This is a genomic window from Gluconobacter japonicus (assembly GCF_015244665.1).
GTDB classification, from domain to species: Bacteria; Pseudomonadota; Alphaproteobacteria; order Acetobacterales; family Acetobacteraceae; genus Gluconobacter; species Gluconobacter japonicus.
In genome coordinates this window covers 1-55,863 of sequence record NZ_JABCQN010000006.1, presented here as the reverse complement: position 1 = coordinate 55,863, position 55,863 = coordinate 1, and the positions used below count along the sequence as shown (strand labels likewise).

General features: G+C 54.9%; 57 protein-coding genes and 6 pseudogenes (1 of these 63 only partly in view). 21 read left to right on the top strand and 42 right to left on the bottom strand.

Annotated features, from left to right (window positions below; all coding sequences use genetic code 11):
- The 5 genes from HKD32_RS11825 to HKD32_RS11805 form a co-directional block, all read right to left on the bottom strand.
- On the bottom strand, positions 1-2,147 hold the 5' portion of the coding sequence (locus HKD32_RS11825; RefSeq protein ID WP_194258050.1) for an error-prone DNA polymerase. It extends 994 nt beyond the left edge of the window; 2,147 of the gene's 3,141 nt are visible here — the first part of the coding sequence; its start codon is at positions 2,145-2,147; its stop codon lies off the left edge, out of view.
- A 3-nt stretch (positions 2,148-2,150) separates the two neighbouring features.
- A complete protein-coding gene (locus tag HKD32_RS11820) occupies positions 2,151-2,384 on the bottom strand; it encodes a PDDEXK family nuclease (RefSeq protein ID WP_010505265.1) in 234 nt (77 codons plus the stop codon).
- Positions 2,384-3,913 (bottom strand): Y-family DNA polymerase, encoded by a 1,530-nt coding sequence (locus HKD32_RS11815; RefSeq protein WP_228118994.1) that lies wholly within the window; start codon positions 3,911-3,913, stop codon positions 2,384-2,386. Before HKD32_RS11815 ends, HKD32_RS11820 begins: the two co-directional genes overlap by 1 nt.
- Positions 3,804-4,589 (bottom strand): ImuA family protein, encoded by a 786-nt coding sequence (locus HKD32_RS11810; RefSeq protein WP_194258049.1) that lies wholly within the window; start codon positions 4,587-4,589, stop codon positions 3,804-3,806. Before HKD32_RS11810 ends, HKD32_RS11815 begins: the two co-directional genes overlap by 110 nt.
- 125 nt (positions 4,590-4,714) lie before the next feature.
- The gene (locus tag HKD32_RS11805) at positions 4,715-4,987 is read right to left on the bottom strand and encodes a hypothetical protein (protein WP_010505268.1); all 273 of its coding nucleotides are present in this window, start codon (positions 4,985-4,987) and stop codon (positions 4,715-4,717) included.
- Between the two features lie 394 nt (positions 4,988-5,381).
- Here HKD32_RS11805 and HKD32_RS11800 point away from each other — a divergent pair, with 394 nt between their 5' ends.
- Positions 5,382-6,008: an SOS response-associated peptidase gene (locus HKD32_RS11800; protein WP_010505269.1), complete on the top strand. Its 627-nt coding sequence runs from the start codon at positions 5,382-5,384 to the stop codon at positions 6,006-6,008.
- Positions 6,009-6,021: 13 nt separating this feature from the next.
- Here HKD32_RS11800 and HKD32_RS11795 read toward each other — a convergent pair whose 3' ends face one another.
- The 4 genes and pseudogenes from HKD32_RS11795 to HKD32_RS11785 all read right to left on the bottom strand — a co-directional run bounded on the left by HKD32_RS11795 (position 6,022) and on the right by HKD32_RS11785 (position 9,569).
- Positions 6,022-7,116 (bottom strand): hypothetical protein, encoded by a 1,095-nt coding sequence (locus HKD32_RS11795; RefSeq protein ID WP_194258048.1) that lies wholly within the window; start codon positions 7,114-7,116, stop codon positions 6,022-6,024.
- Between the two features lie 5 nt (positions 7,117-7,121).
- Positions 7,122-7,526: a hypothetical protein gene (locus HKD32_RS11790; protein WP_194258047.1), complete on the bottom strand. Its 405-nt coding sequence runs from the start codon at positions 7,524-7,526 to the stop codon at positions 7,122-7,124.
- A 393-nt stretch (positions 7,527-7,919) separates the two neighbouring features.
- Positions 7,920-8,093, bottom strand: a pseudogene (locus tag HKD32_RS15250) (IS481 family transposase); the annotation flags it as partial.
- Positions 8,094-8,546: 453 nt separating this feature from the next.
- On the bottom strand, positions 8,547-9,569 hold the full coding sequence (locus HKD32_RS11785) for an alpha/beta hydrolase (protein ID WP_194258046.1): 1,023 nt from the start codon (positions 9,567-9,569) through the stop codon (positions 8,547-8,549).
- Positions 9,570-9,732: 163 nt separating this feature from the next.
- Between HKD32_RS11785 and HKD32_RS11780 the strand changes: the two genes are divergently transcribed.
- Entirely contained in the window at positions 9,733-10,203 is a 471-nt protein-coding gene (locus tag HKD32_RS11780) for a MarR family winged helix-turn-helix transcriptional regulator (protein WP_059431499.1), read from the top strand.
- A 319-nt stretch (positions 10,204-10,522) separates the two neighbouring features.
- On the opposite strand, the gene HKD32_RS11775 is transcribed toward HKD32_RS11780, so the two are convergent.
- The 7 genes and pseudogenes from HKD32_RS11775 to HKD32_RS11745 form a co-directional block, all read right to left on the bottom strand.
- The gene (locus HKD32_RS11775) at positions 10,523-10,864 is read right to left on the bottom strand and encodes a PIN domain-containing protein (protein WP_194258045.1); all 342 of its coding nucleotides are present in this window, start codon (positions 10,862-10,864) and stop codon (positions 10,523-10,525) included.
- On the bottom strand, positions 10,839-11,828 hold the full coding sequence (locus HKD32_RS11770; protein ID WP_194258026.1) for a DDE-type integrase/transposase/recombinase: 990 nt from the start codon (positions 11,826-11,828) through the stop codon (positions 10,839-10,841). The genes HKD32_RS11775 and HKD32_RS11770 overlap by 26 nt, the downstream gene beginning before the upstream one ends.
- A gap of 347 nt (positions 11,829-12,175) precedes the next feature.
- Positions 12,176-13,579 carry an aminotransferase-like domain-containing protein gene (locus tag HKD32_RS11765; protein WP_194258044.1) on the bottom strand — a complete coding sequence of 468 codons (1,404 nt, stop codon included), beginning with the start codon at positions 13,577-13,579 and terminating at the stop codon, positions 12,176-12,178.
- Complete coding sequence (locus tag HKD32_RS11760) at positions 13,579-14,160, bottom strand: redoxin domain-containing protein (RefSeq protein WP_228118993.1); 582 nt, start codon at positions 14,158-14,160, stop codon at positions 13,579-13,581. Before HKD32_RS11760 ends, HKD32_RS11765 begins: the two co-directional genes overlap by 1 nt.
- Entirely contained in the window at positions 14,157-14,645 is a 489-nt protein-coding gene (locus tag HKD32_RS11755; protein WP_010505743.1) for a hypothetical protein, read from the bottom strand. Before HKD32_RS11755 ends, HKD32_RS11760 begins: the two co-directional genes overlap by 4 nt.
- Before the next feature lie 593 nt (positions 14,646-15,238).
- A pseudogene (locus tag HKD32_RS11750) lies at positions 15,239-15,995 on the bottom strand (IS5 family transposase).
- A 164-nt stretch (positions 15,996-16,159) separates the two neighbouring features.
- On the bottom strand, positions 16,160-16,612 hold the full coding sequence (locus HKD32_RS11745; protein ID WP_194258043.1) for an Rrf2 family transcriptional regulator: 453 nt from the start codon (positions 16,610-16,612) through the stop codon (positions 16,160-16,162).
- A gap of 103 nt (positions 16,613-16,715) precedes the next feature.
- On the opposite strand from HKD32_RS11745, the gene HKD32_RS11740 reads away from it, so the two are divergent.
- Complete coding sequence (locus HKD32_RS11740; RefSeq protein WP_194258042.1) at positions 16,716-17,198, top strand: DUF2938 family protein; 483 nt, start codon at positions 16,716-16,718, stop codon at positions 17,196-17,198.
- 4 nt (positions 17,199-17,202) lie between these two features.
- Here HKD32_RS11740 and HKD32_RS11735 read toward each other — a convergent pair whose 3' ends face one another.
- A complete protein-coding gene (locus HKD32_RS11735) occupies positions 17,203-18,132 on the bottom strand; it encodes a helix-turn-helix domain-containing protein (RefSeq protein WP_194258041.1) in 930 nt (309 codons plus the stop codon).
- Between the two features lie 149 nt (positions 18,133-18,281).
- On the opposite strand from HKD32_RS11735, the gene HKD32_RS11730 reads away from it, so the two are divergent.
- The gene (locus HKD32_RS11730) at positions 18,282-19,028 is read left to right on the top strand and encodes an SDR family oxidoreductase (RefSeq protein WP_194258040.1); all 747 of its coding nucleotides are present in this window, start codon (positions 18,282-18,284) and stop codon (positions 19,026-19,028) included.
- Between the two features lie 58 nt (positions 19,029-19,086).
- On the opposite strand, the gene HKD32_RS11725 is transcribed toward HKD32_RS11730, so the two are convergent.
- Entirely contained in the window at positions 19,087-19,980 is an 894-nt protein-coding gene (locus tag HKD32_RS11725) for a LysR substrate-binding domain-containing protein (RefSeq protein ID WP_194258039.1), read from the bottom strand.
- Positions 19,981-20,095: 115 nt separating this feature from the next.
- Here HKD32_RS11725 and HKD32_RS11720 point away from each other — a divergent pair, with 115 nt between their 5' ends.
- Together HKD32_RS11720 and HKD32_RS11715 are read left to right on the top strand one after the other, a co-directional pair.
- Entirely contained in the window at positions 20,096-20,425 is a 330-nt protein-coding gene (locus tag HKD32_RS11720; protein WP_194258038.1) for a YciI family protein, read from the top strand.
- Positions 20,426-20,479: 54 nt separating this feature from the next.
- Complete coding sequence (locus HKD32_RS11715) at positions 20,480-21,367, top strand: MBL fold metallo-hydrolase (RefSeq protein WP_194258134.1); 888 nt, start codon at positions 20,480-20,482, stop codon at positions 21,365-21,367.
- Positions 21,368-21,504: 137 nt separating this feature from the next.
- Here HKD32_RS11715 and HKD32_RS11710 read toward each other — a convergent pair whose 3' ends face one another.
- From HKD32_RS11710 to HKD32_RS11700, 3 genes are all read right to left on the bottom strand, one after another.
- The gene (locus HKD32_RS11710; protein ID WP_194258037.1) at positions 21,505-22,881 is read right to left on the bottom strand and encodes a transposase; all 1,377 of its coding nucleotides are present in this window, start codon (positions 22,879-22,881) and stop codon (positions 21,505-21,507) included.
- A 101-nt stretch (positions 22,882-22,982) separates the two neighbouring features.
- The gene (locus HKD32_RS11705) at positions 22,983-23,156 is read right to left on the bottom strand and encodes a hypothetical protein (protein ID WP_194258036.1); all 174 of its coding nucleotides are present in this window, start codon (positions 23,154-23,156) and stop codon (positions 22,983-22,985) included.
- 84 nt (positions 23,157-23,240) lie between these two features.
- On the bottom strand, positions 23,241-24,869 hold the full coding sequence (locus tag HKD32_RS11700; protein WP_228118990.1) for an ADP-ribosylglycohydrolase family protein: 1,629 nt from the start codon (positions 24,867-24,869) through the stop codon (positions 23,241-23,243).
- Between the two features lie 39 nt (positions 24,870-24,908).
- Between HKD32_RS11700 and HKD32_RS11695 the strand changes: the two genes are divergently transcribed.
- Positions 24,909-25,535, top strand: coding sequence for a hypothetical protein (locus HKD32_RS11695; RefSeq protein WP_194258035.1), 627 nt, complete (start codon positions 24,909-24,911; stop codon positions 25,533-25,535).
- Between the two features lie 159 nt (positions 25,536-25,694).
- Positions 25,695-26,770, top strand: a pseudogene (locus HKD32_RS11690) (IS5 family transposase).
- 163 nt (positions 26,771-26,933) lie between these two features.
- Here HKD32_RS11690 and HKD32_RS15245 read toward each other — a convergent pair.
- On the bottom strand, positions 26,934-27,245 hold the full coding sequence (locus HKD32_RS15245; RefSeq protein ID WP_228118989.1) for a YXWGXW repeat-containing protein: 312 nt from the start codon (positions 27,243-27,245) through the stop codon (positions 26,934-26,936).
- Between the two features lie 243 nt (positions 27,246-27,488).
- Between HKD32_RS15245 and HKD32_RS11680 the strand changes: the two genes are divergently transcribed.
- A complete protein-coding gene (locus HKD32_RS11680; protein ID WP_194258034.1) occupies positions 27,489-27,971 on the top strand; it encodes an Hsp20 family protein in 483 nt (160 codons plus the stop codon).
- A gap of 75 nt (positions 27,972-28,046) precedes the next feature.
- Positions 28,047-28,388 carry a hypothetical protein gene (locus tag HKD32_RS11675; protein WP_194258147.1) on the top strand — a complete coding sequence of 114 codons (342 nt, stop codon included), beginning with the start codon at positions 28,047-28,049 and terminating at the stop codon, positions 28,386-28,388.
- 49 nt (positions 28,389-28,437) lie between these two features.
- Here HKD32_RS11675 and HKD32_RS11670 read toward each other — a convergent pair whose 3' ends face one another.
- Positions 28,438-28,995 (bottom strand): phosphate-starvation-inducible PsiE family protein, encoded by a 558-nt coding sequence (locus HKD32_RS11670; RefSeq protein WP_010505638.1) that lies wholly within the window; start codon positions 28,993-28,995, stop codon positions 28,438-28,440.
- 79 nt (positions 28,996-29,074) lie between these two features.
- Between HKD32_RS11670 and HKD32_RS11665 the strand changes: the two genes are divergently transcribed.
- Positions 29,075-29,269, top strand: a complete 195-nt coding sequence (locus tag HKD32_RS11665) for a hypothetical protein (RefSeq protein WP_010505636.1) — start codon at positions 29,075-29,077, stop codon at positions 29,267-29,269.
- A 45-nt stretch (positions 29,270-29,314) separates the two neighbouring features.
- On the opposite strand, the gene HKD32_RS11660 is transcribed toward HKD32_RS11665, so the two are convergent.
- From HKD32_RS11660 to HKD32_RS15240, 5 genes are all read right to left on the bottom strand, one after another.
- The gene (locus tag HKD32_RS11660; protein ID WP_194258033.1) at positions 29,315-29,692 is read right to left on the bottom strand and encodes a hypothetical protein; all 378 of its coding nucleotides are present in this window, start codon (positions 29,690-29,692) and stop codon (positions 29,315-29,317) included.
- The gene (locus tag HKD32_RS11655; protein WP_228118988.1) at positions 29,689-30,243 is read right to left on the bottom strand and encodes a hypothetical protein; all 555 of its coding nucleotides are present in this window, start codon (positions 30,241-30,243) and stop codon (positions 29,689-29,691) included. Before HKD32_RS11655 ends, HKD32_RS11660 begins: the two co-directional genes overlap by 4 nt.
- Positions 30,244-30,397: 154 nt before the next feature.
- On the bottom strand, positions 30,398-30,667 hold the full coding sequence (locus HKD32_RS11650; RefSeq protein WP_194258032.1) for a hypothetical protein: 270 nt from the start codon (positions 30,665-30,667) through the stop codon (positions 30,398-30,400).
- A 400-nt stretch (positions 30,668-31,067) separates the two neighbouring features.
- Positions 31,068-31,634 carry a hypothetical protein gene (locus HKD32_RS11645; protein ID WP_194258031.1) on the bottom strand — a complete coding sequence of 189 codons (567 nt, stop codon included), beginning with the start codon at positions 31,632-31,634 and terminating at the stop codon, positions 31,068-31,070.
- Between the two features lie 162 nt (positions 31,635-31,796).
- A complete protein-coding gene (locus HKD32_RS15240; RefSeq protein ID WP_228118987.1) occupies positions 31,797-31,940 on the bottom strand; it encodes a hypothetical protein in 144 nt (47 codons plus the stop codon).
- A 558-nt stretch (positions 31,941-32,498) separates the two neighbouring features.
- Between HKD32_RS15240 and HKD32_RS11635 the strand changes: the two are divergent.
- The 3 genes and pseudogenes from HKD32_RS11635 to HKD32_RS11625 form a co-directional block, all read left to right on the top strand.
- Positions 32,499-32,801 (top strand): annotated as a pseudogene (locus HKD32_RS11635) (IS481 family transposase); the annotation flags it as partial.
- Positions 32,802-32,837: 36 nt separating this feature from the next.
- Positions 32,838-33,197, top strand: a complete 360-nt coding sequence (locus tag HKD32_RS11630) for a sensor histidine kinase (RefSeq protein ID WP_194258030.1) — start codon at positions 32,838-32,840, stop codon at positions 33,195-33,197.
- Positions 33,198-34,048: 851 nt separating this feature from the next.
- On the top strand, positions 34,049-35,089 hold the full coding sequence (locus HKD32_RS11625; RefSeq protein ID WP_408870755.1) for a glycosyltransferase: 1,041 nt from the start codon (positions 34,049-34,051) through the stop codon (positions 35,087-35,089).
- A gap of 73 nt (positions 35,090-35,162) precedes the next feature.
- Here the strand turns inward: HKD32_RS11625 and HKD32_RS11620 are convergent.
- From HKD32_RS11620 to HKD32_RS11605, 4 genes and pseudogenes are all read right to left on the bottom strand, one after another.
- Positions 35,163-35,594: pseudogene (locus HKD32_RS11620) on the bottom strand (methyltransferase domain-containing protein); the annotation flags it as partial.
- A complete protein-coding gene (locus HKD32_RS11615) occupies positions 35,591-36,322 on the bottom strand; it encodes a PIG-L deacetylase family protein (protein ID WP_082785181.1) in 732 nt (243 codons plus the stop codon). The pseudogene HKD32_RS11620 and the gene HKD32_RS11615, both read right to left, overlap by 4 nt.
- Entirely contained in the window at positions 36,319-37,455 is a 1,137-nt protein-coding gene (locus HKD32_RS11610) for an acyl-CoA dehydrogenase family protein (protein ID WP_062502530.1), read from the bottom strand. Before HKD32_RS11610 ends, HKD32_RS11615 begins: the two co-directional genes overlap by 4 nt.
- A gap of 140 nt (positions 37,456-37,595) precedes the next feature.
- Positions 37,596-38,819: an MFS transporter gene (locus HKD32_RS11605; RefSeq protein WP_062502536.1), complete on the bottom strand. Its 1,224-nt coding sequence runs from the start codon at positions 38,817-38,819 to the stop codon at positions 37,596-37,598.
- A gap of 259 nt (positions 38,820-39,078) precedes the next feature.
- Between HKD32_RS11605 and HKD32_RS11600 the strand changes: the two genes are divergently transcribed.
- The 3 genes from HKD32_RS11600 to HKD32_RS11590 are packed head-to-tail and all read left to right on the top strand — an operon-like array spanning position 39,079 to position 42,848.
- Positions 39,079-39,585 (top strand): (2Fe-2S)-binding protein, encoded by a 507-nt coding sequence (locus HKD32_RS11600; protein ID WP_062502531.1) that lies wholly within the window; start codon positions 39,079-39,081, stop codon positions 39,583-39,585.
- On the top strand, positions 39,582-40,589 hold the full coding sequence (locus tag HKD32_RS11595; protein ID WP_194258028.1) for an FAD binding domain-containing protein: 1,008 nt from the start codon (positions 39,582-39,584) through the stop codon (positions 40,587-40,589). Before HKD32_RS11600 ends, HKD32_RS11595 begins: the two co-directional genes overlap by 4 nt.
- A gap of 12 nt (positions 40,590-40,601) precedes the next feature.
- A complete protein-coding gene (locus HKD32_RS11590) occupies positions 40,602-42,848 on the top strand; it encodes a xanthine dehydrogenase family protein molybdopterin-binding subunit (protein WP_194258027.1) in 2,247 nt (748 codons plus the stop codon).
- A gap of 50 nt (positions 42,849-42,898) precedes the next feature.
- On the opposite strand, the gene HKD32_RS11585 is transcribed toward HKD32_RS11590, so the two are convergent.
- The 3 genes and pseudogenes from HKD32_RS11585 to HKD32_RS11575 form a co-directional block, all read right to left on the bottom strand.
- Positions 42,899-43,759, bottom strand: coding sequence for a glucose 1-dehydrogenase (locus tag HKD32_RS11585; RefSeq protein WP_408870754.1), 861 nt, complete (start codon positions 43,757-43,759; stop codon positions 42,899-42,901).
- A 356-nt stretch (positions 43,760-44,115) separates the two neighbouring features.
- Positions 44,116-44,385 (bottom strand): annotated as a pseudogene (locus tag HKD32_RS11580) (IS5/IS1182 family transposase); the annotation flags it as partial.
- A complete protein-coding gene (locus HKD32_RS11575) occupies positions 44,386-45,375 on the bottom strand; it encodes a DDE-type integrase/transposase/recombinase (RefSeq protein ID WP_194258026.1) in 990 nt (329 codons plus the stop codon).
- 131 nt (positions 45,376-45,506) lie between these two features.
- Here HKD32_RS11575 and HKD32_RS11570 point away from each other — a divergent pair, with 131 nt between their 5' ends.
- From HKD32_RS11570 to HKD32_RS11560, 3 genes are all read left to right on the top strand, one after another.
- Positions 45,507-45,680, top strand: a complete 174-nt coding sequence (locus HKD32_RS11570; RefSeq protein ID WP_194258025.1) for a hypothetical protein — start codon at positions 45,507-45,509, stop codon at positions 45,678-45,680.
- A 31-nt stretch (positions 45,681-45,711) separates the two neighbouring features.
- A complete protein-coding gene (locus HKD32_RS11565) occupies positions 45,712-46,299 on the top strand; it encodes a cysteine hydrolase family protein (protein ID WP_194258024.1) in 588 nt (195 codons plus the stop codon).
- Positions 46,300-46,418: 119 nt separating this feature from the next.
- The gene (locus HKD32_RS11560; RefSeq protein ID WP_194258023.1) at positions 46,419-46,793 is read left to right on the top strand and encodes a VOC family protein; all 375 of its coding nucleotides are present in this window, start codon (positions 46,419-46,421) and stop codon (positions 46,791-46,793) included.
- Positions 46,794-46,880: 87 nt separating this feature from the next.
- Here the strand turns inward: HKD32_RS11560 and HKD32_RS11555 are convergent, their stop codons facing one another.
- Both HKD32_RS11555 and HKD32_RS11550 read right to left on the bottom strand, forming a co-directional pair.
- On the bottom strand, positions 46,881-47,450 hold the full coding sequence (locus tag HKD32_RS11555; RefSeq protein ID WP_228118986.1) for a VOC family protein: 570 nt from the start codon (positions 47,448-47,450) through the stop codon (positions 46,881-46,883).
- Positions 47,451-47,608: 158 nt separating this feature from the next.
- Positions 47,609-48,721 (bottom strand): S-(hydroxymethyl)glutathione dehydrogenase/class III alcohol dehydrogenase, encoded by a 1,113-nt coding sequence (locus HKD32_RS11550; RefSeq protein ID WP_194258022.1) that lies wholly within the window; start codon positions 48,719-48,721, stop codon positions 47,609-47,611.
- 546 nt (positions 48,722-49,267) lie between these two features.
- On the opposite strand from HKD32_RS11550, the gene HKD32_RS11545 reads away from it, so the two are divergent.
- Positions 49,268-50,197 carry a LysR family transcriptional regulator gene (locus tag HKD32_RS11545; RefSeq protein ID WP_194258021.1) on the top strand — a complete coding sequence of 310 codons (930 nt, stop codon included), beginning with the start codon at positions 49,268-49,270 and terminating at the stop codon, positions 50,195-50,197.
- Positions 50,198-50,329: 132 nt separating this feature from the next.
- Here HKD32_RS11545 and HKD32_RS11540 read toward each other — a convergent pair whose 3' ends face one another.
- The 5 genes from HKD32_RS11540 to HKD32_RS11520 all read right to left on the bottom strand — a co-directional run.
- Positions 50,330-51,154 (bottom strand): hypothetical protein, encoded by an 825-nt coding sequence (locus HKD32_RS11540; protein ID WP_194258020.1) that lies wholly within the window; start codon positions 51,152-51,154, stop codon positions 50,330-50,332.
- Between the two features lie 13 nt (positions 51,155-51,167).
- Entirely contained in the window at positions 51,168-52,493 is a 1,326-nt protein-coding gene (locus HKD32_RS11535; RefSeq protein ID WP_194258019.1) for a lipopolysaccharide biosynthesis protein, read from the bottom strand.
- The gene (locus HKD32_RS11530) at positions 52,490-53,290 is read right to left on the bottom strand and encodes a dTMP kinase (RefSeq protein ID WP_194258018.1); all 801 of its coding nucleotides are present in this window, start codon (positions 53,288-53,290) and stop codon (positions 52,490-52,492) included. The genes HKD32_RS11535 and HKD32_RS11530 overlap by 4 nt, the downstream gene beginning before the upstream one ends.
- The gene (locus HKD32_RS11525; RefSeq protein WP_010505688.1) at positions 53,287-54,024 is read right to left on the bottom strand and encodes a hypothetical protein; all 738 of its coding nucleotides are present in this window, start codon (positions 54,022-54,024) and stop codon (positions 53,287-53,289) included. Before HKD32_RS11525 ends, HKD32_RS11530 begins: the two co-directional genes overlap by 4 nt.
- A gap of 398 nt (positions 54,025-54,422) precedes the next feature.
- Positions 54,423-55,863: efflux transporter outer membrane subunit (locus HKD32_RS11520; protein WP_194258017.1), on the bottom strand; the 1,441-nt coding region annotated here is incomplete at its 5' end.

Sequence of the window (55,863 nt, the reverse complement as noted above, 5' to 3'; positions counted from 1 at the left end):
TGCGCGAAGGTCTGCTCCGCAAAGTCCTGCTCATACCCATTGGCCAGCATCCCGTTGACCAGTTTGTCGCGGAACGGCGAGACCCCGCCTGTCGCTTTGAACGTCGCCATCGCACGGCGGAGCTGATCCGCCTCGCCTGGCGTAAAGCCTGCACAATGGATGGCCACCTGCATTGCCTGCTCTTGGAACAGCGGCACGCCCAAAGTTTTCCCGAGGATCCCGCGCAGAGTCTCGGACGGATAGGTGACAGGTTCCAGCTTCTCTCTTCGGCGGAGATAGGGATGGACCATATCGCCCTGGATCGGCCCAGGCCGAACGATCGCCACCTGAATCACCAGATCATAAAAGGTCCTGGGCTTCATGCGCGGCAGCATCGACATCTGCGCCCGGCTTTCGATCTGGAACGTGCCGAGCGTGTCGGCCTGCTGGATCATGCGATAGGTCTGCGGATCCTCGGCCGGGATCGAAGCGAGATCCATGCGGGTCTGATACACGGTGTGCAGCAGTTCGAACCCGCGACGCAGACAGCCGAGCATTCCCAGTCCCAGAACATCCACCTTCATGAAGCGCAGCACGTCGATATCGTCTTTGTCCCAGACGATGATCTGACGGCCGTCCATGGCGGTCGGCATCAGGGGAACAAGCTGGTCCAGGCGATCCTCGGTCAGCACAAATCCGCCCGGATGCGTGCCAAGCTGGCGTGGGAAGCCGAGAAGCTGGCGGGCGAGATGAAACGTCAGGCCGAGGCGTCTGTCCTTCAGGTTCAGGCCAAGGTCGGCAGCGCGCGCCTTGCACAGATCGAGATCTGCGAGAGAGGAGACGATGTGTTTGGAAAGCTGGCCGGTCAGATCCTCTGGCAGCCCGAGCACCTTGCCGACTTCGCGCAATGCCCCTTTGGGCTGATAGCGCTGCACGGTGGCGCACAGGGCCGCGCGATGACGACCATAATGCCGATAGATCCACTGAATCACTTCTTCGCGGCGGTCGCTCTCGAAATCGACGTCGATGTCGGGCGGTTCCTGCCGTTCGGCCGAGATGAACCGCTCGAACAGCAGGCCCGAGCGAACCGGATCAATACTCGTGATGCCCAAAACATGGCAGACGGCCGAGTTCGCAGCAGATCCGCGCCCCTGACAGACAATCCCGAGTGAGCGGGCATGACGCACGATCGTATTCACAGTCAGGAAATATGGCGCGTAGGACAGAGAGCCGATCAGTCTCAGTTCGTGGGCGATCTGCGCCTCGACTTCTGGGGGCACCCCGGCCGGATAGCGACGCGGCAGTGCGGCCTGGACCAGACGTGTCAGGGTGTCCTGCGCGCTTTCGCCCGATCGCTCGGTTTCGGTCGGATACTGATAGGTGAGATCATCCAGACTGAAGGTACAGGCCTCGGCAATCCGCCGCGTGTTGACCAGGGCATCCGGAAAGGCGGCGAACAGGCGTGCCTGCTCTTCAGGGGCCTTCAGATGGCGATCGGCGTGGACATGACGGCGGTTGCCGAGAGCATCGACAGTGCAGCCTTCCCGGATCGCCGTGACCACGTCCTGAAGAACGTGCCGGCGCGCATCGTGGTAGAGAACATCTCCCGTCACAACACAGGCCAGACCGCGCGCTGTGCAGAAGCCCGCGAGCGCGTGAAGCCGCGCCAGATCTCCCGGCTGCCTGAGCACCGTCAGCGCGACAAACCGGGTCTCTTCTTCGCCCGCCCTTTGTCCGGGCAGATCCAGCAGGCTCTGAACGTGCCCGGGAAGTGCTGCCAGATCCTCGGGCGGCAACAGGATCAGGAGGAGGTTCGGGGCCGCTGCGACGAGATCCTCCCATCCTAGAAGGAACACGTCCCGCTCGCCCCGATGATGACCAAGCGTTAGAATCTGGCAGAGACCCGCCCAACCCGCACGGTTGCGGGGATAGGCCAGGAGCGCGCTGCCATCACGTAGAGCCAAACGGCATCCGGGTAGAAGACGAAGACCGGCCTCGCGCGCTGCCAGATGGGCGCGGATCACTCCGGCCACAGTGTTCCAGTCGGTCAGACCGATTGTGTCATAGCCCAGGGCTTTCGCCTGAAAGATCAGTTCATCCGGCTGGCTGCCCGAGCGCAGGAACGAAAACGAGGACGTGACCTGCAATTCGACATAAGGCGCGCTCATGGCTCAGCGGCGGTGCGGATGCGGGTGTCGGCTGCTATCAGGCGCGTTGCTGGTGGGAGCGCGCATCACGACAAATCCGGATCGTTCGAGATAGGCGACCAGACGCTCGGCCACCAGACGGGCCATCAGCTCGGCGGCGTCATGCGTCCGCCTGCGTCCGTCGTAACACAGCGCGTGCATCAGGACTTCGGCCACGTCCGAGGTGCTGGCCGGGATCAGATCATCGCGGGCGTCCATCAGAACATTCCCTGTAGAAACCAGTCGCCCGAACCGGACCAGGCATGGGTTCCGTCGCCTTTGCGAAACAGCCACAGGCGCAGGCCGGTCGTGGTCTCGACCTGCCAGTAGTCGCGGATCGCGCCGTAGTTTTCGGCGGTCTGCCACCATTCGCCCAGCAGTCGTTCGGGGCCATCGGCCGCAGAAATGCGATGCGTCTGTCTCTTCAGGACGAACTGGCGGGGCGCACCGTCCGGAAGCAGGGCAGTCACCTGCACCCGGACGGGCAGATCGAACAGAATGTTCGGCCGCGCCCAGAGCATCTGGCCCGCGAAAGGCGGTTTTGCCATGTTGCCTGGAGAAACGCGAGACTGTCCGTCTTCTGGCCAGGCGGAAAACCGGGGCGCAAACTGATAGACGGCTGCAACACCAGGACGATTGATCAACCGGTCGATGAGGGTCGCGGGCACCGTGTCGACCAGACGATCCTCTGGGTCTGAAAGTACCGGGCGAGCGGGGCCGGCTTCTATGGGCTCGCTGGCGCTGATGGTGAGGGTGACAGCCTCGATGCCAAAACCGGGTTCAATCCGGGAAATCTGATCCTTGAGGAGGCGGAGGAGGCGGGGCATGTCTGAGGTCGGATCGGACGTGCCGACACGGATGGCCTGGACCGTGTTATCCACACGGACACAGAGAAAATCGATCTGCCGTGCGCCTTCGCCGCGACGTGACAGCAGGACGCAGGCTTCCGGCACGAGAGCGTCGATGACGGTCGCAATCGCCTCGGCTGTGCCGATAGGCTCGACAAGCGAGCGCGACAGGGAGATCCGGTCTCGCACCTGAACCACGCTCAGCGGTCTTGCCTGAAAGCCAACGGCTTCATCCAGACAGGTGAGAAGCTCCGCGCCGAACCGCTTGGCCAGAGGCGCGCGGGGAAGGGCTGCAAGCGCACCAATGGTTGTCAGTCCCAGACGATTGAGACGGGATGCTGTCTCCGGGGCAATTGGCAGGGCCGAACAGGGCAGCCGGTCCAGAGCCTGTTTCTGCTGACCAGGCGGGATGACGCAGGCGCCGTCGAGGCGCGAGCGTGCCAGAGCGCGCGAGGCCGCCGCGCTGTCGCTCAGGGCCAGAGAACAGGCATGACCTTTCTCGGAAAGGCGCGTCCGGACAAGAGACAGCATGGCCTCTTCACCACCATAAAGATGGGCACAGCCAGTTGTGTCACTGTACAGGCCATCCGGCGCATCCAGAGCGGGCAGGGGCGACAGCCACAGCAGCCAGCAACAGAGCTCGTGAAGAGCCGCATCATCGGCGTCAGTGTCCTGCTCGACGCACAGGAGGTCCGGCACAAGGCTCCGTGCCTGGGCCAGCGATTGGCCTGGTCTCAGGCCCGCTGCCAGCGCCACCGGATTGACGGCCGTGAGCGTCTGGCGGTTGTGCTCAGGCGCGTGCACGACAAGCGGGCGATCGGGGGGGTAATGATCCTGCTGGCAGAGCTGAAGGCGCTCGGTGCGCCAGAAAGGAAGCCACAGGGCGAGGAAGCGGCGCATGGTCAGGACAGTCGAGAAGCCAGTGGGCAGGACGTCCTCCACGCACCCGCAACAGCGAGACGGAAAGACGGCGGGGGCCGGGAAGCGGCAGAACCAGTCCCGGCAAACAGAGAGGGGCTGAAGGATGAGAAGTAACCTGCCAGCGTGTGGCGCAGGCACAGGGGTCCTTTCCGGATGAGCGGGAGACGCTGACAGAGCGCAGGAAGAAGCCAGTATTCCCGCTGCTTTCGGCAGCCAGATTCAGGCGACGCACTTCTGTCAGGGAGGGGATATGCGGACCAGCTATCACGACAAGGGCTCGCTCGGGACCGCGCAGGATATCCTCGGCCACAGCCAGAACACTGGCGTCATCGCTCTCAACGCAGATCAGGTGTCGGAGCGAGATCCCGGTCTGGTGCAGTCCCCAGGCATGGAGCTGAGGGGGGACCGCCCCCAGCCAGAAAACAGGCTGGCCACTGCGCGCGAGCAGAGGCAGAAGCAGGGCGAGGCTGGAACCAATTTCAAGCGGATCGGGCACCAGAATCTCATGCAGGCTAGCGGTTTTGAGGCCACCGCCTAGATGGTCATCGACCGGCTGCAGGCCTGTTGGCAGCACCCGGAAAATAGAGTGAGGCAGGCTCCGACGCTCGAGGCATCGGACCTGCTCGCGCAGACGCGCCAGCGCGTTCGAAGTCATGACTGTTCTCCTTGACGAGAACAGAAAGAGAACAAACGAACACAGGACGCAAGTTAATTTTTTAGAGAGATCGCTGCGTAAGACAGCGTTATCACTCCGCCCAGCAGGCTCAGAAGCGCGGCTTATCAGCGCATTCTGAGCGTTGTCAGGGTTTCGTTCGCGGTCGTCACCTCACCGATAAGGACGACCTCGTTTGACTCTGTCTGCTCGGCCAGCAGATGCGGAAGGTTGTGCACAGCGTCGGCAGCAGCCTGAATGGCCGAGAGTACACGTTGATGCTCAGGGGAGAGCGTTTCGCTGGATCCGAGTACGCTCTGAGCTTCGGAACGGATGTTCAGAAGAGCGCGGGACAGAAGGTGAAAAGCTTCGGAACGTGTAGTGCTTGTCGGTGTGGTCATGGTCGTCTCCTTTAGCGCGCCTCAGTTGCTGAGCTGCTTCAAGGAGCACTTTACCGATGACCTATGTGAGTGCGGCATGAGGCTAAAGGCTGCCGAGTGCAAAAGACCAAATCGAACTAACCGTATTCAGCCAGCATCGGGGCATAGGAATAATTAGCCAGAAAGGCGGTTCCTAACCGTGGATTTGTGGACAGCCGCCTGAAGGCGGTCACTCACGCCCCGGAGACAGCTCTGGCGAGCTGACCACAGGGCGTGGCTCTGCCCACAAGTCCACCGCACAAACAACAACAGCTTTTATTTCTTCTGAAAAGGAAACACAGGCGGACCGATCGGTGTTTTTCTTCTGAGAGCCAATTCCGAATAGGACACCCTGCTTCAGAGCAAGGAAGCGATCATGTGTAATCTGTATGCCCAGACGTCCTCACAGGACGAGATCCGCGCCATTGCGGAGGTGCTCAATGACCACACGGGCAACCTTCCCTTCATGCCCGATATTTACCCTGATTACGTGGCCCCGATTGTGCGCCACGGGCAGAACGGCCGAGAACTGGTTCTGGCCCGGTGGGGTATGCCGTCTCCGGCGTTTGCCCTTAAAGGACGCAAGGTCGACCGGGGTATCACTAATATTCGTAACACGGCTTCTCCACATTGGCGGCGTTGGCTCGGGGTGTCCCATCGCTGCATAGTGCCATTTACGGCTTTCTCGGAACAGGCGCGACAGGATGACGGGTCGTTTCATCCGGTATGGTTTGCAGCTGATGCCACGAAGCCGCTCCGCTTCTTTGCCGGGATCTGGACGTCCTGGACCTCGGTGCGCAAGCTCAAGGAAGGCGAGGTCACGGCCGATCTTTTCGGTTTCCTGACCACCGAAGCAAATGGCGTAGTCGCGCCCTATCATCCCAAAGCCATGCCCGTCATTCTGGAAAGCCGCAAGGAGATCGAGACCTGGCTGACGGCTCCCACTCCGGTCGCTCTGCAACTCCAGAGACCGTTGCAAGAGTCATCTCTTGCGGTTTTCTGACCAGATGAACGATCTAGCTCGCCATCTTTCCTTTGAGGCGAGCGATGAGCCGGGAACTTCGCATCATGGCTTCATCTGCCTGATTCATGGCAGCAGCCAGATCCTCATAGTCGAACTGAACCGGGTCCAATCGGGTTGGAGGCGGGAGCTGTGCACTCTCTTCCGCCAGAACAGACTGTGCCGTGAAAGGATCATTCTTACGCGGACGCCCGCGTTTTCGGCCAGGAACGGGTCGGTTGGGCGGTGTCACAACATCGCGGAGGGAGGCCATTCCGGCAAGACCGAACAGGCGATGAGCCGCCCGGTGCGTGACTTCTACAACAATGCCCCGGTCCTGGAACACGCTGAGAAGCTGCAACGCGCTTTTCAGTGACATGCCGAGACGATCCGCCAGCATGGACGCGGACACGAGCGGCTGGATCGCCAGCATATTGATCGCTTGGGGTGCGCGCGAATGCCGACGTTGCGCGCCGCATCTCTCAAGCGCCTGCCTCCTGGCTCGCTCCAGCTGACGGAGGAGATCGTGTGCCTCACCGACTTCTGCCAGAAGAGCGTCGAGCCAGTAGCACAGCCAAGAATCAATTTCCCAGGGCGCGCCAGGTGTGAGCGCTTCGATGCCGGTCAGGATCAAAGGCGTCCGGAGAATATCGTAGGAGGACCGGTAGCGGCCTAATGCTGCGCAGAAGGAAGCACGGGGACGACCGGACCCTAGCCAACGATGAAAAGCGATCCCTGCATTGAGGATAGGTCCCCAGCCGGATGACTGGTCGTTCAGGAACGCTTCGGCTTCGGCAATGGCACTTGTCTGCATTTCATCCGGGTGAGCATACCAACGCCAAAGCGTAAATGCATGAGAGGCAGCATCCACGGTCGTGCCACGCTCGAAACTGTCCTGCCCGATCACTTTCGGAACTAGACCATGCAGTTCAGCGACGAGATACCAGGGATCAATCATCCAGCCATCGACAGCGCAGTGACGCTGGATGGCAGTCAGGCGTTGTCGGAACACAACAGCAGGCGTCACTGATGCCCCTCTCAGCGCCTGGTCCAGACGTCCCAGTTCGAGACTGAGACGGGTCAGTCTTTCAGCGAACGGAGGAGCAGCCACTTAATCTACGAGGCGTCGCTCTTGGAAACGTCCGCAGCATAAGAGTTCCATACGGGCTCCAGATACTCGATCAGCTCTTTCGGCAGGGGAATGGAATGAGTGGTCTTAATCAGCCGGTCGCCTATCGGCTCGATCTGATCCATGGAAAATGGAGGAGCATCCTCTAAGTCTCCGACGAAAACCGGCTCGACCAGTGTCCACTTCAGGCCGGAAGTAGTCGTGCCCGTCTTTTCGGTGTTTGCACGCTGGAGTTCCACGGGCACTGACCTGGAGAGGCTGGCCTTCAGGGCAGCAAACGTCCGGAACCAGTGCTGTTTGGAGAGGCGTTCAAGCGCTTGCGTGTAAGACAATGTACCAGACCGGCTTTCCTGTCGGGCCTGTTTTTTGAGTGCTTCAAGAGAAATCGTCATCTGAAATCCTCGACCGGAAGACTGAGTCACAAGGCCTGATTTGCGTCACACTCCGAACAGGACATTATGACAATGCGTCTGAGAGACTTTTCCGTTGTTTCACAGGCCGGAAGGCGCACTATGTCTCTCGCCTAGCCAAGAGAATACCCACAGCGTGAATAATCGGCAATAATGAAAAGTACGCGGGCTACTTCTTGTTCCGTCTCTAATTATTAGGCGACCTGATCCGCCTTAGGAGTTTCGACGCGGTAATATCCTGACCGATGAGCATCAATTCGACAGAGAGGAAAGGGCGTTAGAGGTGACGGACGCCTTCCAATACCGGGGACAGTTATTCCGATCCCACGGACAGTAAAGTGATGAAAACCGTCGCATACCAGGCCTCTTTGATAGCTAGGTGTTTAGTCCCGTGGTTTGATGAGGTGGATTGATAATGAATTTTTTTGGCTCTGAAGTCCGGATTTCACAGACATATTCGTAAGGCCACTCAAGCGTCTTGAGCCTTCTCTCGAAGTTATAGGCCGCCATGAAGTCGTTGAGGTGTTTCTTTAGCTGCTTATGGCTGTCCTCAGAAGTGCGTGCGCTCATCGATTACCTGTCCAGCTGGATTTCCGAAGCATGTATAAGCGTTGCGCTTCAGCGTTAGAGACGTCCGTTTCCGGATAACGGAATTAATAGTGATGATGTCCTATATGAGGCGTCTGTCGCCTGTCCGCTTCACGTTTTTTGAGCGGACAGGCAGATCAGGGGGGAAACGGAATGTCGGCAGTTGGGCGGTAGGACCGGAAAATCGGTCATTCGCGCAATCGATTTTCACGATACAAATGGGCGTCTCCTGAAGATCACCTAACTTCGTCGGGGGAGAGCTGCCCGCCCCGTGAGACGCCGCATATATGCACTCGTCATGCCAGCGATAGGTTCATGGTCAGTGCCTGAGGGACGGAGCAGAAACTGCGGCTGGCGCGAGGCTGAAGCGCTATTTCTTTTTGGAGGAAATTGCTTCAGACCGCCTCCGTTCTTTTACTTTGCCTTCGTAAAGGCATCGCGCAGGAAATGCGTTGCCTGGGCGATTGCGGCGGTGGATGCCGGCGTCTTGGCGAGCGCATTGAGCATAACGAAATCGTGGATCGTCGCGTTATAGCGGGTCGTTATGACAGGCACACCGGCTTCGACCAGGCGTCGGGCGTAGGCCTCGCCCTCGTCACGCAGGACATCGTTTTCATCTGTGATGACCAATGCTGGCGCCTGCCCGTGCAGGATGGAGTCCGGCGTGTTCAACGGCGAGACATGCGGCTGGGCGCGGTCAGTGCCGGCAGGCAGATACTGGTTCCAGAAATAATCCATGGCTTTCGCTGTCAGCCAGGGGCCACCGGCGAACTCGCGATAGGATCCATCATTCATCGCGGCATCGGTTACCGGATAGAACAGGAGCTGGGCTACGGGCCTGGGTCCATGCCGCTCCGCAACGAGGGCGGAGACGACCGCAACCATATTACCGCCGACGCTGTCTCCGGCGATGGCAATGCGGGATGGATCGATCCCAAATTCGACCGGATGACGAGCGACATACTCCAGAACCGCATAATCCTGCTCGATCGCAGTTGGATAACGCGCCTCGGGCGAGCGTTCGTAATCGACTAAGATCACCACCGCACCGCTGCCCGCCGCCAGGTCGTGCACGAGGCGGTCATGGCTGGCTGGGCCGCCCATCACCCAACCGGCACCATGATAATAAACGATGGCGGGCGCATGGTTCGGGGCGTCGAGCGGGCGATAGATCCGGATGCGCGTGCTGCCGGTCGGGCCAATGGGAAGCACGCGATCGGTAATCCGAGCAGAGGGAGCGGTGACCTTCACCGACGCCTGCGCGCCGTCCAGTAGCGCACGGGCATCGTGCGGCGACAGCGACGGGATGGCCGGGGCGTGGGCGTCGGCGAGGCCGTTGAGGAAATGCTGGGTCGTGGGCTCTAGCACGGGGGCGGCGAGCGCGGGGGCAGCGGCAATAGCGGTAGCCAAGGCGATGGCTGTGGAGAGGCACTTCATGATGGAAAACTCCGTATCGATCAGGCTGCGTTCGGCCTGTGAGGCACATCAATATCGTGCGCGACATTATCGCCCAATATCAAAAAATGCATGGCTCCCATGCATTAACATCGCCCAAGATTTGATATTGTGCGATATAATGGCTCTACTTATGGAGGACGATATGAACGAAGACCCATCCACACCTGATCTGTCGAATTTCGTGTGCTTCTCGCTGTATGCCGCGAGCCACGCCTTCAATCGGCTATACCAACCGCTGCTCGAGCCGCTCGGTCTCACCTATCCGCAATATCTAGTAATGACCGTCCTGTGGGGCAGTGACGGCAGACTTGTCGGCGAAATCGGATCACAACTCGATCTGGTCAGCTCCACCCTGACGCCGTTGCTCAAGCGGCTGGAGGGCGCTGGCCTTGTGGAACGCACCCGCGACCAGAAGGACGAACGACAGGTGCGTGTTCGTCTGACGGAGGCCGGTCGGGCCCTGCGCGTTCAGGCCGAGACGATTCCGGCTTGTGTGTTAGCGGCGACCGGGCTGTCGATCACCGAACTGCGGGACTTGCGTAATCGGGTCGACCGGCTGCGCCAAGCCGTCAGCTCTCCGCGTGCCCCGGGCTGCAAGTCCGACGATCATTGAGCCTGTCACCCGTCAATAACCATTTCCAGAGAGACTGGTCTTGAGTTCCCCTACGCCCTAACATAGACGAGCGGGGTCATCGCACTTGGCCGCCGGCACATACCGCGCATTTTAGGCTGGATGCTCGTGATGTTGGTCGTGATCGGCAACAGCCTATTCTCGCAAGCCATGAACACGTCTGCTTCAGAGAAGCGAAGGCCGACGTTCTGGCGTCCGACATGTAGGCGAAACCGGAAGCTCCGCTTATTTCAAGCGGCTCCTCCTGGGGGGCAAGTATCCGTGTAACAGAAAACCTGCATAGGGTTTACACTGCGTACGACTAGCGAATGAGAACCACCTCAACTCCGATTACGTCCGCAATTTCAGCCCATGCCCGATCGGCAGTGACCGCGGGGAGACCCATTTTTTTGGCTAGCGCCAGACAGGTGCGGTCTCCGTGACTGAGACCAACCCGCTTGGTCGCATCGCGCATCAATCCGGCCGTTAGAGCCAAATTGTGATCAAGAGGCCGCACGTCTAGGCGTAGAGCCGCGATCAGTTCGGATACTCCTTCGGCCGGGACGCCTTTATCAACAGCTTTAGAAACGATCTCTTGCAGGTTGATCGCGGAGATGGCTGCATCGCGCAGCCAGTACCTAGCTGTCAGGTTGTGAGACGTCATTGGCGTAAACCATGATACGGTCGACGTCGTTCATGATACTGACTTCTGTCATAGTTTTATAGCTTAGATTACGCAGACGTGGTCTCTGCCTGAGGCGCTCGGCGACTTTGGCGGTAGGCGAAAGGCCGCCCAGAACTCGCTGTCGGCGCAGGTTATAGGCGTGATTGAACCCATGCAGCAGGACTTCGAGATCCGTGTGGTGTGCGACGTTGATCGGCAGAACCTCGGTTGCGATGCGACCGTTGAACCGCTCGACCATACCGTTCGTCTGAGGGGAATACGCTCTGGTTCGCCGACGATCGACATTCTGACAGGCTTTCTCGAAGGCGTCTGTAGTGAAGCACGAGCCTCGGTCGGTCAGGATATGCGTGATCCGGAAAGGAAAGGCGGTTTTGACGGTCTTTAGAAAATCGACGGCATTGGCAGCATTCTCGGCGTCGTAGACGGCCAGATGCACGAAACGTGAGCAGCGGTCGATCGCGACATACAGGAAGCGTTTACGGGCCTCGCCATCTTTGGTTTGCAGCTTCGGCAGATGCTTCACGTCGATATGGACATAGCCCAGGTCGTAGTCCCGGAATGTGCCGTCGCCGCGCACGGGACAAATTTTCTCCTTCGGCGGCCGTCGGTTGAGCCCTGCGTCCTTAAGAATACGCCAGACGCTATCTCTGTTGAGGTGAGGCAGGAAGTGCCGCAGCACGAACGTCAGGTCATCGAGCCCGAATTCGGTGGCGCGACGAAGATGGCAGACAATCGCGCGTTCTTCCTCGGTCGTTTTCCAGGCCAGTAACCGGGGCTTACTGCTTCGATCCGTGCATCCCTCGGCTCCACGCCTGCGCCATTTGCGCACCGTCTCGTCGCTGACGCCGAAGCGTCGCGCCAACACCCCGGTCCCTTCCATCGAGCGTGCGATTTCGGCCCGGACGACAGGTGTGGTGCGGGCTTGCGGATGGATCTGATGCATTAACAATCACTCCGGCGTTCAACGTCAAACCAGGGGGCGTAAGCGGCAATAGCCCACGATACGCTGTCCCAATGACGTCTCACAACCTGACAGCTAGGCAGTTGCCGTCATTATCCAAGATCTAACAGACCATAGGCGTCTGCCTCCCCAGTCGGAGGTCTATCAACAGCCTGTCGCTGGATGACCAAGATGATTTTTGCCATAGATCGCGCTGACCGGAAAATTTGTTTGAAAGGCGAGATGGACGTTTCTCTATACCAATCTACCAATAATAAAAAATGCAAAATAATTACTGATATTTTTAGATATACATATTAATTAAAATTAATATTCTAGAAATTAAAATATCAAACGACCGATATAATATTATTATCCATTCTATATTGAAGTATAATAGAAATATCTCTCATCGCTTTCTCAACGTCATCTATATTATCTATACTCCCTAAAGAAATTCGAACATTTTCTGATGTAGAGCCGCACACTGCAAATACACTACTCGGTAGAAGCGCCAACCCTCTATGATGAGCATAGGCGACGAAGTCAGAGCTGTTCCACCATGAAGGAAGATGTAGCCAGATATGTGGTCCGTTTGGGTTCATTCCAGGACGATCACCCAAGATATTTCGGGCAATAGACTGTCGAAGACGTAATTCGCTTTTGATGCCAGCAAGAATAGTCCCTGCTAGTCCAGACTGCATCCACCGAAGAGTGAGAGCGCTGAGCAAACCGGCATTAGTTAAAGAAAATGCCCGTACTGCGGTGATAAAACGCTGATGAATTTCGGGATTTGGAAGGGCAACATAGGCTGTTCTTAATCCTGGGCTGAGAACCTTGGCGAGCGTAGCAATATAGATAACGCGCCCACGTTCAAGAGCGGATAATGCGGGAATTGGGGTATCCAGAAGCAGGCTATAAGGGTCGTCTTCAATGACATAGATGCCTGCGTCATGCGCAATTTTCATAAGGGACTGACGCCGCGACAATGGCAGCGTTATCGTTGTCGGGTTCTGGATGGTTGGGGTGCAGTATATCGCCTTGGGACAATGTATCTGACACGCTTCTTCAAGCGCTGCAGGCAGAAAGCCCTGTTCGTCTCCGTCCACACCGACAAGTAGAATTCCAAGCTGGTTCGCGACAGCACGGAGTCCAGGATATGTCATTTTTTCGGTGAGGATGATATCACCTGGCGAGGTCAGAACACTGAGCGCAGCTGCAATCGCGGTTTGCGCTCCAGGTGTAACTACAATTTCATCAGGACGCCTGTGGCCTATGAGCGGTTCAATCCATTTTGCTCCTTGGCAGCGTTCATCATAAGTCCCTCCAGTTACCCGGTAGGACATAAGGCTGCTTATGCTCTGACTTTTGAATAAGGTTTGAAAATCAGCCTGCATTGATGTTGCAAGAGAAGGTAGGTTTGGCACAGGGGGCAAGTTCATCGTCATATCGACAATACTTGTCCTGCTAGCCTGCCATTGTCTGGTGGACGCTCCTATTCGGATGAATGTTCCGCGACCGACGGTGGCGTCAACCAACCCGATCTGATGTGCCTCCCGAAAAGCACGGGTGACAGTGGTAAGGTTTGTACCAAGGGAGGTGGCAATCATCCTCTGAGTGGGAAGACGATCGCCCTCTCGCAATACACCCTGCTGGACTGACAATACCAAAGCCTGAACAATGCCTTTGTACAATGGGCCCGTGGTCTGTTCTACAATCTCGCGCCAGCTTCGTAGAAGTTCGTGCGTCTTCATTACTTATTTTCCGGAGAAAGGTCATAAAACCACTTTCGATTACGGAGAATAGCTTTTCTGTTCAAAGGTATATCCTTAATCGTTCTATCCCCCGGACCCCAGCCTTCCGGTGTTTTAGAGGACGAACCGCTGACTTCAATGAGGGCCAACATAGCCCTTTTGATTTCCTCGATATTAAACGTCAGACGACGGTCCAGACTAAAGTGCCATCTGCATCGAGCTTGCTTGTCGACAACAACTGCAGCTTTTGCATTTGCGACGCCATATGCTTTGAAAACTTCTGCTGTCGGATCCTCGCCAATCATTGTGGTGACTTCGCGTCCGTACACCGCCTGAATAGCCTTTATCCAACCCAAATTTACATGGATACTTGATTGAGAAATTAAAAGAACGTCGATATTGTTTTTAGCGTAAAAATCTGAGCATCCATCAATATTCATAATATCCTGGGTATCGGAAACTGAGAATGGCGAAGGCAGAAATAAAATTAATTTGAAAGTCTGCTGTGTTGGCTCGAAACCATATTCACCTTCGGTGGTCCGCAAAGAAAATGCCGGACAGTGTTCATCCAGCCGCATCATGCTTTCCGGGAGAATCTTCCAAGCGTCACAAACATCCTGTCGAATACAGGGCCGATGAAATAACCGATCATGATGGAAGCAAATGTCAGAGGCCATGCCCATACACTATATGGCATGAACCAAGGTTGCCATTGGAAGACAGAGAGGACGGCAATCACGATCAAAACAAATCCCCATAATGATGGCGAAATCAAAGGAGAGAAGTAACGACCGTAGATTCCGTTATTTTTTTCTGAAATAACCTTTGATATACCAATATGGTAACAAAAAATCATCGAAGAAACAAAAGTTCCGAAAAGAGCTAGCCAGCTGGTATGAAAATAACCTCTACTATCAATGGAGGTATAATATAAAGCTAAAGCAACATAGACATGAGCAAGAAATAGACCAAGTGTCATTCCAATAAGTCTATTTTTTAGAATTCCCTCGGCTTCCGCATTTGTGTTTAGATAAACTTCCTCTGGGGTTATTTCATTTTTTTTCATGGTTATACTCGCTTTATACGGTTTTCCGGATGTAAATTTGAGGGTCTTAGAGAAAGAAGAATTAACTTCTGACAGTATTGTATGCTTATTTGATGATATTTTCAAATCTTTGAACCCATACAAATTCTAATGTATGCCATACAAAGAGGTTCAATTTATGTGATTTTCCCAAAAAAAAGGGTACAATCAAGAAATACCTTTTCGAGAAGATTTTTTATTTTAAATAACCGACTGAAAACACTTTATAATATACATTAAAATTAATTAACCATAAAATGGTATTGTTCCATTTAGCCTCTCTCTCAGACTCTGTGAGAAGACTGAAGATGAGTGATTTTTGGGCTGACGGATGCCCATATTCAGATGGAGCATCTACGGTCCTTTTCTCAAAAAATCATGATGGACCCGCGTTGATGACTGCCGGAAGTTGAGCCGCATCATTCTTGCCAATCAAAATATCCTGCTTTGGCGTGATACGCCTTGAGAGTGTGATCCAGATATAGGGCACTCTCCAATCTTTGGAGGCGCTGGAGCGCCAATAGAGATCTTTATACCCGTATAATGAGCGGCTTAGGGCCTGTTAGGCTCAGGACTCATAGCCAGAAGATGAGGGTTGCAGCGAGGCAGATGGCTGAGAAGAAGACATTCGGGCATCTGTCATAGCGTGTTGCGACCCTCCGCCAGTCCTTGAGCCTTGCGAACATAATCTCGATGCGATTACGGCGTTTATATTTTCTCTTATCGTATTTGACCGGTTTTCCACGAGATTTCCGTCCTGGAATGCAGGGCTTTATCCCCCTCTCTTCCAGGGCGCCCCTGAACCAGTCGGCATTATACCCGCGATCTCCCAGCTCCATTGGGCTACGGGAAGACTGTCCAGAAGGGCAGCGGCACCGGCGTAATCAATGATCTGTCCGGCTGTCATGAAGAAGCTCAGCGGTCGTCCGTTCTGATCCGTGATCGCATGCAGCTTCGTATTCATGCCGCCTTTTGTCCGTCCGATCAGACGCCCTGGATCCCCTTTTTTAGCCGCAGGCTTGAAGCCGTGCGGTGTGCCTTGAGATACGTCGCATCAATCATAATCGTCCGAGGCTCGGCTTTTGCAGCAAACAGGCCATCCATCATCCGCATGAAAATGCCCATGTCGCCCCAGCGCTTCCAGCGGTTGTACAACGTCTTATGTGGACCGTATTCCCGGGGCGCATCACGCCAGCGCATCCCATTGCGGTTCACGAAAATGATCCCGCTCAACACGCGACGGTCATCAACGCGAGGTTTGCCGTGGCTCTTTGGGAAAAAGGGCCGCAGACGATCCATCTGTTCATCCGTCAGCCAAAATAGGTCGCTCATCTCCAGTCTCCTCACAGAGCCTGAATCAGATTTCCGTAATCAAATCAATGGGTCCTGAGCCTAAAACACCAGCAAAGTCTTGTAGCTTAAACCACTCACTGTTTGCGACATCTTAATTCCGGGAGGCACAGGGTCAGCATCAATCCTGGCCATCAGCCCTTAGTCTACTTGCAGAGCGTGGCCGGAGCATGGCGCGCTGCTAGCCTCTGATGGAAGTCGGCATGAAGCGCTGCAAGTGTAATCTGGCCAAAACGCGCGAGAAGTTGGGCCGTAACATCCGCAAGGACGCCACTCATTGCATCGTTAACGGCTTCCTCAACAAGGCATTCAGTCATTTCACTCCGGTTCCCTATGGCGAATAATCTTGGGGCATCAAGAGCCTCGTAAATATCTCGCAGCGTTACCCGATCCAACTGGCATGAAAGCGTCCACCCCCCGCCATGTCCTTTCTCGGAGTGCACATATCCATGCTCACGCAGACCGCCCATAAGACGTCGCACAACCACGGGGTTGGTGTTAAGGGCGCGAGCCAGGGCTTCTGACGTCATGGGACCACCTGCTTCTGCCATATGCAGGAGTACGTGGAGCACACAGGATAATCTGTTATCTTGTCTCATGTAACTTCATGTGTTGCTAGAGTGCGATTTCGTCAGTATATCATGAAACTCGAAAAGTGACATGAAAGTGTGTGCGAACACTCTTACTTCGAGGACATGCTGTATGAATTTGCTCGAAATTCTGACAGTCGGCGTCGTGGCGACTGCCGCATCCGATATCTGGCAACAAGCCCAGAAACCATTGACTGGAATTCCTGCAGCCAACTGGTCTGTCACCGGCCGCTGGGTCATAGGGTGGCGTGACGGCAGGATCTATGACCCAATGATTGGAAAAAGACCCATCCTGAAAGGAGAGGCAGTTGTCGGCTGGGCATTTCATTATCTGATTGGTGCTGTTTATGCCGCACTGTACCTCAGTTTTGTGGTGGTTATAGCAAAGACAGTCCCCACACTGCTAAATGGTCTACTCTTCGGACTTGTTACCCTTTTAGCGCCATTTCTGTTTATGAAACCTGCTCTGGGCGGCGGTTTTTTCGGACTTAGGGCTCCCAATCCTGAAAAAGGACTATTTCTCAGCATCAGCGCTCATGCCGTTTTCGGAATTGGCTTGTATTTAGGTGAACTGTTCTACCAAAGTCTTTTTTGAAACTTTATTTATTTAATGAATGCATTTTTCTATAATCACGAGGACTGAGACCGGTTACTCTGCGGAAGACCTGAGCAAAATGACTTGGGCTTTCGTATCCAGTTTCCAAGGCAATCTCGATAATGGAAAGACTGGTCTTGCGAAGCATTTCTGATGCCTTCTGGACGCGGTGCTGCATGAACCAGCCAGACGGGGTTTGTGCTGTGGTTGCATGAAATGATCGACTGAAATGAAAACGGCTCATGCCACACAAAGCAGCAAGACAATCCAAATCAAATGGCTCAGCCAGATGTGCTTCCATATGATCAAGAACTCTACGCAGTTTCCATGTGGGCAAGAGAGTGGATCGTAGCTTTATCTTAGCTCTGGCATCAGCATACTGTCTTAAAAGATGAACTGTCAGACTTTCCAGAAGGCCATTTACAAATAAGGAATTTGTAATAACGGAAGATTGCATTTCAGCTATCAGACCACTCAAAATGCCTGATATGAAAGCATCCTCCCCGCCCGAAACATCCCGCATTCGAATACGGGATGAATTCAGATTTAATGACACGGCAGCTCGATCGACAAGATCGAGTCCAAGATAGAGATGCAACACTTCAAAACAAGTGTCGTCCTTGCCCTGCCAACGCATCAGATACGGTGTGTCCGTCTGCGTGAGGTAAAACGTTCCAGCTCTTGCCTTGCTCTGTTCCCACGGTCCTGTCAGTTCACGCTCTTCAATATTTGCTTCTCCGCTGATAACCCAGACAAGCAAGGGTTCTGCGACGGCAGGCACAAGAATTTCGTCTTCTTGTAACGGGCGAGAGAAGATCTGGACGTCAACGTCGTTCCAGACATCCCCTTCACTTTGCGCGACTTTCTTCCCGGGGAGAAGCTGCTCCAGTGCCAAACTGGCAGCACGCCGAGAAGGAAGGCAGGGCACCCCCATCTGTTACACTCCCTAATTTCCATGCACGACTATCTATAGCGCAAAATCGCAATAGTTTCAGCAAGAAGCCAAGAGAGATATCTTCTGGCATAAATTACACCTCCTTCGACAATGAAGGCCGATTGAAGGCTCGTTGCGTGGAGAAGATTATGAACATTGCAGGAAAAATTGCTCTGGTGACCGGAGCATCCAGTGGCATTGGTGCGGCAACAGCGCGCAAACTTGCAGCAGAAGGAATCACAGTCGGCCTGGCGGCACGTCGTCATGATCGCCTGAATGCACTTGTCAGTGAGATTACCAAGGCTGGCGGTCGAGCTATTCCTCTGGTGACGGACGTTACTGACCGTGTCTCGTGTCAAGAAGCTGCAAAGAGCTTGATTGCCCAATTTGGAAGGATTGATGTTCTGGTCAACAATGCGGGCCTGATGCCCCTATCCAGCGTTGACAGCCTGAAAGTGGACGAATGGCAGCAGATGGTGGATGTAAATATATCGGGTGTTCTTAATGCAACGGCAGCCGTTCTTCCGCAGATGATCGCACAGCATTCGGGCCATATTTTTAACATGTCCTCGATTGCAGGCCGGAAAGTCTTTACGGGTCTCGCCGTTTATTGTGCCACCAAAGCTGCGGTGACAGCGTTTTCAGACGGCCTCAGAATGGAGATCGGACCAAAGCATAATATCCGCGTTACCTGCATTCAGCCGGGAGCCGTAAAATCGGAGCTTTACGACCACATTACAGATGCTGATTACCGCAAACAAATGGATGATCTTGCAGCGTCCATGACCTTTCTCGAAGGCGAGGACATAGCAGACAGCATCCTTTTTGCTTTGAAATCACCTGCACGCATGGATGTTGCAGAACTGTTTGTGCTTCCGACTGAACAGGGGTGGTGAACAGAAACTGATTGCTAAGCGAGCTTAGGAGACAGACATCCTACCGTCGAAAAGAGGCTTAAGGCTGGAAAGCCTCTTGAAGCTCAGTCACAAAGACCCGCAGTTTTGGTGTCATAACCGGACCTGCGTTATAAAGCAGGTGCATGGGTCGGTCCGGAACTGTCCACCTCGGCATAAGCTGGACAAGCCGTTTGCTTTTAATATCTGGAAGCAGGGCCTGCTCATAACCCAGTAGAATGCCATCGCCAGCGAGTGCTGCAGAATGCAGAACACTTGAATCATTACTGATTATCCGCCCGGAGACGGTGACAGGCCGCGTAACGCTTCCTTGAGAAAAGTGCCAGGTTGTTACAGGGCCGCCGGAATTTTCATACACGAGACACTCGTGGCGCATCAGATCATCGGGCTGCCCTGGAAAACCATGTTTTTCCAGATAGGTTTGAGCCGCGCAGATGACCCGACGATAGGCCGTCAGAGGACGACTGACCGCTGCAAGGTCAGTCTCCAGTTCACCAATTCGGATCACAGCCTCATGACCATCCATTGTGGGATGAACCAGTTGGTCTGACAGGGACAAATGGACTTGAATTTCTGGATATCTTTTCTGAAAGTTGTGAACAAATGGCAGCAATACTGTTCGCCCGAAGGTGACGGGAACACTAACAGATAGTGTGCCACGCGGGGTGCCAAGCGTATTGGCTGCCAGACTGTCCGCTCGTTCAACTGCTTTCAGAACAAGGCGACACTGCTCGCAATAGAGCCGGCCTGTTTCGGTCAGATTTTGTCTGCGGGTAGTCCGATGTAACAGACGTGCACCAAGGTGGCGCTCCAGAGCCTCTATATGCTTGGCTACCATCTGCGGCGACAAAGTCAGATGCTGGGAGGCCGCAGCAAAGGACCCCAACTCCACGACCTTGATAAAAATCTTCATGCTGGTTAACCGGTCAAGCATTCATCATCCTCAGTTGTGACTGATGTCTCGTATCGACAATTTATCCAGCGAAAAAGAGGAATATGCTGAAGGCTTCGAGTGATTGGCAAGTCCAGTTCTGGTGGAGACTTTCGAAATGCCTGTTTATCTTGTGCGCATGGACCACCCTGACGGCGAGGGATGGGGACAGCATGTCGCAGCACACGTGTTGTATCTCAGGCACCTTATTCAGGAAGGCAGCCTGCTGGCCTCCGGTCCGTTGAAAGGGACCCCATTGCGCTCCGGCTTTCTGATTATGAAAGGTGCCAATCGGCAGGAGATTGACGCAATGATTGCCGGTGATCCCTTCGCATTAGAAGGTTTGATTTACGATCTGCGCATTGAAGAATGGGATCCTCTGTTTGGTTGCCTTTCAGATCATGCAACAGGGGCTCTCCCGCAAGAATTGAAGTCTATTTTTCCTTGATGACGACAGTTCTGTATTTTTTAAGAAATAAAAACGAGAGGGAGCCTTATGCTTCTGAACGATCTTCAGTGCTATACTGTGGGGGATGCCCGTATTCTAAAAATACAGGATCTGACGCTGGCAGAACTCTCTCCAGAACAGTTGTTTCCAGATTGGGACGAAGCAAAAGCTCTTCAGATTTGCCCCCGACTACCTGAAACGCTGGATAGTTCAGAAACGAAAGTCCTTTTGAGCGTTCATAGCTGGCTTATTGAGGATCGCGGTCGAAAAATTCTCATTGATACGGGAGTTGGAAATAACAAAGCCCGACCTGCGGCCCTGTATTTCGATCACTTGCAGACTGTGTGGCTTGAAAATCTGATGCGCGCTGGTGTCAGTCCAGAAGACATCGATTTTGTTCTTCTTACCCATCTGCATGTCGATCATGTCGGGTGGAATACACGCCTGCAAAATGGGATCTGGGTTCCGACCTTCCCAAATGCCCGATATGTCTTTTCTAGAGCCGAATATGATTTTTTCAGTAATCCGGCTCATGATAGCGTGCGCAATAAAACCAGTTTCATGACACGCATTGATAGCGTTGATCCGATTATCTCGGCGGGTCTTGCAGATCAGATTGACGTGGACGGATCGGATGTTCTTGAAGGAATTTCCTTTCATCCCACACCCGGGCATACACCACATCATGCATCTGTTGTGCTGAAGTCAGGCGTCGAGCACGCCATCTTCACGGGTGATGTTATGCATCATCCTATTCAGGTGTGTGTTCCGAAGTGGAGTGCTGTCTTTGATGCAGACCCTCAAACAGCCATCATATCACGCAAATGGGCTTTGAATTACGCTGTCGAACACGATGCGACAGTATTCACATCGCACTTCCCGATAACATCGGCTGGAAGAGTGATGACGTCCGACCAGGAAAGGGGTTGGTCTTTCCTCTAGGGCTGCCATTATGTTCGCTGTTCACCTCGTTCTATTCCTTTGCGGACATTCTGCTTTCCCTCGATAGTGTTGAAAAACTCATGGTGAAGAGTGAAAGTGTTGCCAAGCTACTTCGACATAAGTGCAGCTTTCTTGCCTCAGGTGGATAAGGCAGGTGTTCCGGGGGGTATCAGTTTCGCCATTTTGCGGAGATTTTGGGCAGCTGCGGCGAGATGGAACTCATCACGGGCGCCGTTTGGTCCTCTGAGCCTCAACCGATCGATCTTCAAAATGCGCTTGAGGTGAGCAAACAGCATTTCGACCTTCTTTCGTTCTCGTCTGGAGACAATATAGGCGTCGGTTAAGGCAATGTCGCGGGCCAGATCACGAGCGCCTTCATGGATGGAGCGCAGGACCTTACGACTGGGCTGATCGGGGCAGCATTTCGGTTTGAGAGTGCATACGTCGCACGCCAGTTTCGACGAACGGTATCGAAGTAGGTTGTCGGGAGGGGCGTTTGGTTGATCCGAGTTGATCTTGCGCCACTGCTGCTTCAGTTCTTGGCCTCCAGGACAGATGTAAAGATCATGCACATGGTCATATGTGAAATCTCGACGTTCGAAAGTCCCGTCCTGCCGGGCAGATTTGTCGAAGACCGGAATGTGAGGTTCTATGCCACGCTCATGAACCAGCCACGCAAGATTTTCAGCGGATCCATAAGCTGTATCCGCAGCAAGCCTTTCGGGCCATATTCCAAATGTTTCCTGCGTACGCTCTATCATTCTGCGTTGCGCCGTAACCTCGGCCTGCCGGATGGCTGTCGTGGTTTCTACATCCATGATGACAGCCGCTTTAAGGTCAATGAGGTAATTTGTGCAGTAGGCATAATAAGCAAGGCCACCGCTTGCAGCGTTCCAACGTGCCGCAGGATCGACCGGAGAGATATATTTTGGTTGCACGGGCGTAGCAGACCCAAATGCAGCATCGTCCAGCACCGAGAAATACTCCCGCACAGCACGTTGGGCTGCCTCGATCGTCAGTTTATCTGGGCTCGAAACACTGTGCTGCCGATTAGCGTCGGCCTTGATCGTGCTAGCATCGACCGCAAAGCCTTCACCGCCCACCAGCCCCTTGGCGATGCACTGCCTGACGGTCATTTCGAACATTTGGCGAAGCAGATCACTCTCCCGGAAGCGTCCGTGCCGGTTTTTCGAGAATGTCGAATGATCAGGCACAGGGCCGTTGAGACCAAGGCCACAGAACCACCGGTAGGCCAGGTTAAGATGGACTTCTTCACATAGACGTCGCTCGGATCGAATACCCATCACGTAGCCAACGATTAACATCCTGATGATCAGCTCGGGATCGATTGAAGGCCGCCCCGTGCCGCTGTAAAATGGGCGAAGATGCTCACGCAGGCCGTCCAGATCGCCAAAGCGATCAATTGAACGCAAAAGGTGGCCAGCTGGCACATGATCTTCAAGGCGGAACTCGTAGAACAGTGCCTCCTGTATTTTCGTTCGATCACCCATCATTTGCAGGTTCCTCCTGCAAAGAGTGAATCAGTGCTTCACTCTCAAAGCAAGCGCGACTTTTTCAACACTATCCCTCCTAAGCTGACAATCTCTGTCAATTCTCAAGTAGTCCGCTTCTCGTTCAGGCGATACGCCAGACCCCAGTTTTGTCGACTACCCCAGAGCAGGTCCCTACGCGATTTCCGGCCGATAGATGTGAGCATCTTCCCAAGCTGCCTGACCTCGCCAACATGGCCTTTGGCATTGCAGGTGCGATATGTCGGATGGCCGTGCATGACGGATCCCACAAGACTGGCATGACAAGCCAGCAAAGCTGCTCCACCAAGGTCGTCATGCGGGGTGAGCGCAGCCCTTTGGTATCAAACCCCAGGATAGAACTCCCACATGGACAGGGCAAAGCGTTCACCCGTGTTGTGGTGACGGGCATCGCAGAGGTCTCCGGCCAGACGGTCTATGAGATCGGCGCATTCGATCTGCGTCCGCCAGGGATGGGCCAGAACCTCATCAGGAAACATCAGTCCCAGAAGATTTCCGGCGATGGCGGCCGTACTGTCGCTGTCTCCGGAATGCGTTACGGCGATGCGCAGGCCCTCTTCGAAGCTGGTGGCGACGCGAGCGGCGTAGAGGGCAATGGACAGGGCTTCTTCGGCGACCCAGCCCTGACCCAGCGTCTCGACTGTTTCGGGGCGTCCATCAGGCGCAGCAGTCCAGGCCCGTTCCACGGCAGCCTGTGTGGCGTCGTCCAGGCGCAGGGTCTGTAGTGACCGGACCGCTTCTTCCAACGGTGTTCTGTCCAGCAGTTGCGCCAGAACATGCGCCTGGGCCCGGGCGGCGTTACGACCTGTCGGATGAGCGTGGGTCAGATGGGAACAGTCATCGGCCAGGGTATCGCAATGAACGCCTCCGTAGAGGGCGACGGGCGCGACCCGCATGATGGTTCCGCAGCCCTTGCTATCATTTCGGGCAAAGTCACCGAGATGTTTTGCGGATCTCAGGGAAGACAGACAGGTTGTTCCCGGAGCGCGGCGGCGGTGCATTCGCGGGTCACTGACCAGACCGGTCCAGTCATGGATCTGCGGGTTCCCTCCCTGTGTTGTCAGCCAGCGCAGCAGGGCATGGTGCACGACACCCGGAGGATGGCAGATGCCTTTCAGGCTCCCGCGCACATCGGCCCGGATCAGACCTTCGGCTGTAAACAAGGTCATCTGCGTATCATCGGTTATGGCAACTGGACGGCCGTCATGGGGCAGGATGCGGTCAACGCCGTGTGGAAAGGTCTGCCGGATACGGTCCAGGGACCAGAATTCCATTTCCGCTCCCAGCGCGTCGCCGATGGCGCCACCAAACAGACAGGCCCGGAACAGCTTGTGGTTCCGGTCGCTTTCCTGACGCTGTTCTTCCAGCCAGGCTTTCTGACGGGGAAGTGGGCCGGCGCCTTTCCGGGCTTTTGCGACCTGCTCCAGGGCATAGCTAATACTTTCGCCGCGCTCACACTGAAGCAGGGCTGCCACCAGGGCCGTCCGTTCTAGACCGGCACGGCAATGGATGACGATCTGGCCGCCAGCTTCCAGACGTTGGTGCAGGGCCGGGGAGATCCGGCGCCAGTGCTGTGTCCACCGGGTATCCGGAATACCGGTGTCGGGGATGGGCAGGTGGAACCAGAGCAGACCGGCCCCTTCCATGGCGGCTTTCATGTCGCCGACGTCCAGGTGGTCCATCTCGTCCTGAGGCGTCAGGGAAATCACGATGTCCGTTCGCCAGAGCTTCAGGCGCAGGATATCGGCCTGAAGATCCCGGTCCCAGTTCGGGCCAGAAAGGGATGGTCCCTTGCGGCCCGGACAGAGGGTCATGCCCACTTTTCCGTCGGCAAGCCGAAAACTGTCGATCATCAGCGGATGGGTCAGGGAGGTACGCATGATCTGGTTTCTTTCGGTCGGTCGGGCCATGATATGGCCCTGTGTTGTCTGTTCCGGAGACGGTTTTCCCATGACCTGTTCCGGAAATGCCAAACCGTCGGGATTTTCCGCATGCCTCTGAAAAAATCCTATGTGGCCCTGACTTGGACCCGTCCAGTGCCCTGGGCCGGATTTGACCGGCTCTCGTCAGATATTAATGCTGCCGCAAAACAGAGCCGGACCATACGTTATCAGCGGGATCTGATCCGGCAGTATGTGCGCGAAGTACACGGTGTTCTGGAGAAAGAGGTTGCCTTGCTGGAGCTTGCTCCCGACAGGGCGACGCCGGAGAGCCTGAAGATTCTGGAGAATCTGGTGCGTGAGTGCTCGTCTCAGGCGACGTTCCTGAGCGTGGACTTCACAGCCGCCCAGGGCTGGCGCCCGCAGCCGGCTCTGCGGCAGGGCATACCGATAGAGCGATGTCTCGCACTGGCGCCGGATCCGTTGCTCATGGATGGAAAGCTCTTCGATCCGCAGGCGCATTTCAGGGCATGGCGGCAGAATGAGAAGGCGCATGCGCAGTCCCGACCGAAGCATCGGCAGGCTATTTTAAAGGCTCTAGTCGGGCAGGAGGGTCTGTCATGGCCGAAGAAAGCGGATCTGCTGAATGCCCAGGATCTGCGAACCCATGGAGGCAAGCCCTGGACCGCAGACAATCTCAGAAAGTTTTTAGCTGTACCGGACAAAGACGGGTCGTAATGTACGTTATAGCCTCATGTGTGAGACGAAGAACATATCTGATCTGGACCATATGGTAGGTCGCATAATATTTGTTATGCCAACTAGAATGTTTTTCGTTCGATCCCGATTGGAGGGTTCTTCTGTGATTTCATTCCTCCGGATCTGATTGGGGCATGGATCATGAAACAGCTTGGTTTCTTTGATGTTGAAGAGCGGCTTGCTCGATTGAGCGGACTTGGCGATCAGCTCGAAGCGTTTTCCCGGACGGTGGATTTTGAGGTGTTCCGCCCTGATCTGGAAAAGGCCCTGGCTTATTCAGATCAGGGCGGACGTCCGCCATTTGATCCCGTGTTGATGTTCAAGATCCTGGTGATCCAGACGCTCAACAATTTGTCTGATGAGCGGACAGAGTATCTCATCAACGACCGCCTGTCGTTCATGCGTTTCCTTGGTTTGGGACTTTCAGATCGGGTGCCTGATGCCAAAACAATCTGGCTGTTCCGTGAACGCCTGACACAGGCGGGGGCTATTGAAAGACTGTTTGAGCGCTTTGATGCAACCCTGCGCAGCGCTGGTTATCTGCCGATGTCAGGCCAGATCCTGGATGCCACGCTCGTAGCGGCTCCGAAGAAGCGCAATACAAACGCCGAGAAAGCCGATCTTCGGGAAGGACGTATCCCACAGGAGTGGCAGGACAAGCCATCCAAACTGTCACACAAGGACAGGCATGCACGATGGACACTGAAGTTCACGAAGGCGAAGCGGCAGGACGATGGAACCATGCCATCCAGCGATCTCGCCATCCCGTTCTTTGGCTATAAATCGCATGTTTCCATCGATCGGAAATACCGGTTCATCCGGAAGTGGAAAACAACGCATGCCGCCGCCAGTGATGGTGCGCGATTGCGAGAAGGGCTGCTGGATAACACCAATGTGGCCTCAAGCGTCTGGGCCAACACGACCTATCGCTCAAAAGCCAACGAAGACTTCATGGGCAAAGAGGGTTTGTCTCAAAGGCTCACAGAAAAAAACCGCATCTCAAACCGATGCCCCTGCATATCCAGAGATCCAACGCAGGAAAGTCGGTGATCCGATCCCGCGTTGAGCACGTCTTTGCCGATCAGAAGTCACAGACAGGATTGTTCGTCCGAACTGTCGGTATCACCCGGGCCACCATGAGGATCGGCTTGGCCAATATCGTCTACAACATGCGCCGCTTCCTCTTCCTCGAGAGGTTGAACGCGAGCGCGTAGCCAGCCAGCGGGAGACAGCCCCTGATCTGCTCAAAACGCAGACCGAAAACGATCCCAAAAACCGTCAATCAAATCGCCAAAAACCAGAAATTACTCGCCAAGGCATATCAATAAACGGCTTTTCGATTTCTCCGATTTTCAAATCCGCCAATTGGACGTCATTTCAACGCCGCCACCGACCTCTTCGCCAGATGTAGCCGCGCGGAGTCCAGAACCAGCGGCCCGGCTCCCAGACATAGCCTCGGCGTGGCAAGGGCAGCATCTCGTAGGGTGGCACCGGTGGTGGGGGGCGAATCATCGTGACGGGAGGTGGTGCAATCACGACAGGCGGAGGTGGCGGCGCGACCACGACTGGTGGTGGAACGACAACTGGTGGTCCAGCGTAAATCCACGGCCTGGCCTGTGCCGGAGCGGCACTCAGCATGGTCGCGGCGAAAGCCGCGGCCAGCAACCTCCATCTGACGCTATCAGGCATTGTCCTGGTCCACTCTAAACACGCGATGATGCTTTATAGCACGATGCTCGTGAAATGGGCATGGGTCCGTCTCACTCGCGAAGACGCGATAGAGGACGCCCAAACCTGCCTTTCTGCATTTTTGATGCCTCTTGACACCATGCACGGAGTTCCCAGATTGAATTTGCCGACCGCCGAAGGGGTCGGCAGACAAAACCAAGAGTTTTGATCTTATGTCCATGTTGCTCAAAGGAGGATATGGCTATGAGAGCCACCGTTGATTTTGCTCCCCTGTTCCGTTCGAGCGTGGGTTTTGACAGAATGCTCAACGCTCTCGATCTTGCCAGCCGGATCCCGACGGTCGATAACTGGCCGCCTTACGATATCGTCAAGACTGGTGAGGATGATTACCGCATCGACATGGCCGTTGCCGGACTTGCCGAGAACGACCTTACGATCACACAGGAGCGCAATACTCTTGTCGTGACAGGACGAAAGGCACCCGAGCCGCAAAGCGCCGCCGAATATCTCCATCGGGGTATTGCGGGCAGAGAATTCGAACGCCGCTTCGATCTGGCCGAGCATATGAAAGTCACCGATGCGCACTTCGAGAACGGACTTCTGTCCATTACCCTGAAACGTGAGATACCCGAAGCGATGAAGCCGCGTCGTATCGCGATTACGTCCTCTACAATACGTGCGGAGGAAGCCGTGCCCCAGATCGAGGCGCGGAAAGAGGCAGCCTGATGGCGTGACGAAACCTCTCCCCCGGCCATTCATCCGGCCGGGGGAGAGTCTCGAAAGGTCATGAGCATGAAGAGGATGAAAATATTTCTGTCGTGCGCTGCTCTGGGGTTGTCTCTCCTGAGCCAGTCGGGTGCACATGCTGGTGATCTTGCCCGGGCGGCTGCAACATCGTTCGATGCGAGGGCGACTGAGGGACCGTCCACAGTCCCCAAAACCGGGGCTCGCGCTCATTACGAAGACGGCACAGGTGATATGCTTGTCGACAGCTTGAACGCAAGCCAGTTGGATCAGAACTACAAGGGGCCGGTCTATTATCCCGGACAACCCGTTCCGCCGTTCCGGCCCATCGACGCAGATCATCTGGTGCCGTCAGGGCCAGAGACGGCGAAGAAGACGTCCTCATCGCACGGGACGTAATGGGGCTTTAAGTAAAGGCGGCGTTATAGACCGCCTTTACCTCGATTCTTCAGGATGAAGACCGTTCAGGCGCGCAGCGGGCCGCAGGATTATCTTCGAGAGGCGCCTGTTCCCTGGCGTCGCGCGCGACACGCGCATCCTGCTCGCGAACCAGCCAGTAGACGATGCCCAGAGCCAGAACAGCCGCCGAGAGAGCGAACAGTTCCATGGCAGTCACATCATGCAGATCCAGCAGGATGAATTTGCGGGCAATCGCCAGGAGGGCGATCAGGACGATGGTTCTCACCCGGATGACGTTCTCATGCTGGGCAAGAACGACCAGCAGGGAGTGCTTGAACTCAAGAGCGATGATAACAGTAAAGATCGCGCCAAAAATCGCCTGGAAGATCGTCTGGTTGATCGGATCGATCCCGACATCGACGACCAGATGCCATACCGCGCCGATCAGATGAATCGTCGCTATGGCGGTTACCAGCATGATGAGCGCAATCAGGGTCAGAATGATCGCCTGTTCAAAACGCTCGTAGAATGTCAGGCCCCTGAACAGCTTGATGAGGCGGGACCAGTCCCTGCTCTGCCAGGAACGTTTCATGGAGAGGTCTTCCATAGCCATTTTACCATCTATGAATTGCGTTATAGTTCCCACGTGGATCTGGTTTTTTCTTTTAGTGATGGAGAATGTCCCCATGCAGGACACGTTACGGATCGTGGGCGCTCACCGCCCGTTCGAACCGCCTCCGCTTCCTTCTCGGGAGAAGGAGCACCGCCCGCCTCCGGCGTCTGCATCTGACGAAGAGGAGCCACCAATCGATCCGGACAAGGAAGAACTGGTCGAACCGCTTGATCCCTCGGATGTGGATGCGAACCCCCATGCGGATTGAATCAGTCTCCGGAAGGGCTCGTGGCCCTTCCGGCTCACATCCGGGTCAGAGCCGGTGCCAGCGTGGCAGACGACAGGACAATGTTCTGGCATGATCTCGCACGGCCTTTGGCAAGGCCGATGTCAGCTGGTTTTCGAGGGCTCCCAACGACATACCCAGGGTCTTAGCCATGTGGGTGCGGTCAGCGACAGGCAGGAGTTTTCGGACCACGGCGACGGTCGTTGGTTCCGGGTCTGACTCGGTTCTCCAGCGAGAAACCCGATCGTAAACCCGGTGGTCAGCCGCCCGACGCATGAGGCTGTCATATCCCCGGCCTTTTTCCTCGTCGCCGAGATAGTCGGTCAGCAGGACCGCCAGTTCTGTGCCGATCTGAACGGTCGGAAGCGACATAATCCTGTTCGGCCTGTCCGTGTGAAGAGTCATGATGCAGTCCTCAGGCCGGCGCGCTTGTCGCCCGATGTCAGAGCCGTCGCATCCAGAGGGCTGACGCTCAAGCCCGAAACAGTGGCGGTGACGTCGACATGCACGGACCCGAACAGATGCAGGAGGGCGCCCTGAGGCGTATAGGCGCCCTTGACGGCTACCGAGGTCCGGCCGTCCACAAGGGGCGGGTCGACAAGGACCGGGCACCCGGTCTGCCGGCCCAACATCTCGATGGCGCGGGCCAGTGGCATGGATGGAATGTTTACCGACTGCTTTTCTGTCTCGCACGATAGCACATCATGCGGCGCATGAGCTGATGCCGGCGAGGCCATTCCGACCAGCAGCATGAGGACGAGACCGACAGCGACGTGTGGTCTCTCCCTCTGCCGAAGGCGCCAAGGTTGCTTGGCCGTCTGTTCCGCTCGCTCCGTCTCTCCGGCGGAGTGCGACCAAACTGGCCGCATTGCCCCCGGTGAACGGGGCACGGAGGGATGGTTATTCCAATAGTCCTGAAGCGCCTTCAGGTTGAGAAAATGGACAAAACTCGACATCTCCCTGTTCTCTCTGCTTTTGACTTCATCTTCAGAAACGCGGGCCCCCCGCTGGCAGGCCCCGCTCCACCCTCTTATTCGTGCGGTCGTTCCAGAAAAGACGGCGTTTCCGCTCGGAGAAGGCGTTTCTGATCTACCCGGCGCGGTCAGTGCCTTACGCCGCGACCGGAAATGGCGGTGCGGCTCTTGCCCGCATGGGGAGACGGAACGCGAGATCAGAAGCCAGGGGATCACACCCGGCAGGGGCGACCGCGCTCGCCTGGACCAGACGTTCCAGCGTGGAGCGAAGTCTGATCCCCGGTATACCGGTATGGGCCACCAGAGACGTTAGCGTCACGCCACGTCCGTCATGACCGAGGCGGCGGAGCACGGAGAGGACACGCGGAGCTAGCGGATCGTCTCCGAAAAGGGCGCGCGTTACCATGATACGCCTCCCTCCAGTCGGTTGCGCCATCTCCGGGCGGCTGTGCGCAAGGAGCGGCGATAGCGGGAATAAAGTCCTTTCAGTATCGACATCCACATCCTCCGATTAAAGCAACATGGACTCCAGTTGTCTGGCTCACAGAGCCTATGCTGGACCCGATGGCGTCCAGCGAAAGCAAGATTGGAAGAGATGCTTGCCTCGTCAAGAGGGCACGAAATGCAGATTCTTTTTCATGAATAATTTTATTATTTTTATTTGTATTTATTTTCTGTGGCGGTGTTGCAGACAGAAATTACATGGGTTTTGTTAATTTTCGCTAACCGTCATGGCGATGATCGCAGAAAATCAATATATTCTCCTTCTATGATGGCGGCCCGGGATTTTCGGGCCACCACCCGTCTTACAGAGCGCTTCCAGTGTGTCTGTTCGTCGGGACTTCTGTCCGCGTTTCGACGGCGGGCGTCAGAGTCGTGGAACCAGACTTTTGATCTCCGGGATTGTCAACTGTCATCGGCGCGGGGAGCGTCGCACAGGACTTGCTTCCGGTGCGTGACATATGAACGATTGGCGCTGCCTGACCGTTTGATGTAATCGTGATCGTCTGCGTACAGGCGGTGGGTCCACCGGTGCTGACCGCCTCGAAACGCTGCCAGGACATGCTCTGTTTCGGGAGGTCATGACCAACAGCCGGAACCGCGCGCGGGACGCCGTCCGGCCGCGAGGTCAACGTCCGATCGATAGCCGCCATGAGAGCCATATCCTGTGCCATCATGCGATCAACGGCCTCGAACATATCGATATCAGGCATTGCCGCTGTCGTTGCGATGCCCTGGACCAGGATACCGACCTGGTGTCCGCGCGCGTCAACGACGCGCAACGCATCCTGAGCCTGTGCGGGTAGGGCAGCCACGCTGCAAGCCAATGTAGCAACAAAGGCGCCTGCCTGAAGCATACGAGAAAAATGCATTTTGGAATCCTCCGTGTCTGTTAAGCAGTGTCGGACGACGGCACAAATATGGGCTGGGTAAATAGCGCTAGCAAGAGGTCGAGGAAGCAGGCGTCAGTCCTTGATTTCAAGCTGTGCCAGATCGGCGATCCGTTCCGGTTCGGTCGGCTCCCATCCCAATGCCTACCGGGTCAGGACGCTAGAGGCGGCCATGTCGAAGCCTGCGAATATCGCAAACTGCCCGAAAAACGCAGGTATTTCGTCTGCTGAGAGGGAACGGACCGGTAGATCCAGACAGCGGTCGAGTGTCTCGACGATATCGCGCATCGCCACGCCCTCTTCGGTCACCGTATTCTAGGCAGAACCCGTTGCGCCCTTCTCGATGGGCAGCCGGTAAAGGCGGCCGACATCCAGAACATGCGCTGCAGGCCACAGATTACGCCCCTCGTCGACATATGCTCAGGTCCCATTTGCACGAAAAATCTCGATCAGCGGCTTGATAAGCCCCTGCTGCCGGGTCATGGACCTGCGGCAAACGCACCACCGAAGCACCCGTTGATACCATCAAGCACATTGATCACCCAGTTCTCGACTCCTTGCGCCTTCGAACACTCGATATTCTCGGTCGACGGCCGACCGGACCTGACCCTGGTCGTCTATAATCCGGCAATGCCGGCGGACGCCGACAAACTCAGAACCGTCCTGTCTCATCGTAGCGAAGCTGATGAGTAATCCGGCGGACACAGCGCACCATGCACTGCCTGTTTGGGGTTATCGAACAGGCCGGTCGCCCCGCTATCAGCGGTGCCGCGTTACCTCCGCTCCTTAGGTGTTTGGTCCCGGGGTTTGATGGTATGGTATTCCACGAGAGTGGAGGGAAGCCTTATCGGACAGATACGTCATGACAGCGCCACGATCACGTACGCCGTGCGAGCTAGCACTACAGCGATCGCAGGCTTCGTTGAGCGAGGAGTTCGGGATCAACCCGAAAACAGTTGTGAAATGGCGGAAGCGTCAAACGGTTGAGGATCAGAAGACAGGCCCTAAAGAGCCGCGCTCAACGGTCCTATTCGAGACGGACGAAGCGATGGTCGTGGCCTTTCGCAGGCATACGTTGCTGCCGCTGGATGACTGCCTTTATGCCCTGCAGGCCAGCACCCCCGTCTGACACGCCCGGCTCTGTATCGCTGATTTCAGTGTCACGAGATCTCACGACGGCCGGACATGGAGAATGCGCTGCGTTTGGCCCATGACCATGTCTATACTGCTCGTAATGCCGATCGGCTTTCGTTACAACCTTATGTTACCCAGCTTCTGGAGGGCCTGATTATGTCGCGCCAGGACATGCCAATCCAGTTGGCGTTACAAGTGGAAGATCTAGATGTGAAAAGCGACATCGCCATTCCGTTGGATCTCATCCTTAACAAGTTTGCAACTAACAGTAGGAAATATTCTTTCACGGACAAAAGCGAAGCGGACACGGGCTTTATTTCTGTGGATGCAAGAAGACGTGATGGGTGGCTGCACATCCGGATATGGAATAATGGCAACGGTTTATCGGTGAAGGATCGGGCTCGTGCTTAGGGCCAGGTACAGCCCTTATTGAAGGGCTTGCCCGGCAGATTGGGGCAACACCGGAATGGTCTTGCCCGGATGGCACGGGACTGCATTTGGAAATTCCATATCGCTCATGAACATATAAAGCTTACTGACTGTATACTCCCCAGAATTCTGTTTCATAGATTATATGTGATCTCGCTAACGACTTATAGTTCTACTTATATATTCGCAATATATCTCTATCGAGATAAGTAATAATGTCAGAATTCGCTGGTGAAGTTCTACCCGTACGCTTATGGAATATCCTCAATACACAATGTGCGGGTGCGATCTAAACCTCAGATAGGCGAATAACCGTTGATGGGCAGGTACCAGAAGAATCCAAGTCTTTTTTAAGTGATCTGAACTCTCAGCATTCTCAACCATTGATCTGTCTCCTTATAGGAGGCGAAGATGCTTTTTCCAGAGAGTGCTCTCCCCATAAATCCCACGAAAGTTCCCGGCTCTCCAGACGAGCGGGAACATTTCGATCCATATCCGGATAAGAGGCTCATCACGGACGAACCTTCGGAAGAGGAATATCCCGGAAAATCATATCTTCAGGAAAAGAAAGCGCTCCCTCCTCCGCAGGGTGATCCTCCGGCACTCCCCGAGGGTCCAGACAATCCGACCAATCAGGCTCAGATGTTGTTTAAACCACAGTTTATGGCGAGCGCCTGACGATGTTGCATGACCGAGAGCGAGGACCCGACAAGGCTAAGCCTTATGTCAAAGGATGGGGTACATGTGACAGAAATAGCCGCGTCCTTCCGGTTATCCGCACTGATACTGTAGCGCTGAGCAGGGAGCTCCTATTTTGGGGAAAGCCAAGAATTGTGGCGATCCCTGTCTGTAATGAAGACGAGCACATCGTCCCCTGCCTTCTCGCCTTGGCGACGCAAAAACATCTTCCTCACAGGGTCGTTCTCTGGATCAATAACACGACCGATGAGACCGAAAACCGGGCACATTCTCTTATCCCCAGCCTGCCATTCGAGCTGGAAACTGTCACGGTCTGCTATCCTCCCGCAATGGCGAGTGCCGGGAAGGCGCGACGTGACGCCATGGCACATGCCGCCAAAACCGCGTCCCCGGACGCGATCCTTCTGACTACGGATGCCGATAGCGAAGTTGCGAGCGACTGGATGGACAGTATTCTCGAGGCTTTTATTCAATATCCTGTTGAAGCGGTTTTTGGGCGGGTTCTTCTTCTACCTGAAGAATACAAAAAGATTCCTCCTCATCTTCATGAAGATGAGAAATTGGAACGGGCCTATGGTGCGATTTTGGACCAGATCGAGCTGCTTCTCTCTCCCGAACCACACGACCCGTGGCCCCGGCATCTGGAACATTCAGGCGCCAGTATCGCTGTAACGCATGCGGCCTGGCGCAGGACGGGCGGCATCCCGAACGTGCCTTCCGGAGAAGACCGGGCTTTCGCCAGGATCCTGCGACAGAACGGCATTGCGGCTCGTCATGCCCCACAGGTGCAGGTATACGTCTCCGCGCGCCTTCAGGGCCGCGCACGCGGCGGAATGGCGGAAACTCTGACGCGTCGCCTGATCGCCCAAGACGAATATATTGACGATGCCTTCGAACCTGTTTCCAGACGTCTGCTGAGACTTCGCAGAGAACGAACATACTGGCAGAGCCAATCTTCTTGCCTCGATATTTCCTATCCCGACCTTCCTGTAGTCTGCATCCGCAGAAACGATCTGCAGCAACATCATGAACGGGCCCTAAGGGTACTCAAGCGCCTTCGCCAGATGAAACAGTGTTTACCGAAGAGGTTCCCGATCGAGACAGCCGGTCAATACGATATCCCTTTCCCTGCTCTGACAGCTCCGGAATCCAGTGTTTTTCCCGACAGGCCCTGATGAAGTGCTCGGCCGCCTCATAACCCGTGCATGGCGTGTCGGTCTGCCCTGTCCAATTTACGATCAGGATATGCCCTTCAGATTTCAGGCTCTCCATGACCATGTCCGCCAGTCGACGGATGTCTTTTGGAGAAAGGAAGTAAAGAAGCTCGGAAATAAGAACGAGGTCGCAGCCCGCGGCTTCCGCAACTGGATAATCCGCTGGTAGGAACGCTTTCAGAAAGCTGACATGCGCCTGCCCTTCACACCGCCGTCCCGCAATCGCCAGTGCATTTTCCGAAGCATCGAAGGCTAGAACACGCCCGCAGCGCTGCGCCAATGCCAGGGTGCCGACACCAATCGCACATCCGAGTTCCACCGCGAAGAAAATGGGCGCCGCCGGAAGACATTCCAGAACCCGCGACAGTTTCTGAAGCTCATACGGACGGCTTTCAAAGCCCCATGGGTCTGGATTATTATGAAACAGACGTTCAAAGACTTCCGGTTTCCATGTCTCGTTACTCATGACGCGATGAAGATTTCATAGGGCTGAAGCATTTTCTCCAGCAGATGATCGGGAAGAACAAAGCCGCCCGGATCATCATCCACAACCAGCCCCCTCTGGCTTCGATGCGCCTCAACGGCATTCCGTTTCCTGTCCAGAAACGGCCGGATATCAAGCCGCCACCCTACCGGGGTGGCCTCATCGATTTCCATTTCAGGCGGCAGTGTCAGCCCCCAGACAGGATAGGACAGGAGCCTCAGTTGCGGCAGCAGGGCCTTCAGCTTCTGCCCCATGATCCAGACAGCTTCGTGATCACAGTGCGGATCGTACCGCCAGGGAACCAGAACCGTCTGGCACTCATAGCGATCGATCATTTCGGTAAGGCTACGGATGACAGCATCGAAACTATCGCCTTGTGTTGGAAGGCTTGCATCCTGCAATTCCAGAAATAGCAGTCGCTCGGAAGGAAGGCCGAGCACTGCCGCCGCGTCCCGGCTTTCTTCCTGACGAAGCCGCGCAATCCGCGCGGGCGGCCATGCCACTGAACCACGATGGGACGCAGAGCCGTCAGAAACGATCACAACCACCGGAGGATACCCCTCCTGCACCGCAGAGGCAATAAATCCCCCACATCCCAGACTCTCATCATCCGGATGTGGAGAAAGAATAAGCGTGGTTCCAGAGGCAATCGTCTCAAGGGGCGCGACCGCAAAGTCTGCGAAATACTGAAGCATATCCCGGACCTTCATAAGCAGTCCTCCGGCCAGTCATGACTGACAAACCAGGCCGCGCCTTCTGTCAGAGCCTCGTCCGGAGCAGGCTGTCGCAGATAAGTCGCCAGATCCCGAATGATCTGTTCGACGGCCCGCCCTTTTACAAAAGCCGAAAGCCCCAGACCACGCTGCACCAGCGTGATCAACTCCAGAGCTGCGCGTTCAACAGCCAGCCGCGCCAGATTGACAGTCGCCGTAACCTCCTCGGAGGGCATCTCCGGACAATCACATGCAGCATGAGCGGCCTGCCTGACCCACAGGGAGGCCGTTTTCTGAAGGATCATCGCGTCTCCGATCCGGCAAAGCTGATGCGGGTTGTGGACCCGCTTCCGGGCCAGAAGTTCTTCCCTCAGCAGATCGACCAGCCGGTCCATAGCGCCAATCGCGACCGCCGATCCGCGCCATGCTCCTGCGGAAAACTCAGGCTGCCGCAGATAATCTCCCGCCGTCCCCAGAATATCCTGAGCAGAGACCGTCAACCCGGTAAAATCATAAGCACCCGTTCCGCTTGCCTGCATCCCGGTCAGCTTGCCCGGACCTGGCTGTCTGCGAGCGGCATCCGTGGTCGGCACGAGGAGCATGACCGACTCTTCCTGCTCGGTCGTTGCCGTAATTAGCGCAAGACCAACCTCATTGACGCCGCTGGCAAATCCCTTGATCCCGGAGAGCCTGCAGAGGCCCCCTTCCTTCCGTATGGTCACAGGAGGGTCCCCGTCTGTGACCCATATCCCGGTCAAAATTCCTTTTTTCGATGTTGTGGCCAACGTGTGACGCTGCTCTTGCGTGCCATACAGCGCCACAAGACGGATAACATTCACATGCCCTTCAAGACACCGTCCCAGCGACAGGCTTAAATAACCCGTTCGCCGCAGCAGCAACGAAAGAAACTGTCCCCTGTCAGACGGAGAGGCCAATCCAAGCCCTCCTTCCTCAACGAAAAGAAGGGCATCCAGTATCCCGCTCTGTCGCAGGGATTTCAGGAGGTCTGACGGGAACAGATTTTCTGTTGGCGTGAAGGGTCTGGCTTTCCAGTCCGCAAACAGATGATTCAGTCGGCCCCGAAAGACAGATCGTTCCTCCTCGATCATCTCATGACCAGAATTCGACATGCCCTGTGACCCTTCCGCGCAGCCCGATCAGGGCAACGCCTGGAAGCCGATCATGGATCCCGATTAAAATAGCACCGCCGGTCACTATTCTGCGGGAATGATGAAGGCGCACCATCCCATGGTGAGCACCATGCGTCCCGTCATGCCGCTTCAGAGACCGGTGAATGTGTCTCAGGCATGCCCCATGCAAACAGACAGGCCACCCCTGCCCCCGTTAGGCCCAGGATAATGAAGGTCGTATTGAACCCGTAGGCTGATGTCAGGGCGCCCCCCGCAAGATTGGACAGGAGCGCACCGATGGTCCCCAGAGCCAACCCCAGCCCGATAAGCAGATTGCGCCGCCCACTTCCAGACGCGATATCCGAAAGAATGGCATAGAACAGCACCAGAATGATGCCTGAAGACAATCCGTCGAGGATCTGGACCAGGACCAGCGTCGGCCAGTCCGCGCTCAGGATCACCAGACCGTCCCGCACGGGTTGCATGGCGAGTGCGAACACGAACAGCGGCTTGCGAGGCCATTGCGGCGCCTTTTTACCCACGAGAAGGGCTACGGGCGCCATGGTGATCTGGGCGACCACGATACAGATGGCCGTCACGCTCGCCGGATCGCCCAAGTGGAAAAAGGCATAACGCTCGATCATGAGCGGGACCACGGCGCCATTGGCGATATTGAACAGCAGATAGGTCACCAGAAAAACGGCCAGCCGTGTCTCGGAAAGGAACGTAAAAATGGCACGCAGGGTCTGCCGCAGCGAAGCGGTATCCCGAGACCGTTCCGAAGGGGTGTCCGCGCGTTTCGAAAGGCCCCCGACCAGCAGCAGACTGACTGCCGCAAATCCTCCCACCCCCCACAGGGGAGCAACAGGCCCCATCACCCTGCCAAGAAGGCTCATCACGAAGCCGGATGACGCATTGCCCAGATGATTGAAGGATTCATTGCGGCCCATACGCGCGATATAGCCTCTAGCTCCTGCCGTATGATGGCTGACGGCCGCAAGAATGGGCGTAAAAAGAGCCCCTGCGCCGCCTGCGATGAAATGGGCCAGAACAATGGGATAAAACAGCGGCGTCCAAGCCATCACCGCGACGGACAGGAACGTCACGGTACAGCAGGCAGCGAGCATCAGGCGCCTGCGCGGGAAGATATCCAGAGCCCATCCGCCGATAAAGCGGGCCAGAACCGCCCCAAGTCCGCCCGCTGCAATCGCCGCACCAATCCGGCTTGAAGGCCAGCCCTGTATCGTCAGGAAGGCTGTCAGAAAGTTCCCCAGATTGTCCTGAACATCAGCAAGAAGGAAGCTCAGACCGTCCAGGGAAACGTCGTCCCTCCCGGGCCGGATCTGTGCTCTGTTTTTCGTCATCATAATTCCCGTCAAAGTCTTTTTGCAGTCGTCCCTCGTACTGAACGGTCGGCTCACGGGTCCGTTACAAAAAAACAGTAGGGGTTCTCCTTTTTTGAAAAGGCAGATCCTGTGTGGTCAGGTCCATACCTGCGGGATATTTATTATCAGCGCGCATTCTATGACTGGGATCACAGAGAATTCCTTGAAACCTAAACGCTCCCGGACGCTTACAACCTGACACGCTGAAAAAACCTGACACCGAACGGAGCGCCCTCCCATGACCGATGTGTCTGTCGCCAGCCCCTGTCACCTCCAGATCAATGGAAAATCCTACTCTGCCGACCTGCCACCCAGCGTAACCCTGCTGGACCTGCTGCGGGAGCGTCTGGACCTCACAGGAACGAAGAAGGGATGCGATCACGGGCAGTGCGGTGCCTGCACCGTTCTCGTCGATGGCAAGCGGGTCAAAAGCTGCCTCATCCTGGCCGTATCGATCCCGGACGCCGAGGTCACAACGATTGAAGGTCTGGCACCGGATGGACATCTGCACCCTATGCAACAGGCCTTTATCGACCGGGACGCTTTCCAGTGCGGATACTGCACGCCGGGTCAGATCATGTCGGCGGTGGCGCTTCTGGAAGAAGGACATGTCCACACCCGCGAGGAAATCCGCGAATTCATGAGCGGCAATCTCTGCCGGTGCGGCGCCTATAACGGTATTATCGATGCCATTGAGCAGGTCCTTGCCCAGCATCAGCAAGACAGGGCTGGAGAGGCCGCATGAGACAGTTCTCCTATTCCCGTCCCGACACACTTGACGCAGCACAGCGCATCCCTGAGCATACGCGTTACCTCGCAGGAGGCACCAACCTCATCGACCTCATGAAATCGGACGTCGAACGCCCCAAACATGTCGTCGATCTCAATGCCCTGTCCATGAGCCAGATCGAGGAACGCCCTGATGGAGGTCTGCGCATTGGTGCCCTCGCCACCAATGCCGATACCGCAGCCCACCCGCTCGTTACCGAGCGCTATCCCCTTCTAGCCTCCGCCATCCTTGCCGGTGCAAGCCCCCAGATCCGTAACAGGGCCACGAATGGCGGAAACCTGAACCAGCGCACCCGCTGCCACTATTTCTATGACCCGGACATGGCCTGCAACAAGCGCTCCCCCGGTACGGGATGCTCCGCCAAAGGCGGTCGCAACCGGATCATGGCCATCCTCGGCACCAGCGAGGCCTGTATCGCCACATTCCCGTCCGATATGTGCGTGGCCCTCGCGGCCATGAACGCGACAGTCAACCTCACAGGTCCCGAAGGCGAGCGTAGTGTTCCTCTGCGCGACTATCACCGCCTGCCGGAAAACACACCCTGGCAGGACAACATCCTGCGCGCTGGCGAAATCGTCACGTCCATCGATCTTCCGCCGCTCAGCTTCGGGCCTCATCATACCTATCTCAAGATCCGCGACCGCCTGTCTTTCGCCTTCGCCATCGTGTCCGTCGCAGCGGGACTGCAGATGGAAAACAACACGATCCGCAAGGCCTGCATCGCCATGGGCGGCGTCGGTACAAAACCCTGGTGTGTCCCGGAAGCCGAAGCCCTCCTTGAAAGGAAAACACCGTCCCCTTCCCTGTTCCGCGACGCTGCCGACTGCCTGCTGCAAGGGGCCGTCACCGACCGCGACAACGCCGCAAAGCTGAAGCTGGCCCCCCGCGTTATCATCCGCGCCCTCTCGCAGGCCGCTGCAGGCACGCCCCAGTCCCAGACGCAAAAGACCATTTTCTGAAAGAACCCGGGTATGACCCTCCATTCAGCAAAAATCGGACAGCCCGTCTCCCGGATCGATAGCATCGCCAAGGTGACGGGACAGGCCCGCTACGCCGCCGAACCGCATCCTGCCGGCATGCTGTACGGCTTCATCGTCAACAGCCCCATCGCCCGTGGCCGGATCGAGGCGATCCGCGACGAAGCCGCCCGCGCGGTGCCAGGCGTAGTGGAGGTCATGACGCATCTCAACCGCCCCCACAGCGCGCTTTTTGAAAAATCCTACATGGATGGTCTGGGCGTCCCCGGCTCTCCCTACAGACCACTCCATGACGCGGAAATCAGCTTCAATGGCCAGCCCGTCGCCGTTGTCCTCGCAGAGACATTCGAAGCCGCCCGTGAAGCCGCCATGCGTCTCGAAGTGGATTACGAACGCTGGCCGCATAATGCGGATTTCGAAGCATCCCTGCACCAGAAATACATGCCCGGCAAAACCCGCAGCAATTACGTGCCGCCGAAATCACGCGGGAACGCTGCCGAGGCCTATGCCCTCAGCCCGATCAAGATCGAAGGACGCTATCACCTCGCTCCCGAGCATCACAATCCCATGGAAATGCACGCCACGACCGTTATCGTCGAGGAGGACGGCAGCTTCACGGTCTGGGACAAGACACAGGGTCCGCAGGCCGTACAGGCCTATCTGACGAGCGCCCTGTCCCTTTCCAAAGATCAGGTCCGCGTGCGCAATCCCTATGTCGGCGGGGCATTCGGCTCCGGCCTGCGCGCCCACCACAACGTCTTCCTCGCAACGCTGAGCGCAAAAATGTTGAAGCGCTCGGTCCGGATCACCCTGACGCGGCCGCAGATGTTCACTCATGTCTTCCGTCCGGAAGCCGTCATGGACATCGCCCTCGGCGCCCAGCCGGATGGCACGTTGCAGTCCATGGTCGTCGATGGCGTGACAGACACGTCGCGCTTTGAGCACAACATGGAAAATCTCGTGATCTGGGGGCTGATCAACTACAAATGCCTCAACGCCACGGCCGATTACAAAGTCGCTCCACGTGACACCTATACCTCCAGTGACATGCGCGCCCCCGGAGCTGCTACAGGCGTCAATCTCTTTGAGATGGCCATCGATGAAATGGCCTATGCCTGCAACATGGACCCGCTGGCCTTCCGCCTGCACAACTATTCCGACATCGACGCCATGCATGACATGCCGTTGACCAGCAAGGCATTGAAAAAGGCCATGCATGAGGGCGCAGAGTGCTTTGGCTGGCAAAACCGACCAATGGCACCGAAAAGCATGCGGGAAGGCAGGGAACTGATCGGCTGGGGCATGGCAACAGGTATCTGGGACGCAATGTTCTCCCCTACATCGGCCCGCGCCACACTGACTGGCGATGGACGTCTGCATATCGCAACCGCCGCCTCCGACATCGGAACCGGGACCTACACAATTCTGGCCCAGACGGCGTCGGAAGCGTTCGGCATCCCTATCGAGATGATTGATATCGAACTTGGCGATTCAACTCTTCCGGAATGTCCGACTGAGGGTGGTTCATGGACAGCCGCCTCAGCTGGAGCTGCGGTCTGGCTTGCCTGTCAGAGCCTGCGCGAAAAGCTTTTCAAATTGCTGGGGAAAAGCGGAAACATCTCCGCCTGGCTGACAGAAGGGTTGTCGAACAACACTACAGTTCTGCAGGACGGGTTCCTCCAAGGTGCGGAGGGGAACGAGACCCTAAGGCTGCCCCTGTCCGAAGCGATGTCTCTAACGGGACAGGAAAAGCTTGAAGTCGAAGAAACCGCGAAGCCGGGGCTTCGTGGGACCATCAGCCAGATGAGAAAGGCCCGTTTCACCCACAGTGCCGTTTTCTGCGAAGTCCGCGTGGATGAGGAACTCGGTATCGTGCGTGTGAAGCGGCTGGTCAATGCCGTCGCCGCCGGTCGCATCATGAACCCTAAGACCGCCGCCAGTCAGGTCCGCGGCGCCATGGTCATGGCAACAGGCATGGCGCTTCACGAAGAGTCCCTGATGGACGAACGCGTCGGCCGCTTCATGAACCATAATTTTTCCGAGTATCACATCCCGGCCCACGCCGACATTCCGGACATGGACGTCCTTTTCGTCGAGGAAAAAGACAAGGAAGTCAGCCCGCTCGGGGTCAAAGGCGTGGGTGAAATCGGGATATGCGGAACAGCCGCGGCCATCGCCAACGCCATCTTCCATGCGACAGGCCAGCGTCACCGCAATCTGCCCATTATGTCGGGCAGCTGATGCCTGAATCTTCCTTGGTCCATCCGGACCAAAGAAGACAGCAAAGACAATTAGCCGTTGACGATCATCCCGCCATTCACATGCAATGTCTGTCCGGTCATGAAAGATCCATCTTCGCTCGCCAGATAGACATAAGCCGGTCCGAGCTCCGCGGGATCACCACACCGTCCCATGGGCGTATCTTTTCCGAGATCAGCCACTGCCTGCGGATCAATAACACCCCAGCTTGCGGGCTGAAGCGGCGTCCAGACCGGGCCCGGAGCTACGGCGTTCACGCGAATACCCTTGGAAACCAGTTGTAACGCCAGAGCGCGTGTGAACCCCATTTCGGCAGCCTTGGTCGTCGAATACGCCAGAAGCGCCTTGTTTCCAGTAAAGGCATTGATGGACGACGTATTGATAACCGCACTTCCCTTTCCAAAATGCGGAAGGGCGGCACGAACCAGATAGAAATAGCCGTTGATGTTGGTGTCCATATGACGCTGCCATTCTTCGTCGGATATGGCTTCAACATCTTCCTCGACAATCTGGACACCCGCGTTGTTAACGAGAATATCCAGACCTCCAAACGCGTCCACTACACGGGCAACGGCATCATTGCAGACCTGACTTGAAGAGACATCACCGGCAATGGCCAGTCCCTTGCGGCCCTCCTGCTCAATGAGACGCACAGTCTCCTGTGCATCTTCGTGCTCTTCCAGATAAAGGATCGCGACATCAGCACCTTCACGGGCAAAATGGATGGCCGCAGCACGCCCGATCCCACTGTCACCTCCGCTAATGAGAGCCTTTTTGCCCTCAAGCTTACCGCTGCCACGATAATCAGGCCGGATGTGAATGGCCTTGGGCTGCATCAGGCCTTCTAGGCCGGGTTGATGATCCTGAGATTGGGGAAGAATATGATCAGGCATGAAACACCACTCCAAAAGGGGTCTGGTGTTTTCCGAAGAAAACACGTCTGCCATGTTCAACTGCCAGGGCAGCCAAGTGTTGCCTAACGGGGGTGATACATGAAACGGACACAGATATACGCTAGCATTACAGTTGCGTTTTTATTTTAATGCGTGAAAGGTATGCCTGAGCCTGATGGGCTCGTCGAAAACGGACCACCGGAGGATATGCGGGACCCGGATCTGGAGGGATCGAAGAACCGTTAGTTGATGTACGTGGCCCGTGATTTCTGGCTTTTGGCGACTTGATTGACGGTTTTTGCGATGGCATCCGGTCTGCGTTTTGAGCAGATTGGGGGCTGTTATCCGCTTGAGAGCTACGCTGTGGTGCTGATCCGCTGCAGGAAGAGAAAGCGGCGCATGTTGTAGACGATATTGGCCAGGCCGATCCTCATGGTGGCCCGGGTGATACCGACAGTTCGGACGAACAGTCCCGTCTGCGATTTCTGATCGGCAAAGACATGCTCGACGCGGGATCGGATCACGGACTTTCCTGCATTGGACCGCTGGATATGGAGTGGCATGGGTTTGAGATGCGGCTTCTTCCTGTGAACCTTTGAGACAAAGCCCTGCTTTTCCATGAAGTCTTAGCTGTCAGGTTGTGAGACGTCATTGGCGTAAACCATGATACGGTCGACGTCGTTCATGATACTGACTTCTGTCATAGTTTTATAGCTTAGATTACGCAGACGTGGTCTCTGCCTGAGGCGCTCGGCGACTTTGGCGGTAGGCGAAAGGCCGCCCAGAACTCGCTGTCGGCGCAGGTTATAGGCGTGATTGAACCCATGCAGCAGGACTTCGAGATCCGTGTGGTGTGCGACGTTGATCGGCAGAACCTCGGTTGCGATGCGACCGTTGAACCGCTCGACCATACCGTTCGTCTGAGGGGAATACGCTCTGGTTCGCCGACGATCGACATTCTGACAGGCTTTCTCGAAGGCGTCTGTAGTGAAGCACGAGCCTCGGTCGGTCAGGATATGCGTGATCCGGAAAGGAAAGGCGGTTTTGACGGTCTTTAGAAAATCGACGGCATTGGCAGCATTCTCGGCGTCGTAGACGGCCAGATGCACGAAACGTGAGCAGCGGTCGATCGCGACATACAGGAAGCGTTTACGGGCCTCGCCATCTTTGGTTTGCAGCTTCGGCAGATGCTTCACGTCGATATGGACATAGCCCAGGTCGTAGTCCCGGAATGTGCCGTCGCCGCGCACGGGACAAATTTTCTCCTTCGGCGGCCGTCGGTTGAGCCCTGCGTCCTTAAGAATACGCCAGACGCTATCTCTGTTGAGGTGAGGCAGGAAGTGCCGCAGCACGAACGTCAGGTCATCGAGCCCGAATTCGGTGGCGCGACGAAGATGGCAGACAATCGCGCGTTCTTCCTCGGTCGTTTTCCAGGCCAGTAACCGGGGCTTACTGCTTCGATCCGTGCATCCCTCGGCTCCACGCCTGCGCCATTTGCGCACCGTCTCGTCGCTGACGCCGAAGCGTCGCGCCAACACCCCGGTCCCTTCCATCGAGCGTGCGATTTCGGCCCGGACGACAGGTGTGGTGCGGGCTTGCGGATGGATCTGATGCATTAACAATCACTCCGGCGTTCAACGTCAAACCAGGGGGCGTAAGCGGCAATAGCCCACGATACGCTGTCCCAATGACGTCTCACAACCTGACAGCTAGGCACAATGTTCCAGATCACAGAGTTGGAAGCATCATGGGGGCGGCAATTTCTGCACAATATGCAGGACAGGTCGCCGAACCGCTACTTGGTGGCTTTATTGGTGGGCAGATCGGTATGCGCGCAGTTTTCCTGGGAACAAGCATCCTGTTGGCTCTGGGAGCCACAGGAAACTGGTTTGTTCTGCGCCTGCCGCCCCAAAGGCACTGATTTTTCAATTCTATCCTATGAGGAGACTCTCATGACGAACTTGACGCTGGAGCCGCAAACATCTGCATTGATCCTGATGGATTTCCAGGGGTTTGTTCTCAAGAATTTTATGTCACCCGAAATTGCGTCCCAAGTCGTTTCGACAGCTGCACATATCCTGAAAGCTGCACGGCATGCTAGGTTACCAGTTGTTCATGTCATGGTCTCGTTTCGGTCGGGTTATCCCGAAATAAGCGATCGGAACGCGATGTTTTCCTGGCTGCGAGACAATGGACTGATCACACCGGGCAGCGACGAGATGCAAATTGATGCTTCTCTTGCACCACACGAACAGGAGCCTGTCATTATCAAGCATCGGATAGGCGCTTTTAGCGGTACCGATCTTGATATGATTCTGCGAGCCAAAGGAATTCAAACAGTCCTTCTGGCGGGTGTTACAACCTCCGGTGTAGTACTCTCAACTTTTCGGCAGGCTTTTGATCTGGATTACAATGTCGTTGTCGTAGAGGATGCTTGTGCGGACGGTGATGCAAACATGCAAGCGTTTCTTATGGAAAAACTCATTCCGCCGATTGGGTCGGTCGTAACTTCGGAGACAGTCATCAGGGATCTATCATAAATCGATCGGTGATAAGATCGACTTAAGAGTGAGAAATAATTTGGGTATAGAACGTATTAGATGCTGAGTATCTGTACTGATATCGGATATTCTGTTGTTTTCAGTTCAGGAGTAGAGTCATGTTCACCCACGTGATGATTGGCAGCAATGACCTCGAACGGGCGAGATCTTTCTATGACGCAACATTTGCCGCCTTAGGAGGCGTCCCTGGCGAAATGGATTCCAGAGGACGTCTCATCTACAGACACAATGGGGGACGGTTGATGATCACAACGCCGATCAACGGAGAGCCCGCGACGGCTGCCAATGGCGGGACCATTGGCATTGCCGCCGCCAGTCCCAGCCATGTTGTTGCGTGGCATGACGCCGGTATCGCCCATGGCGGAACCAGCATAGAAAGCCCGCCCATTGAGCGCCCAAACGGAGCATTCGTTGCTTACCTTCGCGATCCAGATGGAAACAAGCTTACGGCTCGTACCCAGACCACCACCTAGTTCACCGACTTTGAGGTGCTAAGAGACGTATGATCCGTATCGTTGATGAAGCTCGGCCAATTGCTCAACCTCTCGTGCCCAGTATTATCATGGGGCTCCCTGATATGCTTCTTCGGGGCGAACCGGCGTTAATGTCGTCACTTCGATGAAATAACCACCCTTCGTTCGCAAGTAGAAGGACCACGCGCCATGTACGTTGCGTGGAGCCCGCACCTCCCAGCCATCGGCGCTTAGGCGCTCATAGAGAGCATCGACGTCTTCGCGGGACTTTTGGATGAAACCAATGTGCAGGATGTCGAATTGCCTGGGATAATCGAAGCCTTCGAGCTTGTTGTCGAAATGATTGACGATCAGCACCAGCCCATCATTGTCCTGCAGGACGGCCATTTTGATCCCACGGACAACGAGAGTGCGCAGGCCGAAATACTGTTCGAACATCACGCGATCAGCCTCAGTATCGTGGCTGTAGAGGTTGATATGGTTCAGCTTCATGACTGTGTCTTTCCGTCGGTGAGACGGACACGAGCCGATCGCAATCTGGACAACGACGACCGGCCACGGGCGAGGCCTATCCTCGTCGTGTCCGGCCATGGCCAAGAGCGCGTTTATTCGCTCAAGCGTGACTGTCTCTCCAGAGAGACCACAGGTTATCACCATACCTGCATCGCTGTCTTTTTAGGCAAACACGACTTTGCTGACACCAGCAGCAGCGGTCAAGCAGCTTCGCCAGTTATGTCCGTTTTTGCAGACGCCCATTGGACAACAAGAATGGCAGTTTTTTCTGTACCTCATCGTCTGATTTTAATTCAACGCTCTCAGTGGAAGTGGATAACCGACCGAATAGATTTTCCTGCATGCATGAGGTCAAAAGCCTCGTTAATCTGGTTCAGATGCATGGTATGGGTCACAAAGGGAGCAAGCTCAATGTCCCCCTTCATCGCCTCTTCGACCATAGTCGGAAGTTGGGAACGACCTTTGACACCGCCGAAAGCAGAGCCTTTCCAGACACGTCCTGTGACCAGTTGAAACGGACGTGTCGAGATCTCCTGCCCCGCTCCGGCAACACCAATAACAATAGACTGTCCCCATCCACGATGCGCAGCTTCCAGGGCTGAGCGCATGACATGGACATTGCCAATACACTCGAACGTATGATCAATACCCCAGCCACTCATTTCGATCAGAACCTCCTGAATGGGTTTATTGAAATCTTTAGGATTCAAGCAGTCCGTAGCGCCAAACTGGCGTGCTAACGCAAATTTTTCCGGATTGGTGTCAATGGCAATAATGCGTCCTGCTTTTGCCTGCCTTGCCCCTTGAACAACTGCAAGACCGATACCGCCAAGGCCGAAGATAGCAACGGAATCTCCCGGCTGAACCTTGGCGGTATTATGGACCGCACCAATCCCCGTCGTGACACCGCACCCTAAAAGGCAGACATGTTCAGGATTGGCCTCAGGGTTGATTTTCGCCAACGAGACTTCGGCAACGACCGTATATTCACTGAACGTCGAGCAACCCATATAATGATAAAGCGGTTGACCATTATAAGAAAAACGCGTTGTACCATCCGGCATTACACCTTTCCCCTGAGTTTCGCGAACAGCAATGCAAAGATTGGTTTTCCCGGACAAACAAAATTCACATTTTCCGCATTCCGCCGTGTAAAGCGGGATCACATGATCTCCCGGGACGACACTTGTTACACCTTCGCCAACTTCGATAACGATGCCAGCCCCCTCGTGCCCTAGCACGACTGGAAAAAGCCCTTCCGGATCGTTGCCTGACAGTGTGAATGCATCTGTATGACAAACACCAGTATTCGTTATCCGAATGAGAACCTCTCCTTTACGCGGCGGCGCGACATCAATTTCAACAATTTCAAGCGGCTTTCCTGCTTCAAAAGCGACAGCAGCACGTGATTTCATTTTTCTGTCCTCAAAGTATTCAACGGTTCGTCATTTTATTGATATTGATGGATAAGTATTCAGGTTATATATCGGAGATTACTTTCGGCATCGATTATTTCCCCACGAAAACATTTTCTGTATCTGCTTCCTGGACTGTTGCGATTGTAAAGGCATTGATTTCATTTGCTACCGCACAGGACACTCTGTGCAAACTTTACTTTCCAACAGCATGTACGATGACCCAGACTGTCGCGCTATGACACAAGGGAATATGGTGATACTGTGGTCAGAGCAACGATATCTACTTCTTCAAGCATAACTTTATAAGACGCTTAAAGCGCACAGTTTGTAGTTCCGGATCATGACCAAATGTTCATGGCATCTCCATGGCTCAGGTCGGATCCTGCTAGACTAAGCAGCTTCAGCCTGAGATGCAGGAACCGCATCGCTTTCATTCCCGGCCCGATGTCCTCCCTCCCCTTTTGATTAACTGGCACTTATCTGTCTTAGAGACATTGCAAAAAGATAAGAGGACATTGAGAATTAAACAAACAAATGAGGTTAATGGTGGGTATCGATCATATCAATCTGGCCGGGCTTGATCTGAACCTTCTGATTGCTCTGGATGCTCTTCTGGATACGGGAAGTGTGACAAAAGCCGGAAAACTGATGGGGATAGGCCAATCTGCCATGAGCCATAATTTAGGGCGTCTTAGAACTTTATTTGGGGATGAACTGTTAACACGACATGCTGGCGGCATGCGACGGACTCCACGCGCGGAAGCACTTCGTCTGCCAGTGCGAGAAGCCCTCGGTGGGCTTCAGGCCTTGTTGGGACGTGAGACACCATTTGACCCAACCACAGCCGAACGTCTTTTCAGGATTGCAATCCCAGACAGTATAGAAATGCTTCTGATGCCTCGATTTCTGGCATTCCTTCACGAAAAGGCACCGGGAATTCGCCTACGCCTACATAACGTCGATCCTGAATCCGTCCTCAATGCTCTTGATGAAAATAAAATCGATCTAGCGATCGGTATCGGGCCTTTTAGTGGTGCGCAAACCCATCATAAAAGCCGTCTTTTAATGCGAGACGAATATCTGGTCCTCTTCAATTCTAATATTACCAAATTACAAACACCCCTCTCTCTCGACGATTTTCTTAAATTCCCACATCTTCTGACAAGCTTACGGCCCGGAGAAAACGGCGTGGTTGATAAGGCCCTGGCGTTCTTAGGACTGAGCCGCTCAGTTGTCCTGACAACGCCAAGATTTATGAGCGTTGCTCCTTTGCTGGTGCAGGCCCCCGTGATAGCAACTATGCACAGCCGTCCTGCGCAAATGCTGGCGAAGATCTTCAATCTCACAACCAGTCCGCCTCCTGTGGCACTTGCAGACGTCAGGATCGACATGATCTGGCATGGATCTTATGGAGACGATCAGGCGCACTGCTGGATACGGGAGACTTTGTGGAAAATGGCTCAAATCCCTTAGAAAATATGTTTGAGCGACCTGGCCAATACGTTACGGCAGACCAGTTTTATAATAGTCCTAATGTGAGAAATGTTGGCAAAACGCAAATGATTATTTTCTATGGAAAATAGCATATCTGACTAATGCACTTTACTACCGAATCAGATGAACAATTTTATTTATTAATTTTTTATCCAGTATAAAAATATTTTCTTTGTATGATCCTGGTTTAGAAATATTTTTTTCTACAAGGCGATCGTGATAATCGCCCATTTCTCCGTTGATATCAGCAAGATAGAGCGAGATTTTATCGAGATAATGGCTTGAATGAAGAACGCGGAATGTATCATTGAAAGCAACACGACGGCTGATGATCTTTCTCAAATCATGAAAGTCCTGTGCCGTAATTTTTTCCTTTCTAACGATACTATCGATTTTCGCGTTTTCCCGTTGATGGTAAGCAATCATATTTTTGTTGCTGTCCGGTAGAAAGCTTCTCATCTGAAATCGAACAAGTGTATAAAACGCTGGAAGTATTGTCAGGAATAAAATCGTCCCGAAAATCCTGGTTCGTGCTATTTGCCGATTTTTAAAGGCATCCTGCATATGCCCCATCAAACTGGTGACTAAATTGAGAGACCAGGGATACCGATGGCGCCGATCAAAATTTGCACAAGCGAAGCGTAGATGTTTGAAGCGTGCGCGTACATATTTGAAATTCTGGCGCTGTTCGACAGACTCTGTACCACCTTTTAAAAGGATATTGAGCACCAGAAAACGAAAGTTCTTTATATCAACCCCGTCGTTTAAGAGTTGCCAGCAAATCCTGTATCCCGAGACACTCAGGTGCTCTGGATATTGAAAATAGTTACCACCTGGATACCTGGCCCCCGGAGAAGAAATATCATCTTCCAATATATTCTGAAACAACTGATCCAGAAAGACGTGATCATAACGGGGCTTTTCGAGATTAATCATCAGAGATTTTTTCTTATACGTGAGAGTGTGACGTTGAAGTCTTCTGGCGCTTCCGAAAGGCCGTGACTGCAAACGCAGCGCAGAAAAGGTGCAGGCTACAAATTCCGATAACATACGCCCATGCTGCGCCCCGCAGGCCAGAACGCGGCAACAGAAAAACGAGAAGAGTGAGATAGAGAAGAACCGATGCAATTTGAGAGAGCAGAACTCTATGAGCGCGGCCAGTCATATACAGCAGGGATTCCAAGGGGAATGCGCCCATAGAAATGATCAGTGCCGGCGCCATAATCATCATCACATCTGCTGCGCTGCGATAATGATGGCCAAATAGTCCGATCAAGGGACGTCCCCCCAACCACACGATACCTGTCAGGGCAGCTCCAATGGCTGCGGATAATCCGCCTGCTTTAAGAGCCAGACGCCAGGGATGTGTACTGCTCGGATCCAATCGCATGATTTCCGGATAGAACCCTTTCTCCAGAAAACGTGCCGGTTTGACCGCGGACTCCAGAAGGGTCGTGGCAATTTTGTAGCGTCCAGCCTGTACTGCCCCTAGAAAATTACCAACAATCAGATTTCCGACAGGTGACCAGCAGGCATCAAGAGTCGTATTGAGATTGGTCAACCAAACAAATTTCCACACACCGGGAAGTTTTTTTGGGGCTTGAAGAAGGCTTGGCCTCAACGCGTTTAACAGATCTTTTCTACGGAGTTCGCGGACGGACAGTCCCCATAAAACCAGATCTCCGATCAGATCAGCCATATACCATGTGATCAGAAAAGAGACGATCGCTCCTCCTGTCATCCAACTGGCCAGTGCCCCCAGCCCCCTTAGGGTTGGGGTGATAATCTGTTGTCTGGAGATCAGGTCAAATCGATCAAACAGTCGTAGAATTCCTGTCGGAGCGGCAGCCGTCATGGTCGGTATGAGAGTGCAATAGAATATCGCATCGAGACGATACGCTGGCTCGATACCGCAAAACTCTCCAAAGAAGATCAGAGCGACAACGCCTGCCAGCGCGCCGAGAAAACCCGAGGTAATATCAAGCGCAATGGCAAACTGGATCGCGTACTGGGCAGCTGACCTATCTCCCAACTCAAGGGGGCGTGCCCCAAATTTCAGGATCATTTGCCAGCTTTGGAATTTTGTCAGTGCACCTACACCAATCGCAAAAGTGTGGATCAGTGTCAGCGTTCCAAACTGAGCCGGTGTTAAGGTCCGACTAGCGCAGATCAGTGCGCACAAACTGATGAGCGCCCCTAGAATTTTCGCAGTACCTAGTGATCCCGCATTTTTAAGAATGCTCCGAAACACCTGATCAGAATTTTTGAAAATCATGAGGATTGGACAGTATATCCAGTCTCTACATGCGAAAAATGACTTGCGAAAAACGGCTGTATTTCGTGCACGACCTGCGTCCAGACGGTCTGAAATGGGGCAGAGGCATCAATACTGACCATCCGGGCTCCACCAAATCTTAGCTGTTTCATGATTTCGGATTTGGTCTGCAGAAGCTCCAGATCGTGATCCGGTTTCCGCTGATGGGCAACCTGCGGCGAGACATCCAGACGGATAATCAGATCAGGGTGATGCTCCGCCATTCGCTGGTACAGGCTTGCCTCAGATTTCCTGAGCCATGCGACAAAGAAATTACCTGGCTGCGCGGCAGACAGACCAGGCCCGTCACATGTTCCGGCAATTTCGGCTTGTGGATAGCGATCCGTCACAACAGTCAGGCCAGCACGGAGCGCATTTTGCATCTTCAGGTGATTAAAGTAACGCTTTAGCGAGAAGGCATAAACAACAAGCGCTGTCAGGGAGCCAGGGATTTTTTCTCCCTGTGTCCGTGTCGTTTTGGCTTTTTTACTGAGTTTTTTTTCCAGCATGTGACCGATGACAGGCAATTGCCCGATACGGCGTCCCAAATCTCCGGATCCAAGGCCCAGATAAACGTAGGTTGTTGGACGATCCTGGGCTAGTTCGATGCTGAGGTGGGACGTTAATGTCGTTTTTCCGCTGCCATCAGATCCGACAAAAGCAATCAATTTCCCACGATATCGGGGAATACGCAGAATATTTTTTGCGGGAGCCTGAAGAGAGGCCGGATGATGAGAACAATCTGTAAGGACGGTCATGACGCCGATATCCTGTGTTCAGGTGACGCTTTCCGAAGGATCGGGGCGATTGCGATTTTTGCCTGCTCAAGAATGCTTTCCAGAGGATCTGCGGAATTGAGGTCCAGCACTGGTGAGCCTGGAAATATCAGGAGAGGAACATCGTTGATTTTTCGTTCCAGAGAAGCTGGACGGTGATCGGGTTTGCGGATCAGGGCTGTCGGGAGATCAACATGCAGGCGAATGACTAGATCCGGAGGATAGTCTGCCATCCAGTCATAGATCTTCTGCTCAATTCGGGTTAGCCAACGAGCCATCCAACTCCGAGGCTGACGGGCCACAAGTCCCGGCCCATCCATGGGCCCCGGAATACTGGCCTGTGGATAGCGATCTGTCACAATGGCATAGCCTCGGATACGCCAGAAACGCATTTTCAAAAAGCGAGCCAGGCGACGCATGGAGAGCGTAAAAATAACGATGGATGTGAAGGCTCCAGAGCCTTTCTCTGTCCGGACAGAAGACGACTTTCGCACAATTTTCTGATCCACCCGTTTTCCCAAAACTGGAATTCTGGCAATCCAGCGTCCCCAGTTTCCGGTCTGTTTTCCAAGATGGCAAAGGCGGGTTGGATATTGTTCAGACATCCATGCCAGCAGCGCGGAACCGACAGTCGATTTTCCGCTCCCATCTGCGCCTACGACCGCAATTAATGGAGCAGCAGGGCGCAGTGGAAACTGTCGGCTACCGAACATCATGAGCAGAACGTATCCTTTTAAGGGGCAAAAAACGGTCTCAAGCCGATTCCGGAAACCGGGTAGTTTATGGCGAATTGTAATATAAATTTCAAGATCCATGACCGAACGGTTCGGTTTTTTTTGATCTTGCAAAAACAGCCTCTCACGATCTGCTGAGATACTCCTGCTTGGAAAACAGTCTTGCTTAAGACGGAGAAATGTTTTCCGCCGCTTCAAACTTTTTAATAGTCGACAGCTTCCAGATTTTAATTTTCCCATTTCCAATGGACCCGACAGGTTTTGGAAAAGACTTATGACTGGCGATATATTTTTCGAGCTTCATGGCAGACCATGCCCATCTTCGAACAAGATCTGACCTCGTGAGGTATTCTGGGGCATATAGCTGGTGATCCATAATATTATTCCGTAAAGGCGCGCGCTAGAGCGTTCTGCTTCCCGATTTCAACTGGCAGGCGCGTATCTGTGAGCTGACGTCCCTGCCAGCCAGCGCCCATGGCTGTATAAAGTGCAATAGCATCGCGCAGGCGGGCCGTGCGCCCGACAACGGCCTGATCCTGCGCGGTCAGAGCCGTCTGCTCGGTGGTCAGGACATTCAGATACCCTGTCAGACCAGCACCAAACAGCTTCTGAGCCCTGTCACGGGCCAGACCGGAATCCCGGGCAGCGTCTTCAAGCTGACTGACCAGTTCATCATCATGCCGCCAGTCGCCCAATGAGTCTTCAACTTCCTCGAACGCCTTGAGCACTGTCTTGCGATAAACCAGTCGGCTGGCTTCTGCTTCTGCACGGGCCTGAGCAATCTCGGCGGTATAGCGACCACCATGAATGACAGGCAAAGACGCCATCATCATAAAGCTCCAGGCCATACCGCCCATCTGGAACGCCTGATAAGCCGCCGAGGCGTTCGGGTTGAACGTCAGCGGGATCATGAACTTCGGATAGAGGTTCGCGACCGCTACACCCACTTGCGCAGTATCAGCAGCATAATGCGCCTCTGCCGCACGAATATCGGGCCGATTGGCCAGAACAATCGACGGCAGGGACGCAGGGAACGTCGGAACCGTTGGCAGCGGTTTACGAACATCCAGCTCCTCTTCCAGCTTGCCGGGCATTTCACCCAGAAGCACGGAAATCGCATGGATCAGTCGCTCTTCCTGCGAATGGAGAGGGGCAAGCCGTGAGCGTTCGAGATGCTCTTCGGTCTGCGCCTGCGCTACAGCCAGTGTATTGCCGAGACCGTGCGTATAAAGCTTTTCCGTCAATTCACGCGAGCGCTGCGCCACATCAATGCTGCGCTCCGTAACGGCCAACCGCTCCTGCACGCCGCGAAGCGATACATAATCCGATGCCAGTTCAGACAGCAGCGAAACCAGAATGGCGCGACGGTTTTCAATGGACTCTTCAACCAGCCGCTTGCGCTCTTCCACCTGACGGGAAATATGCCCGAACAGATCAATTTCCCAGCTCGCACGCGCACCATAGGTTAAAATCGAGGCGCTCGGTCTATTGACCGAATTACCATTGGCATCAAGAGTACCTGGACGGACAGGCCAGTTATCGACATTGATGGAGTGACGGTCATCACCGCCGCCCATAGCCGCATCAAGCTGCGGATACCAGGCTGCCTGCGCCTGTCGACGGACAGCACGCTCGGACACGATATGCTGGGACGCAATCTGAAGGTCGTAGTTCCCTTTGATCGCCTGCTCGACCAGTTCGTTCAGCATAGGATCGTGGAATTGCGCCCACCAGTCCTTCATGTCCGCTTCCGTGCGGGCAATCTCCTCTGCCGTCACCGAGTGAGGCTGCTCAACGAAAGAGTCAGGCACCTTGATCCTG

Bases quoted from the DNA above. Each gene is read 5' to 3' on its own strand.
- HKD32_RS11820 (WP_010505265.1), bottom strand. From the start codon at position 2,384: ATGGACGCCCGCGATGATCTGATCCCGGCCAGCACCTCGGACGTGGCC.
- HKD32_RS11815 (WP_228118994.1), bottom strand. From the start codon at position 3,913: ATGCGCCGCTTCCTCGCCCTGTGGCTTCCTTTCTGGCGCACCGAGCGC.
- HKD32_RS11810 (WP_194258049.1), bottom strand. From the start codon at position 4,589: ATGACTTCGAACGCGCTGGCGCGTCTGCGCGAGCAGGTCCGATGCCTC.
- HKD32_RS11805 (WP_010505268.1), bottom strand. From the start codon at position 4,987: ATGACCACACCGACAAGCACTACACGTTCCGAAGCTTTTCACCTTCTG.
- HKD32_RS11800 (WP_010505269.1), top strand. From the start codon at position 5,382: ATGTGTAATCTGTATGCCCAGACGTCCTCACAGGACGAGATCCGCGCC.
- HKD32_RS11790 (WP_194258047.1), bottom strand. From the start codon at position 7,526: ATGACGATTTCTCTTGAAGCACTCAAAAAACAGGCCCGACAGGAAAGC.
- HKD32_RS11785 (WP_194258046.1), bottom strand. From the start codon at position 9,569: ATGAAGTGCCTCTCCACAGCCATCGCCTTGGCTACCGCTATTGCCGCT.
- HKD32_RS11780 (WP_059431499.1), top strand. From the start codon at position 9,733: ATGAACGAAGACCCATCCACACCTGATCTGTCGAATTTCGTGTGCTTC.
- HKD32_RS11775 (WP_194258045.1), bottom strand. From the start codon at position 10,864: ATGACGTCTCACAACCTGACAGCTAGGTACTGGCTGCGCGATGCAGCC.
- HKD32_RS11770 (WP_194258026.1), bottom strand. From the start codon at position 11,828: ATGCATCAGATCCATCCGCAAGCCCGCACCACACCTGTCGTCCGGGCC.
- HKD32_RS11765 (WP_194258044.1), bottom strand. From the start codon at position 13,579: ATGAAGACGCACGAACTTCTACGAAGCTGGCGCGAGATTGTAGAACAG.
- HKD32_RS11760 (WP_228118993.1), bottom strand. From the start codon at position 14,160: ATGATGCGGCTGGATGAACACTGTCCGGCATTTTCTTTGCGGACCACC.
- HKD32_RS11755 (WP_010505743.1), bottom strand. From the start codon at position 14,645: ATGAAAAAAAATGAAATAACCCCAGAGGAAGTTTATCTAAACACAAAT.
- HKD32_RS11745 (WP_194258043.1), bottom strand. From the start codon at position 16,612: ATGAGACAAGATAACAGATTATCCTGTGTGCTCCACGTACTCCTGCAT.
- HKD32_RS11740 (WP_194258042.1), top strand. From the start codon at position 16,716: ATGAATTTGCTCGAAATTCTGACAGTCGGCGTCGTGGCGACTGCCGCA.
- HKD32_RS11735 (WP_194258041.1), bottom strand. From the start codon at position 18,132: ATGGGGGTGCCCTGCCTTCCTTCTCGGCGTGCTGCCAGTTTGGCACTG.
- HKD32_RS11730 (WP_194258040.1), top strand. From the start codon at position 18,282: ATGAACATTGCAGGAAAAATTGCTCTGGTGACCGGAGCATCCAGTGGC.
- HKD32_RS11725 (WP_194258039.1), bottom strand. From the start codon at position 19,980: ATGCTTGACCGGTTAACCAGCATGAAGATTTTTATCAAGGTCGTGGAG.
- HKD32_RS11720 (WP_194258038.1), top strand. From the start codon at position 20,096: ATGCCTGTTTATCTTGTGCGCATGGACCACCCTGACGGCGAGGGATGG.
- HKD32_RS11710 (WP_194258037.1), bottom strand. From the start codon at position 22,881: ATGATGGGTGATCGAACGAAAATACAGGAGGCACTGTTCTACGAGTTC.
- HKD32_RS11705 (WP_194258036.1), bottom strand. From the start codon at position 23,156: ATGCACGGCCATCCGACATATCGCACCTGCAATGCCAAAGGCCATGTT.
- HKD32_RS11700 (WP_228118990.1), bottom strand. From the start codon at position 24,869: ATGGGAAAACCGTCTCCGGAACAGACAACACAGGGCCATATCATGGCC.
- HKD32_RS11695 (WP_194258035.1), top strand. From the start codon at position 24,909: ATGCCTCTGAAAAAATCCTATGTGGCCCTGACTTGGACCCGTCCAGTG.
- HKD32_RS15245 (WP_228118989.1), bottom strand. From the start codon at position 27,245: ATGCCTGATAGCGTCAGATGGAGGTTGCTGGCCGCGGCTTTCGCCGCG.
- HKD32_RS11680 (WP_194258034.1), top strand. From the start codon at position 27,489: ATGAGAGCCACCGTTGATTTTGCTCCCCTGTTCCGTTCGAGCGTGGGT.
- HKD32_RS11675 (WP_194258147.1), top strand. From the start codon at position 28,047: ATGAAAATATTTCTGTCGTGCGCTGCTCTGGGGTTGTCTCTCCTGAGC.
- HKD32_RS11670 (WP_010505638.1), bottom strand. From the start codon at position 28,995: ATGGAAGACCTCTCCATGAAACGTTCCTGGCAGAGCAGGGACTGGTCC.
- HKD32_RS11665 (WP_010505636.1), top strand. From the start codon at position 29,075: ATGCAGGACACGTTACGGATCGTGGGCGCTCACCGCCCGTTCGAACCG.
- HKD32_RS11660 (WP_194258033.1), bottom strand. From the start codon at position 29,692: ATGACTCTTCACACGGACAGGCCGAACAGGATTATGTCGCTTCCGACC.
- HKD32_RS11655 (WP_228118988.1), bottom strand. From the start codon at position 30,243: ATGTCGAGTTTTGTCCATTTTCTCAACCTGAAGGCGCTTCAGGACTAT.
- HKD32_RS11650 (WP_194258032.1), bottom strand. From the start codon at position 30,667: ATGGTAACGCGCGCCCTTTTCGGAGACGATCCGCTAGCTCCGCGTGTC.
- HKD32_RS11645 (WP_194258031.1), bottom strand. From the start codon at position 31,634: ATGCATTTTTCTCGTATGCTTCAGGCAGGCGCCTTTGTTGCTACATTG.
- HKD32_RS15240 (WP_228118987.1), bottom strand. From the start codon at position 31,940: ATGCGCGATATCGTCGAGACACTCGACCGCTGTCTGGATCTACCGGTC.
- HKD32_RS11630 (WP_194258030.1), top strand. From the start codon at position 32,838: ATGGAGAATGCGCTGCGTTTGGCCCATGACCATGTCTATACTGCTCGT.
- HKD32_RS11615 (WP_082785181.1), bottom strand. From the start codon at position 36,322: ATGAAGGTCCGGGATATGCTTCAGTATTTCGCAGACTTTGCGGTCGCG.
- HKD32_RS11610 (WP_062502530.1), bottom strand. From the start codon at position 37,455: ATGTCGAATTCTGGTCATGAGATGATCGAGGAGGAACGATCTGTCTTT.
- HKD32_RS11605 (WP_062502536.1), bottom strand. From the start codon at position 38,819: ATGACGAAAAACAGAGCACAGATCCGGCCCGGGAGGGACGACGTTTCC.
- HKD32_RS11600 (WP_062502531.1), top strand. From the start codon at position 39,079: ATGACCGATGTGTCTGTCGCCAGCCCCTGTCACCTCCAGATCAATGGA.
- HKD32_RS11595 (WP_194258028.1), top strand. From the start codon at position 39,582: ATGAGACAGTTCTCCTATTCCCGTCCCGACACACTTGACGCAGCACAG.
- HKD32_RS11590 (WP_194258027.1), top strand. From the start codon at position 40,602: ATGACCCTCCATTCAGCAAAAATCGGACAGCCCGTCTCCCGGATCGAT.
- HKD32_RS11585 (WP_408870754.1), bottom strand. From the start codon at position 43,759: ATGCCTGATCATATTCTTCCCCAATCTCAGGATCATCAACCCGGCCTA.
- HKD32_RS11575 (WP_194258026.1), bottom strand. From the start codon at position 45,375: ATGCATCAGATCCATCCGCAAGCCCGCACCACACCTGTCGTCCGGGCC.
- HKD32_RS11570 (WP_194258025.1), top strand. From the start codon at position 45,507: ATGGGGGCGGCAATTTCTGCACAATATGCAGGACAGGTCGCCGAACCG.
- HKD32_RS11565 (WP_194258024.1), top strand. From the start codon at position 45,712: ATGACGAACTTGACGCTGGAGCCGCAAACATCTGCATTGATCCTGATG.
- HKD32_RS11560 (WP_194258023.1), top strand. From the start codon at position 46,419: ATGTTCACCCACGTGATGATTGGCAGCAATGACCTCGAACGGGCGAGA.
- HKD32_RS11555 (WP_228118986.1), bottom strand. From the start codon at position 47,450: ATGGTGATAACCTGTGGTCTCTCTGGAGAGACAGTCACGCTTGAGCGA.
- HKD32_RS11550 (WP_194258022.1), bottom strand. From the start codon at position 48,721: ATGAAATCACGTGCTGCTGTCGCTTTTGAAGCAGGAAAGCCGCTTGAA.
- HKD32_RS11545 (WP_194258021.1), top strand. From the start codon at position 49,268: ATGGTGGGTATCGATCATATCAATCTGGCCGGGCTTGATCTGAACCTT.
- HKD32_RS11540 (WP_194258020.1), bottom strand. From the start codon at position 51,154: ATGATTAATCTCGAAAAGCCCCGTTATGATCACGTCTTTCTGGATCAG.
- HKD32_RS11535 (WP_194258019.1), bottom strand. From the start codon at position 52,493: ATGATTTTCAAAAATTCTGATCAGGTGTTTCGGAGCATTCTTAAAAAT.
- HKD32_RS11530 (WP_194258018.1), bottom strand. From the start codon at position 53,290: ATGACCGTCCTTACAGATTGTTCTCATCATCCGGCCTCTCTTCAGGCT.
- HKD32_RS11525 (WP_010505688.1), bottom strand. From the start codon at position 54,024: ATGATGTTCGGTAGCCGACAGTTTCCACTGCGCCCTGCTGCTCCATTA.